Below are 57,671 nucleotides of genomic sequence, written 5' to 3' on the forward strand. Positions count from 1 at the left end.
TTTGTTCCTTGACGACCTGTGGTGTCGTTCTGCGCATGATGGCCTTGATACGCGCCTTGACCTCTAAGATATTGAAAGGCTTGGTGATATAATCATCTGCACCATACTCTAAGCCTAAGATCTTATCCATATCATCCCCTTTTGCCGTCAGCATAACGATCGGCATATTGGAAAATTCACGGATACGCTGGCAGACTTCAAATCCATCCATCTTTGGCAGCATCACATCCAAAAGTATCATATCGTATGGTGTTGCCATGGCTTTATCCAGCGCTTCCTGTCCATCATAGGCACAATCCACTTCCATGCCGTCCTGCTCCAGACTAAAGCGGATCCCCTTTACGATCAATTTTTCATCATCCACCACTAATACTTTTTTTGCCATTTTCAAAACCTCAATTCACTGTAATTGCATCTGCGATCTTTTGATAGGTCGCATCACCGATCCCGGATACTGCTTTTAGATCTTCCACTGCCGCAAAGGCTCCATGCTCCTGCCGATAGGCGACAATGCTTTCTGCCCTGGTCTGTCCGATTCCCTTTAAACTTGTCAGTTCCTCCGTGGAAGCCGTATTGATGTTGACCTTTCCATCCGATGTCGAAGAACTTTCCTCTGTCGGTGCCAGCCCCTCTGCCGCTTCCCCTTTGGTATAGACATGGATCTTCTGCCCATCCGAAAGCCGCTCCGCCTGATTCAAAGAGACATCATACGCCTCCGGCAGCAGACCGCCCGCAGCCTCGATCAGTTCATACACGCGGCTGTCTGCAGGAAAAGTGTAAACACCGGGATCTGCCACTGCCCCACTGATCTGCACATAGATCTCTGTCTTTTTCTCTGTCTCTTCTGTTGTGTCCGCGGAATCCGTCGCATCTTCTGATGTGTCCTCACTAGAAAGATCAGACTGCTTTTCTAAATAAGATGTAGACTTGCAAGCCGTACATCCTAGCAAGATAAGAACTACAATACCAAGTAGTATGATTTGTTTTTTCACTTTACACTCCTTTCAAACAATAAGAAAAGGGAGCAGCAATGTCTGCTACCCCCTCTGGATCGCTGAAAGGAAACATGAATGCTATGCAAATCATTTTATCCAAAAGCGTCAATTATTACAAGAGTTTTACGAAATTATGTCACAAACCCCGGTCAAAATTTCTACCATATGATCGATATCTTCTTTTTCGATGACCAGTGGCGGCAAAAGTCGCAAGACATTCCCACCGGCAGAGAGCACGATCAGCCCTGCCTCCAGTGCCTTTGTCACAATAGAACCAACCGGGATACGCGCATCGATCACAATGCCCTGCATGAGTCCCATGCCACGTCTGCCTGTCATAAAGTCATATTTTGCGACCAGACCATCCAATGCCTTTTCAAAATATGGCGTCAGTTCTTTGACATGGTCAGTAATATGGCGTTTTTCCATCATATCCAGTGTCTTATCAACTGCCGCACATACCAGCGGATTGCCTCCGTAAGTTGTACCATGGTCGCCCGGTACCAAAGAGTGCTCTGCCACGCGATCGGTGAGTGCAAAGGCGCCGACCGGCACGCCTGCTCCAAGTGCTTTTGCGCAGGTCATGATGTCCGGCTTTACACCGTATTTCTGCCATGCAAACATGTAGCCTGTCCTGCCCATGCCGCACTGGATCTCGTCTAAGATCAATAAGATATCATGCGCATCGCACAGATCCCGGACACCCTGTAAAAAGTCCGCTTCTGCCGGATACAGACCACCCTCGCCCTGCACAGTCTCCATGATAATGGCACAAGTCTTGTCCGTGATCTGTGCCTTGACACTATCCAGATCGTTAAAATTGGCAAAACGCACGCCATCCATCAGCGGTAAAAATGGTTCTCTGTAGTGCTCCGTACCGGTCACAGACAAGGATCCCACTGTCCTGCCGTGGAAAGAATGTTCCATGGCAATGATCTCATGTCCGGCAAATCCATCGCGCAGATAAGCATATTTCTTGGCAGTCTTAATGGCTCCTTCGATCGCCTCGGCACCACTGTTGGTAAAGAACACCTTATCCATGCCGGATACCTGACAAAGTTTTTTGGCTGCCGAGATCATTGGCGGATGATAGTAGAGGTTGGAGGTATGGGTAATCTTGTCGATCTGATCCATGAGTGCCTGTTTGTATTCGCCGTCATTGTAGCCAAATGCCATAACGCCGATCCCGGATGCAAAATCCAGATATTCCTTGCCATCCGTATCATAGATATGCACGCCTTTTCCCTTTTCAAATACGACCGGGAAACGATTGTAGACATGGAACAAAGATTCTTCTGCTGTAGCAATATATTCTTCTTTATTCATGATTAAACTTTTTCTCCTTATCATCTAAAATAGCCGTTCCGATTCCCTTATTGGTAAAGATCTCCAAAAGCAGGCAGTGTGCGATACGCCCGTCCAGAATATGTACCCGGGAAACCCCTTTTTCGATCGCTTCCATACAGTTATTCAGTTTTGGCAGCATACCGCCACCGATAAAGCCGTCTGCGATCAGTTCTCTTGCTTCGGATACGGTCAATTCTGAGATCAGCGTTGATTTGTCCGCAGGATCTTTATAGACACCCTCGATATCCGTCAAGAATGCCAGTTTTTCTGCCTGTACTGCCTGCGCAATGGCACAAGCCGCATCATCCGCATTGATATTGTAAGTCTCATAATTGGCATCCATACCGATCGGGCAGACGATCGGGAGAAAATCGCGTTCCAGAAGATCCTCTAAGATCTTTGGATTGACTTCTGTGATCTCACCTACATAGCCGATATCCTGACCGTCGGAATATTTCTTTTCTACACGCAGCAGTCCGCCATCCTTGCCACTGATACCGATGGCATTGACCCCCAGTTCCTCGACCATCTGTACTAAAGACTTGTTGACCTTATTTAAGACCATCTCTGCGATCTCCATGGTCGCAGCATCCGTCTTGCGGAGTCCGTTGATAAATTCTGGCTGCATGCCTGTTTTTTCAACCCAGCGGCTGATCTCCTTACCGCCGCCATGTACGATGATTGGTTTAAATCCGACCAGTTTTAAAAGTGTCACATCCTGAATAACATGTTTTTTTAATTCTTTGTCGATCATGGCACTTCCGCCATACTTTACAACAATGATCTTTCGGTTAAAACGCTGGATGTAAGGCAAAGCCTCGATCAGAACCTGTGCCTTTTCCATGACTTCCTGCATATTTTTTTCTTCCACTTTTGTATCCTCCTTATCGTGGATCTATGACATTCTTCATTAAGAACGATAATCGGCATTGATCTTGACATAATCATAGGTCAGGTCGCATCCCCAGGCAGTTGCCTCGGCATCCCCCTGTTTCATATCGCAGATGGCTGTCACAGCATCTGACGTCAAGATCTTTGTGGCTTCTTCCTCACTGTAACCGGTTGCCACACCGTTTTCTATGATCTTTAATCTGCCATTGCTGCTCTCAAAGTAGAGATCTACCTTTTCCGGATCAAAGTCCACACCGGCATAACCCAGCGCGCAAAGGATCCTGCCCCAGTTGGCATCATGACCGTAGATCGCTGCCTTGGTCAGACTGGATGTAACGACAGATTTGGCGAGGGTCACTGCCTCTGCCTTGCTGGAAGCATTTATGACCTTGACCTCGAATAAGGCGGTCGCGCCTTCACCATCGCCTGCCATCATCTTGGCAAGTGTCTTGTTGACTTCAAAGAGTGCTTCTACAAAAGCCTGGTAATCAGCATTTTTCTCTGTAATCTCAGTATTGCCTGCCATACCATTAGCAAGCACCAGACAGGTATCATTGGTGGAAGTATCGCCATCCACAGAGATCATATTGTAAGTGTCGTCCACAACGCTGCTGAGTGCCTCCTGCAAAAGTTCGTGGGAGATTGCCAGATCCGTTGTGATAAAAGCAAGCATGGTACACATATTGGGATGGATCATACCGCTTCCCTTGCTCATACCGCCGACCGTCACGGTCTTTCCGTCCACCGTAAAGGTCACTGCCGCTTCCTTCTTGTGGGTATCGGTCGTCATGATGGCTTGTGCGGCTGCGGCTGCTGCCTGCCGCGTGTCCTCTAACTTAGGCACCATTGCCCCAATGCCCGCGCGCAGACGATCCATAGGCAGCTGCATGCCGATCACACCGGTCGATGCGACTAAGACTGCCTGACTCGGGATCCCAAGTGCAGATCCTGCCGCGTCAGCCGTCTCCTTACAATAGCCCATGCCTTCCTGTCCGGTACAGGCATTGGCGATCCCGGCATTCATGACTACCGCCCGAACGAAAGGACTCTCCCCTACCACCTGCTGATCCCATTTGACCGGTGCAGCCTTTACCACATTGCGGGTAAAAGTACCTGCTGCAACCGCCGGCACCTTACTATAGATCATAGCCATGTCGTCTCTGCCCTGATATTTGATTCCGGCTGCGGTGTGCGCTGCCAGAAAGCCCTTTGCTGCGGTAACTCCGCCATCTATCTTTTCCATCTTTGCCACTCCTTTATTTGTTAAATCGTGTTATGTTTTCTTCATTTAAAATAAAATCATATACATTCAGATCCTGACGCAATTTCCACCCTTCCTCATGCCAGAAGGCATTGCCTAAAGCATTGTCCTTAAATGCCACCAGAGAGATCTTATTGATGCCTTCCTCCTGCAGACGCCGCATACAGGTCGTTGCCATGGCTTTTCCGATGCCGTGCTTGCGGTAGCCCTCTGCCACGCAGACATGATAGAAGCATCCCTGTCTGCCATCGTGCCCGCAGAGAATGGATCCCACGATCCTGCCGTCCGCCTCAGCCACGATACTGGTGGTCGGATTTCGCTTGATAAAACGTAAAACGCCTTCCTTGGAATCATCTATACTGCGAATGGCAAATCCGTTGATCTGCATCCACAGCGCATGCACCTCAGCAAAATCTCCTTCTTCCATAGTGCGGAGTTGCACTCCTTCCGGCAATCGAAAATCCTTATTCTGTCTCATTTTTTCTGTCAATCTTTTCTTCTCCTGATCTGCTATCACATTTTTACGGAAACATGGGAACCAGTTCCAATCCTTCCTGCTCTTTAAAGCCAAACAAAAGATTCATATTCTGTACGGCTTGTCCTGCTGCCCCCTTGACCAGATTGTCCAGTGCGCCCATAAGGATCACGCGGTGCGTTCTCGGATCCACTTTCAGGCAGACATCCACAAAATTAGAACCTTCTACCCACTTGGTCTCCGGTGTCATGCCAGCCTCTAAAACACGCACAAAATATTCCTTATCATAATACTTGTGATAAACATCCAGCAGCATGTCCTCGGTCGGATAGTCAACATGCCCATCCGGGTAAGCCACCTTTTTTAAGGAAGCGTATGCCGTTACCAAGATGCCACGGTTCATAGGCACAAGATGCGGTGTAAAGGAAATGGTCACGTCCTCCCCACAGGCATAGCCCAACTGTTCCTCGATCTCCGGGGTATGGCGGTGTGTCGCTACACCGTATGCCTTCATATTCTCATTGACTTCACAGAAAAGGTTTTGTACCTTTGCCCCTCTGCCCGCGCCGGATGTACCGGACTTTGCATCTACGATCAGGGTGTGATGATCGATCAGTCCCTCTTTGACAAATGGATAGGTCGTCAGAATAGAACAGGTCGTATAACAGCCCGGATTGGCTACCAGACGCACGTTCTGCATCTTGTCGCGATTGATCTCACACAGACCGTAAACCGCTTCCTCTATAAACTGTGGGCTCTTATGTGTGATACCATACCACTTTTCATAAGTAGCGACATCTTTGATGCGGTAGTCCGCGCTCAGATCTATGATCTTAACCTGACTCAGGATCTCCTCTGTCAATATGGATGCCAGATAGCCCTGCGGTGTTGCCGTAAAGATCACCTCCACCTGACTTGCAAGTTCCTGCAGATTATCGTCCAGACAGGTTGCATCCACAATATCAAACATATTACGATAGACATGTGCATATTTCTCGTCCACATAAGAACGGGAACCATACCACACAATCTCTACTTCTTTATGTCCTAGCAAAAGGCGGACCAGTTCACCGCCTGCATAACCGGTTGCTCCAATAATTCCTGCTTTTATCATCTTTCGCCCTCTTTTCTTAATCGAAAAATCTCTTTTTTCATATTAGTACATTCTCCCCTGTTCGTAAAGAGGAAAATGTAAGTTTTTTACAATTTTAATGAATATTTATGCACCACGCTTTTTTTATTCTTTGTTTAGTTTGTGAGTTTATATATCTTACCATGTTTATTTATTCTTCTAAAATGCATATTTTTACACTTGCACTGCTAAAGTATTTGTTGTATATTATTTCTAGGTCTGATGTAAGAGAAAAGACGATATTTCAGATACAAATTGCACGGTCGCGTGCCTATCAATAAGGAGGAACATTTCATTATGAAAGAAAAAGTAGTATTAGCCTACTCAGGCGGGCTGGACACCACAGCCATTATCCCATGGCTCAAGGAGAATTACGGATACGATGTCGTATGTTGCTGTATCGACTGCGGTCAGGGCGAAGAATTGGACGGATTGGAAGAACGTGCCAGATTATCCGGTGCTTCCAAGTTATATATCGAAGATATCACGGATGAATTTTGTGATGATTATATCATTCCTTGTGTGCAGGCAGGTGCGGTTTATGAGAATAAATATCTGCTCGGTACTTCCATGGCTCGTCCGGGCATCGCAAAGAAATTAGTGGAAGTTGCCCGCAAAGAGGGAGCCGTTGCCATCTGTCACGGTGCTACCGGTAAGGGAAATGACCAGATCCGTTTTGAACTCGGTATCAAGGCTCTTGCCCCTGACATCAAGGTTATCGCTCCTTGGCGTGATGACAAGTGGAAGATGGATTCCCGCGAATCCGAGATCGAATACTGCAAGGCTCACGGCATTGATCTTCCATTCTCTACCGACCAGTCTTACAGCCGTGACCGTAACTTATGGCATATCAGTCACGAAGGTCTGGAACTCGAAGATCCTTCTTTAGAGCCAAATTACGATCATATGTTAGTTCTGGGCGTTACACCACAGAAGGCTCCTGACCAGGGCGAATATGTTACTATGACCTTTGAAAAGGGTATTCCTACTTCTGTCAATGGTAAAAAGATGAAAGTTTCCGACATCATCCGTGAATTGAACCGCCTGGGCGGCAAACATGGTATCGGTATCGTAGATATCGTAGAAAACCGTGTTGTTGGTATGAAGAGCCGTGGCGTATATGAAACACCGGGCGGAACCATCCTCATGGAAGCACATTCTCAGTTAGAGGAACTGGTACTTGACCGTGCTACCATGGAAGTCAAGAAAGACATGGGCAACAAATTAGCACAGGTCGTTTACGAAGGTAAATGGTTTACCCCACTGCGCGAAGCCATCCAGGCTTTCGTTACTTCTACCCAGGAATACGTAACAGGCGAAGTCAAGTTCCAGTTATACAAGGGCAACATCATCAAAGCCGGTACTACTTCTCCATACTCACTCTACAGTGAGTCACTTGCAAGTTTCACGACCGGAGATCTCTACGATCACCATGATGCTGAAGGCTTTATCACACTCTTTGGTCTTCCGCTCAAGGTTCGTGCTATGAAGATGCAGGAATTAGAAAAGAATAAGGCAAAATAACCTAAAAGGTGCCTATGATAAGAATACCCATCACAGTAAAAACAAACTGTGATGGGTATTTTTAATGATTACATTTTATTTTTAACAGGCAGGCATTTACCATGGGTGATGCCATTTTCGTTAAAAGCATCAATGCGCACATAATACTGTGACATCTGCGAAACTAATGCACGTATGGTTTTTTCCTTATCTCCAAAGACCCGATAGCTGTGATACAATTTATCTTTTTCATGTCCCCAGAGAATCTCATACCCAACTGCACTCCCCTTCCATGCCAGATTCATATCTGTGCCGCTTATTCTCTCCGCCGTTACATCCGTAACCGGCGCCGGGGCTTGCCCATCACCAAGTCCAAAAATACGGATCCCTGCCATGCAGGCACTCGGTTCATGTGGCTGACTTACGACCGTAACCCGGATAAATCTATACATAATTCCCTGCTCCCATACCAAAAAATCGTGTGGCAAACTTGTTGTTACCTGTTCTTTATCTGCCAGTGTCTCCCAGTTTTTTCCATCTTCTGAGCCCTCTAACAGATAATTGATCGGATCCAGTTCATCTTCAATATATCGACTTCCCTTGATACGCTCGGTCAACTCCTCCGGATTCTCTTTCTCCATCCTCTCTTGCGGCATGTCCACTTCCTTATGATCATCCATAAAATTAAGTTGGATAGCATGAATATCCATTGCTTTCCCCAGATCAACCATAATCCACGGTTGGCTGTCTTCATCCAAGGCTTTCCACCAAGTCTGACAATTTTCGTCAACCACATTGGCGGCAGATTTTTCTGCTTCTTTCTGACTCGATGCTTTAACCTGTTTTCCATAGGATAAAAGCATCCAATCCGGTTCTCTCCACGGATCTTGCTCCTTATTTTCATCCAGAAGAATCGGCCAATCTCCGTAACGTTGATTGCAGAAAAGTTCTCCATCCCTATCAAATCCTGCCGGCCAGAGGCCAAGACGTCGTTCAAATTCATGATTGCAGGAAATGCGCATCGTTGCTGTATGCCACCAATTATTTTTTAGATCCTGCATTGTTGATCCATGTCCTGCTCCCGGCATAAACCCTCCCGGGCTATATGAATACGGATTGTTTTTTGCCAAGGTAAAAGGTCCCAATGGGTGGTCTGCTTCATAAACTCCATCCGGGTAAATATTGTACTCTGTTCCTGCTGCTGCATATTGCAGATAGTATTTCCCCTGATATTTGGTCATCCACGCCCCTTCCATATTCGGTGTTGGACCTAATAAGCGTTCCATAAAAAGGCGTCTTTCCTCTGGCAAAAGTTCTATCAGTTCATATACGTCTGCTACCTCACTCGGATTTTTCCCCAACTGTGCACTCAACCCCTGAATAAGCATTTGCTCAAATGCAATGTCTCTCCGCTTCTGTTCATTATGATCCTCTCCCACACGTTCATAGCCATAATCATTCTTATGATTATCAAATAAAGCCATCGGCTGGCCAATCTGTTTCATAGTCTTCGGATCAAGTTCCACACCGTAAATCGGTTCCACAGAGGAACATCCCCAGTAAAAATAGACACGTCCGTCATCATCCACAAAGAGATTCGGATCCCAAAAATCAAAAGTCCCCTCTATTTTTTCAAAGACACCTGATTCCGGATCTTTTGTCCGGTAAAAATCACAATTGGCATCTCTGCGGGATGCACTGAAATACAAGTATTCCCCCATCACGCGCACATCCGGGGCATAATCATAAACCGGTAATCCCTGCAATTTTTTCACTTGCCAATTTACCATATCCTCGCTGACAAAATATCCTTTTGTCATGGATGGAAACATATAGTATTTTTCATGAAATACTACCAGTGACGGATCTGCCGCCTCTCTATAAATGACTGCCCGATCGTCTTTTTTTACATACTGATAGCGATAGGGTATATTGATCGGATTGCAATAATACATCCTTTTCTCCTCCTTTTTTTACCTTTTATTCCAGAATCATTATGTATAGTTCCAAGATGATATCCATTGTACTTGTAAAGGAGTCTAAGGAATAGAAGATAACTCTTGAAAAACCGTAAATTTCTATGCTATTATCCAAATTATCATTGAATTATCTTTTTATCAAAAAGGAGTGCGCAAAAAAATGTATCTGGATTCCCTACTAGAGGATATTTTTTCTACCCATAACAATTTTTATGATATAACAAAGGAGAATTTTCCACAGGATTATAAGATGGATGACTTTTATGCAGAACTTCGTTTTATTAACGAGCGCAATGCGTCAGAACAACGTCTGCATCAGGCGATCGTGGAAGGGAATGCCGCAAAAGCCAAGCATGAACTCCGTTTAACAAAGCAGACGCTCCAACATAGTGATGGACATATTTGTTCTATTCCCATTTCCCCACTGCGTCAGTTTAAAGATTCTGCCCTTTCAATGAATACACTTTTCCGCAAGGATATTGAGCAAAATTATGTACCCAATATCTACATCAATCACTACGCCTCACGCTTTACCTATCTAATCGAGATAGCAGGTAGTTTTGATGAAGTCGGACAGATCATTGAAAAAATGATTGATACCTATTGTATGCTATCCAACACATTTTCCCTTGCTGCCTACACCAGACCAATTCAAGATTGTATCCTCTATTTAGAACTGCACATGAATGAAGAAATTTCCGTAGAACATCTTGCAAAAGAATTGTCGTTGACACCAAACTACCTTTCTACGCTCTTTAAAAAAGAAGTAGGAAAGACAATAACCCAATATCTGCTCTGCCGTCGTATCTCTGAAGCCTGTTTGCTCCTGCGTTGCACGACATCCAGTATTGCTGATATTGCAGCCTCTGTTGGCATCAACGACTCTAATTACTTTACAAAATTATTTAAAAAACAAATGCATATGACACCTATGCAATATAGAAAAAGACACAGATAATCAACGTTCATGCCGCTCAGGGATCAGCCCTGTGCGATAGGCTTCCAAAAGCCCTTGCAAATCCGCAACATTTTCTTTTAATTCCCGCCCGATATCCGTATCTGCCACGCGCTTGCGCTTCAAGACCTGCTGGACCAGAATACGGTCGGAATGGATATCACTTCCCTGCTCTACTGCCTTGGCTACCGATGTAAAAGGCTCATGGGCTGCCAAGACCAGGCCATAGGAATTGTAGATCAGTGTATATCCGGCAATACCGGTCTTTGGCTGATAGGCTTTAGACAGACCACCGTCAATGATGAGCAGTTTGCCGTTACATTTGACCGGCGATTCTCCCGCCTTTGCCTCGACCGGGATGTGTCCGTTAATAATGTGGGCATCTGCGCCCGACAAACCAAATTCCTTTAAGACGGCATCTGCCATCTTTTCATCATTGAGCATCTGATAGTATGGGTTCTTCGGCTCTACATGCAAGGCTTTGTCTGCCACGAAATAGCGTTCAAAGGTCGCCATCTTTTCCTTGCCGAATACCGGTGAATCCGGATTCTCCCACAAATACCAGAGGATCGCCTGCCCGCGTATTCTTTCCCTGTCGTCCGTCGCATAATAGCCTTTTCTGGCATAGGAATCCAATACATCATACAGGGCTCTGCCCGTATAAGTCTTTCCGAATAAGCGGACCGGTAAGAACTTGCCATCCTTGGTCAGCGGAATACAGCCATGATACAAAAGGTTGCCATTGTAGACCTTGTAAAGGCTTCCATGAGAGTACAAAAACTGTATGTGCTGCTGCAATTTCTCGCAATGCATAAAGGATTGCTGGATCTGGTCGATCACTTCCTGTTCCTGCTCGGTCAAAAGATATGGATGCTCAGGATCTAATGTCGGAAAATGCTTATCCTTCATCGGATAAGAAATGCCATCGATCGTCACACTGCCCTGGGAAAGATCGATCTTATCCAGCAGCAGACGATCTTCCATGCCAAAATCCGGATGGGATAAGATCATCTGTCCCTCGATCTTAAACTGCATGATGGTAATTGCCTTGTGCATCTTTTCTTCCAGACTGGTATCTAAGGTCAGATGCTTCGCCTGGTCTAAATTCTGATAAGCACTCTGCTCACGGAAACAGAGACATGGATCATCCCCATAATATTCCATCGCCAGTTTGGCAAGCGGCAAAAGATTGATGCCATAGCCCTCCTCCAAGGTCGCCAGATTGCCGTAGCGCGCCGCAATACGGATGACATTGCAAATGCAAGGTCTGCTTCCTGCCGCTGCTCCCATCCACAGGATGTCATGATTGCCCCACTGGATATCCACGGAATGATGGTTCATAAGAGAATCCATGATCAGGTGTGGGCTTGGCCCCCTGTCATAAATATCACCAACCACATGCAGATGATCGACGACCATACGGCGGATCAGATCTGCACATGCCACGATCATCTCTCTTGCCCTGCCTGTCGTGATGACCGAATGGATGATCTCATTGTAATAAGCCTCCTGGTCTGCCTCATCCGGTCTGCCGCTCATCAACTCCTCGATCACATAGGCAAAATCCGTCGGCATTGCTTTTCGTACCTTGGAACGCGTGTACTTGGATGCCGCACTCCGGCAGAGCAGGATCATACGGTGGATGGTCACCTGATACCATTCCTCGATGTCCTTTTCCTTGGCCTCCACCTGCTCTAACTTTTCCCGCGGATAATAGATAAGCGCTGCCAGTTCCTTTTTTTCTTCCATGCGCAGTGTCGGTCCGAATACATCATCGATCTTTCTTCGGATCGCCCCGGATGCATTACGCAGGATGTGACGGAATTGTAAATATTCGCCATGCACATCGGTGATAAAATGCTCTGTCCCCTTTGGCAGATTTAGGATTGCCTGTAAGTTAATGATCTCCGTTGCCGCAGACGCGACATTCGGATACTGCTTTGCTAAACCCTTGTAAAAACGAATTTCCTGTTCCATCTTCTCCTCTTAACTTCCAAACCGGACAGAAAAACTCTGCCCGGTCTGATACTAATTTGCCTTTGCCTTCAAGTCTGCTACGATCTGTTCCTTTAACTCCAGACACTTATCCTTCATGCGCTTGGATGTGCCGGAAGATGTGATCAGACGACTGATCAGTTTGGACGCAATGTCATAATCTTTATAGTGGACTGCCATGTTTGCCAGAATATAATCGACCGTATTGGCATCCATACCATTGTAAGGCGGCATCTCTGTGCTGGTCACTTTCATAAAGCCATCGTATGCCTGACGGTAAAATCCCTCATATTCTTTCTGGCAGTTTTCGATACGTTTCTTATTCATCGGCGTATCATCCGGTATGGTCTTAATCTCGGCACGGCGCAGCCACGCGATGTTTAAGCATATGTATGCCTTCTCACTCAATTTTGCCTTTTTTGCCATAGCGGAAACCAGCGCCAGTTTGTACTTTTCTACCGCATAATCATAGGTGTAGACTTCCATCTTTGGCTCTTCGACCGGCTTAAAGTTGGCTGAGATCTGCTCACGGATCCATTTGCGCTGTGTCGGTGACAAATGCTCAAAATTTCGGCGCAGGGCTGCATATCCGCAGGACGGGCAGGCACATACACCGTACTTTAAGGTATCGACATACTCATGGTTTGGACGAAGATCCGCATCCGGTTCCTTTCTCTTGACCTTGGAACTCTTTACCCCTTTGACAACAAATTCCTTGTCGCAGATCGGGCACTTCATCTTGTGATCCAAAAGGAAATCCTTTTCAGTCAATTCTACCACTTCTGCCTTTGCCTTTTCGGTCTGTTTCTTTTTCGCCTCGCTGCCATCATTTAAGATGTCTAACTCGCCATCGCCTTTCAGACCAAATTTCTCTAATCCAGATAATAAATTCATTATTTCACACTTTCTGCTAAAACCAACTTAGGCTGTCGGCAATTTGTAGGAAGACTTCAAAGATACAATCCGGTTGAATACCAGATGCTCCTTGGAAGAATCCTTTGCATCTACGCAGAAGAAGCCCTGACGTACAAACTGGAAACTGTCATACGCCTCTGCCTCTGCGATGGATGGCTCCACATAACAATTCTCCAAAACCGTCAGAGAATTTGGATTTAAGTTGAGGCTACCATCCTCATTGTAAACGCCGGCTTCCTCATCTACGATATTCTCATAGAGGCGGATGGTTGCCGGAACGGCTGTCTCGCAGGATACCCAGTGGATGGTGCCCTTTACCTTTCGTCCATCCGGCTGTTACCGCCTCTGGATGCCGGATCATAGGTACAGTGGATCTCTGTGATATTGCCATTTTCGTCCTTTTCAAAAGAATTACAGGTCACGAAGTAAGCATTCATCAGGCGCACTTCATTGCCCGGGAACATACGGAAATACTTGCGTGGCGGTTCTTCCATAAAATCATTGCGCTCAATATAGATCTCTCTGGAAAATGGTACCTGACGGGTGCCAAGTTCCGGATTTTCCAGGTTATTCGGTGCTTCCAGATACTCGATCTGTCCTTCCGGATAATTGTCGATCACAACCTTGATTGGATCAAGCACTGCCATCACACGGCTCTTTTTGTTCTTTAAGTCCTCACGGATACAATACTCAAGCATGGCATAATCTACAGAAGAATTGCTCTTTGACACGCCACAGAGTTCTACGAACTTTGCAATGGACTCCGGTGTGAAGCCACGGCGGCGCAGGGCTGCAATGGATACCAGACGCGGATCATCCCAGCCGTCTACGATGCCTTCTTCTACCAGACGCTTGATGTAACGCTTGCCGGTAACGACATTGGTCAGATACATCTTGGCAAATTCGATCTGTCTTGGCGGATGTGCAAAACCGACCTCACGAACGACCCAGTCATAGAGTGGTCTGTGGTCTTCAAATTCCAGTGTGCAGATAGAATGTGTGATGCCCTCGATCGCATCCTCGATCGGATGTGCGAAATCATACATAGGATAAATGCACCACTTATCACCGGTGTTGTGATGATGCATATGTGCCACACGGTAGAGAATCGGATCTCTCATATTGATATTCGGTGATGTCATATCAATCTTGGCACGCAGTACCATGGAGCCGTCCTCGTATTTGCCGTTTTTCATATCTTCAAAGATCTGTAAATTTTCTTCGATGCTACGGCCTGCATTCGGATCTTCCTTGCCAGGCTCTGTCAAAGTACCGCGGTACTCACGGATCTGGTCTGCATTTAAGTCAGAGCAGTATGCCCTGCCCTTTTTGATCAGAGTAATAGCTGCTTCATACATCTGGTCAAAATAGTTGGATGCAAAATACAGATGGTCGCCCCAGTCTGCACCCAGCCACTGAATATCTTTTTTGATGGACTCTACAAATTCCTCACGTTCCTTGATTGGGTTGGTGTCGTCAAAACGCATGTGAAATTCGCCATTGTATTTTTTTGCCAGACCATAGTTTAACAGGATGGACTTGGCATGACCGATATGCAGATAACCATTTGGCTCCGGCGGGAAACGGTACATACGGTGTCGTAAACCCCCTCTGCCAGGTCCTTGTCGATCTCCATCTCGATAAAATTCTTTGATACTACTTCTTTTTCGTTCTCCATTGATCTATTCCTCTCCATCTGTGGACTTATCCACTTATATTCCTCTTTGGTATTGCCTACTGGATGTGTTTGTGTGTAAACAGATGATCCTGACAATATTCATAATTGCCGTTGCATTTTGAGCAGAAACGGAATTCCAGTTCCGGGTTTGTCAGTTCTGTCCTGCCGCATACCGCACACTTGTGTCTTGCGATCGGTGCGCCGCTCCTGTCTCTCCTTTGTCCTGCACCGGCTGCCGCCTTGCGCTTATATTCCTGCTTGCGGTGGATCTCACGCGGATCCACACGTCTGTAATTGCGGGATGACAGATAAAAGATCAGGAAGTTGAGCAGGGAGCAGATGATCGCCACACGACCTGACCAGGAGGATCCCACCAGACTGATCGCGATCATAACGGCATAGACCACTGCCATCCACTTCATCTTGATCGGAATGATAAAGTACAAAAGCACTTCCATATCCGGGAAGCATACGGCAAATGCTAAAAAGATCGACAGGTTGATGTACTGCATACTAAAATAACCGCCAACACCTGCTACCGGACTGCCGGTCACCGCACCGTAAATAAAATACAAAACAAAAGCACCGATCAGAGTCGCAAGCATGCCTCCAATGATATAGGCATTAAAGCGAAATGTCCCCCATGCATTCTCCAGCGCCGTTCCCAACTGATAATACAAAAGGAGCATGATCGCAAAGAACAGGATATTGGGAGTCTCCGGGATCATGATCCAGGTAAAGATACGCCAGATCTGGAACTTATGGATAATATAATAAGGCTCTAAGGTCATATAGGTCAGAAAGTTTACACTGGTAATGCGGCTTCCCAACATCAAAAAATACCCCAGCACATAGCCCCCGATCAAATAACGCATCAGATTCGGAATGGCATATTTACCCAGAGCACGTTCTAACTTATTTAGCATAAAAGTATTCTCCTCACTCTCGCAATATCTTAAGAAATGGTATAGTCACCGACGATATTGCATAATTATTTTAATTATAGGGTGCTTCCCACTTTTTGTCAACGAATCCGCTTCTTGTTTTTTGTCGATTTGTGTCGTATAATAACTCTGTTTGTTTTCTATATAATAAATAGGAAAAGACAGACTTCAATCTATGGGATTAACGGGAGTAAACAGTTATCATATAAGTTTTTAGAAAGGGTTTACATCATTATGAATGAAAAATTGTACAAGTTAGGAATCGACATCGGTTCTACAACCGTCAAAATTGCAATCCTTGATGAGCAGGACAATCTTATCTTTTCTGATTACGAACGCCATTTTGCCAACATTCAGGAAACCTTAAGTAACCTGTTACATAAAGCATTTGACAGCACCGGCGAGATCATGGTATCTCCGATGATCACCGGTTCCGGCGGTCTGACACTTGCCAAGCATCTGGGCATTGATTTTGTCCAGGAGGTTATCGCAGTCTCTACTGCCCTGACCCACTATGCACCACAGACAGACGTTGCCATTGAACTCGGTGGTGAGGATGCCAAGATCATCTACTTTGAAAACGGTAACGTAGAACAGCGTATGAACGGTATCTGTGCCGGTGGTACCGGTTCCTTTATCGACCAAATGGCTTCTCTGATCCAGACAGATGCCTCCGGTCTGAACGAATATGCCAAGAATTACAAGGCGATCTACCCGATCGCAGCCAGATGTGGTGTATTTGCCAAGACAGATATCCAGCCCCTCATCAACGAAGGAGCCACCAAGGAAGACCTGTCTGCCTCCATTTTCCAGGCGGTTGTCAACCAGACCATTTCCGGTCTTGCCTGCGGTAAGCCGATCCGCGGTCATGTTGCCTTTTTAGGAGGTCCTTTGCATTTCCTGGATCAGTTAAAAATGACCTTCATCCGTACCTTAAATCTGGATGATGAGCATGCCATCACACCGGAGAACTCACACCTGTTCGCCGCGATCGGTTCAGCCCTTAATTATAAGGAAGAAAAGCAGTTTGCCATCACCGATATTATGGCAAAATTGTCTTCCAATATTCATATGGAATTTGAAGTAGCCCGCATGGAGCCGCTCTTTGCCTCAGAAGAAGAATACGATGCCTTTATCAAGCGCCACGGCAACAACCATGTCCGTACCGCTGACCTTGCCTCTTACCACGGCAACTGCTATCTGGGTATCGATGCCGGTTCGACCACGACCAAGATTGCACTGGTAGATGAGGACGGCTCACTGCTCTACTCTTTCTACAGCAACAACAACGGCAGCCCGCTTGCTACCGCCATCGGTGCCATCAAAGACATCTACAGCAAGTTGCCGGAGGATGCCCACATCGTTCATTCCTGCTCCACAGGATACGGCGAGGCACTCTTAAAGTCCGCACTCATGCTTGACGAGGGCGAAGTCGAGACCGTGGCACACTACTATGCTGCTGCCTTCTTTAACCCGGAGGTCGATTGTATCTTAGACATCGGCGGACAGGATATGAAATGCATCAAGATCAAGAACCAGACCGTTGACAGCGTGCAGTTGAATGAGGCATGTTCTTCCGGTTGCGGATCCTTTATCGAGACTTTTGCAAAATCTTTGAACTTTACCGTTGCGGATTTTGCTAAGGAAGCCTTGTTTGCCAAGAATCCGATTGATCTTGGTACAAGATGTACGGTATTTATGAACTCCAAGGTAAAGCAGGCGCAAAAGGAAGGTGCGACCGTGGCTGATATTTCTGCCGGTCTTGCTTATTCCGTTATCAAAAATGCCCTCTTTAAGGTTATCAAACTCTCCGATCCGAAAGAACTCGGAGAACACGTTGTCGTACAGGGCGGTACTTTTTACAATGACGCCGTGCTTCGTTCTTTCGAGCGCATTTCCGGCTGCCAGGCAGTAAGACCTGACATCGCCGGTATCATGGGTGCTTTCGGTTGTGCCCTGATTGCCAGAGAACGCCACGAAGAAGACTATCAGACCACTATGCTGACCATTGACCAGATCAATGAACTGACCTATACGACCAAACTTGCCCGTTGTCAGGGATGCACCAACCACTGTCTTTTGACCATCAACCGTTTCTCCGGCAACCGCAGTTACATTACCGGTAACCGTTGTGAAAAGGGTCTGGGCAAGGAAAAGAACAAAGAAAATATTCCAAACCTTTTTGAATATAAGAACAAGCGTATCTTTGATTACGAACCACTGCCAAGAGAAGAAGCAAAACGTGGCACGGTCGGACTTCCGAGAGTTTTGAATATGTACGAAAACTACCCATTCTGGGCAACTTTCTTTAAAAAACTCGGATTTTCCGTTGTCTTATCTCCTTCTTCTTCCAGAAAGATCTATGAGATGGGCATTGAATCCATTCCAAGTGAATCCGAATGTTATCCTGCCAAGTTGGCACACGGACATATCCAGTGGCTCATTGATGAGGGCAATGTAGACTTTATCTTCTATCCGGCACTCTTCTATGAAAGAAACGAGTTCCCGGATGCCGGTAACCACTACAACTGTCCGATCGTTACCTCTTATTCGGAAAACATCAAGAATAATGTGGACGAGATCACTTCCGGCAAGGTGCGTTTTATCAATCCTTTCATGTCCTTTGGCAGCGAGGAGAAGGCAAGCCTGACACTAGTCAAATGCTTCAAGGAAGAATTTGACATACCAGAATCCGAAGTGCGCGAGGCTGTCACCGATGCCTGGAAAGAACAGGAAGTGACCCGTCTGGAAATGATGAAAAAGGGTGAAGAAGTCCTCAAATATATGAAGGAAACCGGTAGACGCGGTATCGTTCTGGCAGGTCGTCCATACCATGTCGATCCTGAGATCAACCATGGTATCCCGGAACTGATCAACTCTTACGGCATCTGTGTTTTGACCGAGGATTCTGTGTCACATCTGGGTAATCTGGAGCGTCCGATCCTGGTTATGGATCAGTGGATGTATCATTCCAGACTTTACTCTGCCGCCAACTTTGTCAAGACCAGAGACGATCTGGATATGATCCAGCTCAACTCTTTCGGCTGCGGTGTCGATGCCGTAACAACCGATATGGTCAGTGATATTTTGACAGGCTCCGGCAAGATCTATACCTGCTTAAAGATCGATGAAGTAAATAACTTGGGTGCTGCAAGGATCCGTATCCGCTCTCTCCTCTCTGCCATCCGTGTCAGAGAAAAGAAAGCAGAAAAGCGCGAGATTAAACCGGCAAACTTTGAGCGTGTCATCTTTACCGAGGAAATGCGCAAGGATTACACCATCATCTGTCCGCAGATGTCGCCGATCCATTTTGAACTTTTGGAACCGGCATTTGTTGCCGCAGGATACCATTTATCCATCCCACAGATCTCTGCCAGAGAATGTGTAGATGTCGGTCTGAAATATGTAAATAACGATGCCTGCTATCCGTCTCTGATCGTTGTCGGTCAGATCATGGCCGCCATTGCTTCCGGCAATTACGACATGAACAAGACAGCAATCCTCATCACCCAGACCGGTGGCGGATGCCGTGCGACCAACTATATCGCCTTTATCCGTCGTGCCCTTGCCAAGGCAGGTTACCCGGATGTTCCGGTCGTATCCTTAAATATGGTCGGATTGGAAAAGAATCCGGGATTTAAGATCACACCGGCTCTGATCCAGCATGGCCTATACGCCTTGGAATTTGGCGACATCTTCCTGCGCTGCTTATACCGCATGCGTCCATATGAAGTGACACCGGGTTCTGCCAATGCCCTGCATGAAAAATGGAAAGAGCGCGTCATTGCCTTTGTAACCCAGGACGGCTTCCTTTCCCATCGCAAGTACAAGCAGATGTGCCGCCAGATCATCCGCGATTTCGACTGTCTGCCGATCACAGATGAGAAGAAACCGCGTGTCGGCGTTGTCGGCGAAATTCTGGTAAAATACCATCCGGCAGCCAACAATGACGTAGTAACGCTTTTGGAATCTGAAGGTGCAGAAGCCGTTGTACCGGATCTGACAGACTTCCTGCTCTACTGCTGCTACAACCAGATCTACAAGGCAGACAATCTGGGCGAGTCCAAAAAGACAGCCCGCCTCAATAAGATGCTCATCCGTTTCTTTGAATGGATGCGAAAAGATGCCAGAGACGAACTGGCAAAGAGCAAGCACTTTGAACCGACCTGCTATATCGAAGACACAGCCAAAAATGCTGAGTCCATCGTATCCATTGGTAACCAGACCGGTGAAGGCTGGTTCTTAACCGGTGAAATGTTAGAACTCATGCATCAGGGCGTGCCGAATATCATTTGTGCCCAGCCGTTTGCATGTCTGCCAAACCACATTGTCGGAAAGGGTGTTATCAAAGAATTGCGCCACGAATATCCAAAGGCAAATATCGTTGCCATTGACTATGATCCGGGCGCATCGGAAGTAAACCAGCTCAACCGTATCAAACTTATGCTTTCTACGGCGCACAAGAACTTAAAAAAAGAAATTGCTTCCAAATAAACTTACATAAAAGCAGGTCAGCCTCACAAGAGACTGACCTGTTTTTTTAATAGCGGTTATGCACTTTTTCCGCAAAACATAAGACATCTTTTATATGAAGATGCGTGCCGTCATCTAAGACCGCCACGCCGCTCATTTTGCCAAAGACCTGGTGCTGATCGGAGACGATCAGCTTGTAGTCCATACAGGCACTGCGGTCAAGAATTGGCATAAACTCCATCTCAAAGCGTCCATCGCTGGAAGAAAAAGTCCAAGGCTTGCAATAATCGTCCTGTGGGATGTGGAAGGTCACATCATCGATCTTGTGTGCCACGCCATCATAAAAGATGACATTTTCAGTCGCCGCCTTGGTATTGCCAAATCCGTAGCCGATATTGAAGCCAAAGGCATGCCCATCTAAGTCACAGTTGCCGGATCCCCAATACCAGGTATTGTCATAAGTCCAGACTCCCCTGCCCCAATCCAGCGTTCCAAAATGCCTTGCCGGATCAAAGACATAGCGTTTGCCGTCATAGTCTGCCCAGCCGCTCGCCCGCATACAGTTGATCTTTTGATTGTAGTAAAAATGTCCGTCCTTATCCCAAGGGGTCGCAATGACCATGGTATCCATGTCCGGTTCTTCCAAGACAATATCACAGGAAAAAGGCTTCTTCTGATAAAAGTCTGCAAAATTGCCCCGGATATGCCGCACCCGCTTGCCCTCTATTTCTTCCAGACAATAAGATAATTGCAGCCTGCCCTTATCATAGACAATATCTCCGGCGGAAGAATTGCCCGGCAAGTGAAACTTTCCCATAGGAAAAGCATCCAAAATGGTCTCTGTGTGCTCCCAAGGATGCTCTCCCAATTCCAGCAAAGATACCGACTGTAAGCCCACATAGCCATCATCCGATAGGGTAAATGCCACGGCACATGCATCCCCTACCACCAGATAATAGTCCCATTCCTTGATACGGAACCTGGCTGCCTTGATCTTTGTCCGGTCATAGACCTGCAACTGTCTTCTCGACCAGCCCGGCTCTGCGATGTTTCCCCTGGCATCTAAGAGCGGCTGTCTTTTTGTCACTTCATGATTTCTTTCTGCCATAATCTGATCCCCCTGTTTTTATGCACATCCATGAAAAACTTCTCTTACTTTCATCATAATACGCATTTCTTTTCTGTCAATATAAAAAAAGACCGGATACAGACCTTTCTCTGTATCCGGTACATTTTTATTTTATATCTTACTTATCCTGTGCCAAAAGCATCATGATCTTGTTGCTACGGGCAACAAATGCTGTCATGGCTTCCGGTGCAAGTGGCTTATTTGCCAGACATGCCAGATCGTACAACTGCTGTGCGAACATCTCTACATTCTCGCCATCTGCATGCTCAAACATGTATTTGACAAGGTCGTTGTCCACATTGAGTACCAGCGTCTCGTCTCCGCCAAACATAGACGGATCCATGCCGTACATATTGTACATCTTCATCATTTCCTGCATACGTCTGCTTTCCTCAGAAACTGTCAGCATAGAAGAAATGTCCTTGTTCTTGAACTTCTCTACCTTTACGGTCAGATTGTCCTTGCCGCATGCCTTCTTAAAGAGTGCAGAAAGGGCATCCTGTGCAGCCTTCAAGTCTTCCTCAGAAGCCTCCTCAACCAAGTTTTCTGTCAGATCTGCATCGATTCGCAAGACTTGTAGTCTTGATTGCGCTGCTCTAACTGTGTGATAAAGGAATTGTCGATCGTGTGGTCCAGAACAACCGCATTCATGCCCTGCTCACGGAACAGGTTGATATACTGGCTCTGCTGCTGCATATCAGTCACATAGAAGATGGTCTTTCTCTTATCTTCCGGCTCACCTTCAGCCGCACCGGCATCTTCCTTTACTTCCTCGACATCCACGGTCTCGCCGTTTTCATCCGTTGCCTTTTCCTCGGTCTTTTCTTCTGCAACAAGGAGTTCCGGTAAGGTCGTGTACTTGCCGTCAATATCCTTAAAGAGGATATAGTCATTCATCTTGTCACAGAACTTATTGTCCTTTAAGCAGCCAAACTTGATAAATGGGCTGATGTCATCCCAATATTTCTCATAATTTTCCTTGTCGGTCTTGCACATACCAATGAGTTTGTCAGCCACCTTCTTGGTAATGTACTCAGAAATCTTGGTAACAAATCCATCATTCTGCAAAGCGGAACGGGATACGTTCAGCGGCAGGTCCGGGCAGTCGATGACACCCTTTAAGAGCATCAGAAATTCCGGAATAACTTCCTTGATGTTGTCCGCGATAAATACCTGATTGTTGTATAACTTGATCGTACCCTCGATCGAATCGTACTCGGTGTTGATCTTCGGGAAGTACAAGATACCTTTCAGGTTGAATGGATAATCCATATTCAGATGGATCCAGAAAAGCGGCTCCTTGTAATCCATAAATACCTTCCGGTAAAAGGCGATATAATCTTCATCTGTACATTCGCTCGGGTTCTTTGTCCAAAGTGGGTTGGTATCGTTCAAAGGAACCGGACGCTTTACGATCTTGAGTTGGTCTTTGGCAGGCTCTACCTCGACCATCTCCTTGCTGCCATCCTCTTTTTCCTTTTCTTCCATCTTGGCATCGGTATGGATTTCCTCGATCACGGTATCGGTGTCGCGCTTGTCTGCTACATCGATGGTCTCATATTCTTCCGGTGCATCTTTCTTTGAAAGATAGATCTCCGTCGGCATGAATGAGCAATACTTTTCAATGACTTCTCTTGCACGGTATTCATTGGCAAATTCCAGGCAGTCCTCATTTAAGAACAAAGTGATCTTGGTTCCGACTTCTGTCTTGTCTCCGTCACCCATCTCGAACTCAGTACCGCCGTCACATTCCCAATGTACAGCCTTGGCACCTTCCTTATAAGATAAGGTATCGATATGTACCTCATCCGCAACCATGAAGGCAGAATAAAATCCCAATCCGAAATGACCGATGATCTGCTCCTCACTTGCCTTGTCCTTGTACTTCTCCAAGAAGTCGGTAGCACCGGAAAAAGCGATCTGATTGATGTATTCCTCTACTTCTTCTGCCGTCATACCAAGACCGTTATCGATAAAGGTAAGGGTCTTGTCCTCCGGGCTGACGATAACCTGGATCTTTGCCTTATAGTCTTCCGGGAGCTCGTATTCTCCCATCATATCCAGTTTCTTTAACTTAGTAATGGCATCACAGCCATTGGAGATCAATTCTCTATAAAAAATATCATGATCTGAATATAACCATTTCTTGATTACCGGAAAAATGTTTTCGCTTGTAATTGATAAACTTCCACGTTTGTTTTCCATTTCTATCATTCCTTCTTTCTATAAAATAGAACGGATGTCGCCATCTCTCACGTTCTAGAAAATATAATAAGACAGCCAAATGCAAAAGTCAACAAAAAATTAGCACTCATTTAAAATGAGTGCTAATAATTCTATTTTGACCTTATAATACAAAGGTTTTTTCGCATTAGATAAACGATCAGGCAACGATCGTACTGATGACATCTGCGACCACATATGCCCAGACAACGCCATCCAGACCCGACAGACGGTTGCAGATATAGAGTGCCGGGATCAGGAGGAGCCCCTGACGAAGGATGGATACGACCAGAGATTCCATAGGCCGGTCGATTGCCTGAAAATAGCCTGACACCAGATAGACTACGCCTATGATAGGACTGGTCAAAAGCAGGATGGTCACCATATGAACGCCTAGGTCTAAGACATCCGTCGTTAAGAACTGTGCCATAATGACTTTTCGGAAGAGAAAGCAAAAGGCACCTGCCACAATACTGATAGCAAAGACCAGAATAGATAATTTGCGCACCACTTCCTTGAGACGCGGAATATTCTGTGCCCCATAATTATAGGAGATCAGTGCCTGACAGCCCATTCCTACTGCCATGACAAGGGTAGTAGCGATCATGGTACATTTGCCAGCCGCAGCCATGGCGGCAAGGGCATCCGTGCCGTAACCGCTCAAGATCTGGTTGCTAAAGGTGGATGCAAAACCGGATAAGATACTGGCAATGGCATTTGGAAGTCCCAGGATCAGGATATGGCCGATCGCACCTACGTCCTTTCTGGCATATTTTAAGGAAAATGACATTGCCTGCGATTTTTTGCTAATGACATAACTATAGTAAAAAGTTGCCAAAGCATTTCCTGCTACAGACGCCAGCGCTGCTCCTGCAACACCCCAGTGAAATACAAGAATAAAAATGGGATCTAGAATCAGATTTACCACTGTACCAATGAGGTTTCCGCAAAAACCTTCCATGACAGCACCTTCCGCACGAAGCAAAAGCGCAACAGATGTAGAGATCATCATAAAGGGGGATCCTAAGACGATCGGGATCATATACTTTTTGGCATAAAGGGCAACGTCACCTTTCGCCCCCAAAAAGGCAAGCAGGGGATCGACGAAGGTCAGTGCCAATACGATAAATACGACAGCAAGCACAATGGCGGTCCACATACAAAGGCTGGAATACGTCTTGGCCTTATCCTTTTCTCCCGCCCCAAAGGCTTTGGCAATCATGGTACAGCCTCCGTTTCCAAGCATCATGGCAATGGCTGACATAATGGAAAATACCGGAGATACCACAGAAACTGCCGCCACCTGTGCGTTGTCCCCCAATCTTGCGATAAAAAACATATCTGCGATATTGTAAAAGATCATGAGTATCATGATCACCGCGGACGGGATTGCCATAGACGCAATGGCTTTCCAGACAGACCCGCTTTTCATCATTTCTTCATTCTTCATCTTGATCCACTCCTTTTCTATCCTGATAAAATATTTTCAACTATAGGTTGTTTTTCCAACTCATAGTTGCATTTCCAACTTACAGTTGTTATTATAAGGACAAAACAAGGGTAAAACAATCAGCAGATAGACACCATATCGTTGGTTAAGCAACGCTTTCTGTCCGATCCGTTGTTTTTCTGCAATGCAAAGGAGGATTTCTATGGATATCCGCGTACAAAAAACAAAAAAAGCCATCGCCGACGCCTTTCTTCGCATGACTGGCAAAAAGCCGATCGAAAAGATCACGGTAACTGATATCGTAACAGAGGCACAGATCAACAAATCTACCTTTTACGCCCATTATCGCGACATCTATGATCTCATGGATGCCCTTTCCAACGATGCCATATCCAGTGTGGTATCCGCCATGCACTATCTTGCCAATATGTTTGAGGATCCCCATGCCTTTTTCTTAGACATGTACGATGCACTTTCCATTTGTAAAAATGATAACATCCAGCCCTTTAGCAGTGGCAATATGAAGTTCAGCCAGCAACTGTCCGCCGCCCTAAATGAAAAAGCCATCGAACAGGGATTACAGCCGGACAACTACCACTATGTCGGTGCCCTGCTCACCTTTACCATCAACGGCATCATTGCCCTGCACAAGGTCAAAGAGCCCGCCATCAATGATGAAGACTTAGAAAAACTTGCCAACTTTTTTGAAAACGGCGTGCGGTCTTTATAAGATCAAAAAAGAACCTATAGACAAGTTTACACCTGTCTATAGGTTCTTCTATATCACTATAAGATGTCCGTATGTATGATAAAATTATAAGTCGATTCTGCCTGCGTATTCGCTTTCTCCTGAAGTCACTACATAATAAGCCGCTCTTTCTTCCGGCTTGATATATACCTTGATATCAGAGATAGCCTTTCTCTTGTTCTCTGCCTTGAATGCAGCCTGTGCATTGGCGATGATCTCATCTACCTTAAAATCTTCTCCGCCAAACTGTAATACTGCTGACTTGGTCATTTCCGGCTTTTTCTTGCTAGTCTTTCTGGTCGTAGCCTTTTTGGCTGTCTTCTTTACAGTCTCGCTTGCTTTCTTGGTCTCGGTAACCACAGCCTCAGCCTGCTTTTCTGCCTCTTTCTTGACTTCAGTAGCCACGTTTTCTGCCTGCTTCTTGGTCTCGGTTGCGGCTGCCTCTGTCGCCTTCTTTGCTTTCTCAGCACCAGCCTTTACAGAAGATGCTGCCTTTGTTGCTGCAACTTTTACGCTCTCTGTGGCTTTCTTTGCTTCCTCAGCCATTTTCTTCATATCAACTTTTTTTGTATCTGCCATAACAAACACTCCTTTTCCTCTGATAACTTTTATCTGTTACTAACTTTTATTATACACATTCTTTCCATAATATCCAATTTAAAAGGTTATTTTATCATCTAAAGTAGTAAAAAAAGAATCGGTCGTGATCTTGTCGTTCTTGTCGATTGTGATCTTATCCCACAGTTTCTGGTTAAAATCCGAATAATAATCCGTCTCGATCGCAGAGATCACATCTTCCATCGCCTGTTCCTGTCGCTGGCTGACAATGGCAACCTTGTTCTGTTCTGAGAGTTCTTCGTTATATTTGCTGACACATTCAAAAAAGTAGTAGCCATCCTTCCCCTGGATCATATCGGAAATATCACCATCATCCAACTGGAAGACCACATCCTCTACGGCAGTCTCATAAGTATTTCTGCCAAAAGTCACATGGATGCTGTCTGCCTGACTGTAAGAACTTGCCAGCCGGTCAAAAGAAGCCCCGTTCTTTAACTGGGTCGCAATATCCTTTGCCAGAGTCTCATCCGTCACATAGATAACATTTGCCTCCATGATACGCGCCTCATCCTCGCTGACATTCTCATCGACACCACTCATCAACTGCTTGTAGACCTTTTCCGCCAGCGCATAATGCTCATACATCTTTGTAATGTCCTTTTTGGACGCCCCGGTGTATTTGCGCTCTGTCCGATTCAAAGACTTGTAATAGGTCTCCGCCGCCTGCGTCACCTTGTCCTTTTCCTCCTCGGAAAGTTCGATCTCTTTAGTCTGGGCATACATATCCAGCGAATAGACCTTGGTCAGATGACTGATGACCGCATCCTTGATGCTTTCCTCCATGGTCTTGGTATCATAATCCTCCGACCACAGATCTGTGTCATAGATCTTTCCATACAGATTTTTATAATTTGCCAGATAGACCTTTGCCTCTTCACGCGAACACGCCATCCGACCAATCTTAAATACCGTGTGTCCCCCGCTCTTGGAGGCAAAATACACCTGTCGGTCTCCGATGGAACAGCCTGTAAAAAGCAGACCAATCCCTAAGATCAGGACCAGCAAAAGTGCCGGTATTCTCTTCTTATACTGTCTCATACAACTATCCTTCTACTACCAGATATCGTCCGTCTCCGATGGCAAAGACTTCCTCCGCCTCCAAGATCTCCTCTTCTTCCATGCCTACGATATCCATCTCATCTTCCAAGTATTCGATGACCTCGTCCTTGTTGTCACAGACCATAGCCATACAATCTTCTAAGAAGGCTTCTGCCTCCTCCGGTGTCTCGGCTACCTCCTCCGGGAATAATTTCAACTGCTGCTCAAGAAATGCCTGAATACATGCCTCATCGTATTCGTAACTGCTCATTTCAAAAGTCCTCCTACTTATTATTTCTTCCTATGTCACAGATCTGGGGGTCTGTGTCACGATCTCATTTCCTACGAAACAATGTATAGTATAAATACTTGCTCCTCACAATGCAATCATTTTTTCCAGATAAAAGGAATAGATCAAAATTTCTTTGACCGGCAGATCCATGGTACGCCCCAATGCCAGTGCATAAAGCTGCAACTGTGCCTGATAACGCTTGACGAGTTCCTCTGCCTGCTGCACACGGTCTGTCTTGTAATCCAACAGTACAATGCCGTCCTCTTCCACAAAAAATACGTCAATGATCCCCTGCACCAAGACCGTATCACTCCGGCTGTCGGATTCCTCTTCGTCAAAGAGTTCCTGCGGAAAAACGCTCATGACAAAAGGCTTTTCCACGTATAGTTCATGCCTACCAGCCGCCTGCATCATGCGCTTTGCCACCCCGGTCTCCATAAAGGTATAAAGGCGGTCCATCTGCAAAAGTTCCTTTTGCTCCGGGTCCATGCGTCCCTCATGAAGCATCCGCTCTGCCTGCTCCTCCAGACTGGCTCTGCCTGTATAATTGCAAAAATCAAAGCACTCCATAAACCTGTGCATGGCAGTTCCCCGCAGGGCTCCGCGTGAGACCTCCTGGGTCTTTTTCTCTGCGATAAATGCTGGAACGATCTCTTTTGTCTCCTCCTTCAAAAAGTCCGGACGCACACTCTGGTCGTCTGCAAATGCCTTTTCCATCCGGTCATGCTTGATCTCCGATACGGAATATTTATTTTTGTACTTTCCGACGGATGCATAGGGATAAACATAAGCCATCTCGTCTTCTAACGCCTTTACCCAGGACGGTTTAGCCTGTCCGCTCAAAGCCTCCAGAGCCTCTTTTTTTGCCGCTTTATCCATCTGTCCGGCAACTTCTGCCACAACGACTTCTTCCGGCGAAATGACCTGTATCGGATATTTTTCCCGCACGGATGCTGTCGCACGCACGATCCACTCTAGATAAGACCTGGCTCCCTCCCTTTCAAAAAAGGTCAATTTTCCGCGGTTTTCCTGCCATTTTTCCAGGGTCTCCTCTGCTTTTTTGAGTGTGCCCGTCAAGATAAGTTTCTCTTTGGCTCTGGTGAGTGCGACATAAAGGATACGCATTTCCTCGCCACAGGCATCTTCATGCAGCCTGCGTGCAACCACCTGTTTGTAAAGCGGTGTCATCTTGGTCTGTTCTTCATAATTGACCAGATCCAGTCCCACGCCCAGATCACCGTGCAGGATCATAGAACCCTTTTGGTCCGTTTCATTGAACTGCTTGCCCATACCGGATACAAAAACGACCGGAAATTCCAATCCCTTACTTTTATGGATACTCAGGATCGCCACGGCATCATCATTGTCGTTTATGAGTTCCGCCTCGCCCATATCCACCTGATACTTTTGTAACTGCCCGATATAGTTTATGAAATGAAAGAGACCTTTATAACTGGTCTTCTCATAAACCACTGCCTGTGCCATGAGTTTTTCCAGGTTGGCTCGCCGGCTCTCGCCACGCGGCATAGCACTTACATAGGTCAGATAGCCTGTCTTTTGCAAAAGCATCTCGATAAAAGAATGAATAGGCGTATCTGCCACTTTAGAGCGCATATCCTCCAAAAAACTCAGAAAATCTCCCACCTTTTTCTCCTGTGGGTGCTCTTTTTCATAAGCCTGCATGGCTTCATAAAGGGTCAGTTTGGGCTCTGTCATACGGATCAGAGCGATCTGGTCACTGGAAAAAGCAAACATGGCGGAATGTAGGACTGCCGCAAAAGGGATATCCTGCCTTGGATTGTCAATGATGCGGAGCAGATTTAGGACAGTCTGTACTTCCATGGTATCAAAATAACCGGTCTTATTTTCCGCAAAAGCCGGTATGCCGTTTTCTTCCAAAACAGCGATCATGCTCTCTGCCATGCTTCCGGGACTGCGCAACAAGATAACGACATCGCGGTAGCGCATAGGACGGAGTTTCCCCGACGCTTTATCCGTGACAAACTGCGTCTTTTTCATTGCCCGGATCTTGTCTGCAATGATCTTTGCCTCAAAGGCGATGCGGTCTTCGATCCCCGCATCCTCCATAAGGTCACTGTCCTGGTCTGCGATCAGGATCTCCCCCTGAAAGTCAGTATCATAATCTTCCGACGCAAAGAAATCCTCCGATTTTAAAATTCCGGGATAGATCGCACCGGGATAAAGTGCCGCCAGATCGTCATATTCCACATTGCCGATATCCGCATGCATGAGTTGGTAAAAGACATCATTGGTCAGGGTCAGCACTTCATTTCTGCTGCGGAAATTCTGGTGCAGATCAATGGCAATACTGCCTTCTTCCCTGCCGTGGAACCTCTCGTATTTATCCATAAAGATCTCCGGGCATGCCTGACGGAAACTATAGATGCTCTGCTTAACATCCCCCACCATAAACATATTATGCCCGCCGATCTCTTCCTTTGATACACTGCTTAGGATCTCTTCCTGAATATAGTTGCTGTCCTGATATTCGTCGATCATGATCTCCTGATAGTATGCCTGAAATTCTCTGGCAGTCGGCGTGGTCTGCTTGGTCCTTTGATCTTTTAAGATCTGCAGGGCAAAGTGTTCTATGTCATTAAAATCCATGACATTTTTGTTCCGCTTGTAGGCGGCAAAATCATCCATGAAATGTATGGTCAGACGCACCAATTCCCGAACAAAGGGCTGTATCTGCTGCATCTGTCGGACGATCTCTTCCAAAGAGAATGCGCCATAATCACTCTTTGCTTTTTCCATGCTTTTTTTGATGGCATCCCGTCCATCCTTTACTCGATTGAGGAGGACTTCATCGCCGTCATAGCCGCGCGGCTTGCGCCCGATCGCACCATATTTTAAATCCCGGAAGGCATCGTAAAAACGCATCTTTTCGTCAAATGCCAGGATGTCCTCATATAATAAGAGATCCTGCTGCAAGCCCTTTTCGTAAAAAATAGGTCCCTCCGGTTGCCTGCACAGATCGATCAGACGCTCGGTCTTAGCCTTTGCCTCCTCCACCTGTATGCGTAGTCTGTCCAGTAAAAAGGCAAACCATGCACTTTCCTGCAAATCCTGTGTCGAAGTGACCTCATAGGCATCCACCAGGGATTGCAGCCATTCCTTCGGCCACGGATAGGACTGTGCCTTATCAAAGAGGCGCAGGATCATATCTGTTACCGCCTGATCCGAATTGCCCCGGACATAGGCATTCATAAAAGAATAGAAAAAGGTATCCTGTCCTGCTTCTTCTGCCGCCTCATACTCTTTTTGCATCATGGCATCCATAACGCTTCTTCGCATGAGCAGCATTTCTCCCTCATCCCCGATACGATAGTCCGGCTCCAGATCGATCTCATGGAAATGATTGCGCACGATATAATTACAAAAACTGTCGATCGTGGTAATCTGGGCATTATGGACCAAAGTCGCCTGCCGCATCAGATGCACATTTCCGGGATCTTCTTCCAATTTGCCGTTGATTGCCAAGAGGATCCTCTCACGCATCTCCGCTGCCGCCGCCTTGGTAAAGGTCACGACTACAATACGGTCTACGTCGATCGGTTTTTCTTCATCCAGGATACGCTGGATGATACGCTCCACCAAAACTGCCGTCTTACCGGAGCCTGCTGCCGCAGAAACCAACATATTCTTTTCTCTGCTATCAATGACCTGCTGCTGGTCGTCTGTCCACTGTGGCACCTTACTTCTCTCCTTCTTTTCTTTCTTCTCTGTAACGATCCTTTTGCAGATCCTCCTCCATGCGCGCCAAAATCTCCTCCCGATCTGCTTTGTCGGAAAGCCTGCGATAGGCAAAACCATCCATTCGGGCATCAAAACCACAAATGCCATGGTATTCGCAATAGGTACATCCGTTTTCCTGTCCCATGTGGTAAGGCACACAATCGATCCTGCCGTCCACGATCTGTTTGCCGGTCTTTTGTATCAGCATACGGACATAGGATGACACCAGGGCAAATTCATCTTCGGAAAGCGCACTTGAGGTCTTAGATAAAGATCCATCCTTATTGATCCCCGCCGGAATGACATCCGACCGCCCTTCCAGTCCGTGATGCAATGCCTCGATCACATGCAGATCTGCATTGACGACACCTTTCATCTGCAATTCTTTTAAAAGCGCCTGCTCTTTTTCCTGCTCTGTACGATCTCCTGCCAGTAGCAACGGACGGTCGATATGGTAGTAAAACATGGCGCCGGGGCTGATCTTCTTTTGCGGATAGCGTTCTTTTAATCCCTCCGCCGTCGCATCCATATAAAGGACCAACTGCACTTGTAGTCCCTGGTATAATTGTGCAAAGTCTATATCTTTGGCACCGGATTTGTAGTCTACGATCTTGACATAAACAGAAGGTCCGTCCTGATATAGATCCACACGGTCCACTTTTCCCCGCAGGCGCATGGTGTGCATCTCATCCAGTTGAAAACGCAAAGCATCCAGATCGGAAACCTGACGGAAATCCACCTCAAAAGCACTCGGCACAAAAGAACCCTTTCGCACCTGTTCGGTCAGGGCATGCACGGTCTGTTGCAGGGTCTTTTCCATACGCCGTAGGATATAACGATCCCGTCCTTCTTCCAAAACCTCTGTCTTTGCCATGGTCTGATAGGTGTAGGCAATGGCTTCTGCCAAAAGAGCATCACTTTGCTCCCTGCTGATCGTGTACCAGTTGACATCCTCTCTTTTTAAAAGCCGCTTGGAATACTCCTCCAAGGCTTCATGGTAGAGATTTCCCATGTCTGCCACTTCAAAGGCATGTTCCGGACGTGGAAGCAGCCCCAGACCATAACGCAGAAAATACGCATAAGCGCATCTGGCATACTGTTCCAACCGGCTGACGCTCTCTGTGATGGATGTGCTATACAAAGCATCCAGCGCGGCTTTTGACAGTCTTTCTTCCTTGTGCTCATAAAAGGCTGCATCCCGCAGACGGCGGAAAGTCACTTGGTCCTTTGCTTCTTCCCATGCAAGGCATGCCAGAAAGGCATCCTCTGTCCTGCCCTCCTCCACATACTGACGCAAGAGATCTACATAATAGTCCCGGGCGGTCTCCGCAGTCAGGATGCGGTTTCTTGCCGGAAGTTCTTCTAATTCTTCCACCCGGATATCCGGGAAAAGTTGTAAAAGGGTCTGGATCAGATAAGACCTGCGCACCGCCTTACTGTCGCCATCCACACGCGTATAGGTCACGACCAGTTCTCTTGACGGCTTTGTCATGACAAAATACAGATAAAAGCGCTGCATAAAGGCTTTTTGCCGGTCTGACGGTGCCACCTCTACATCCAGTGCCATCAGTTGTTCCCGATCCAGTTGGGACAAAATACCGCCATTGCCAAGTGCTTTTGGAATGGCACCATCATTTGCCCCGATCAGATACATGGTATGGATATCCGAAAGACGGGTACGCTCCATATCCCCAATAACGACACAATCCTGATCCGGCGGGATCATGCCCACGGCGATCGACTCAAAACCGGAAGACAGGATCTCCCGATACTCGCTTACCGTCATCGCTTCCTGTCCTAAAATGGCGACCAGTTTATCTAAAAGATCCATGCACTCGCCATAGATCTGTCGATATTCTTGACTCTTTACCACATGCCCTGCGGCTTCATAGTCCTCTGCCTTATTTTCCAGTTTTTCCTGCACATGATAAAAAACCAGATACTCATAAAGCCCATAGGAAAGGGCTCGTACCGATAGGCTTTTTGCCGGTGTCAGCCATGCCCCAGCCTTTTTTTCCTGGGTCCTTTCATCCTGTGCAAAGACCGTCTGCACAAAGTGCTCGATCGGGGCAAACAGGCGCAAACGAATCTCATTTAAGGCAACCATGTCTTCCGGGCTATAGCCTCTTGGCGCGATCGTAAAAGGTTCACTGTACTTCTTTCGCCCCCGTATACCGGATGCCAGCAGATAATTTTCCAGTCGGTCGATCTCATCCACGCTCAGATCGCTCAGTCCGGTACGGAGCAGGCGCATGATGCTTTCATAGGAAAAATTTTCTTCCAGCACCATAAGAAGCCCATAGATAAACTCGATCATAGGATGAAAGACGATCTCCGCCTTGACATCCAAAAAATACGGTAAATGGTAGTCTTCCATGACTGCCGGAGCACTGTAACGATAGGTATCCAGATCTGCACACACGATGGCAAAATCGCGATATCTGCGCCCCTCTTGCCGCACGGCGCGCGTGATCTCACCGGCAGCATATGCCAGTTCCTGCCTTGGATTTTTCAGACTGACGATGCGGATGGCATCTTCCGATGCTTCTTTCTGTTTCCAAGCCTGCGCCGACGGGCGGAAAAGATTGGCCTCAAGATGCGCCAGTCTTCCTCCTGCCACAAAACGTCTTTCCTGCGCATTGTCAAGTAAGACCGGATTCTCCAAGAGACAGCCTGTCTGCCTGCAAAGATCTACAAGTTTTGCCATGGTCTTTTTACTCATGGCAAAAAGTTCCTCATCATGAATCCTGCCAAAGAATTCTTCTTTTGTATCACAGGTGATCGTTACCATGATCTTGTCCGCAATGCGCAGAAGCATTTCCAACACCTGATTTTGGATGGGTGTAAAGCCTGTAAAGCCATCAAAAACGATGGTCGATCCACGCAGGATCTTAGAGTCTTTCGCCACATCCAAAAATTTTTGCAGGATCTGTTCCGTCGTGATGTAGGAGCCTGCAATCTTTTCCTCAAATGCCCGGTACATGGTGACCAGATCTGCTCCCTTGTATCGGAAACTCTGGCTGAGTTCCGGTCGCTGCATGATCTCATCCAGAGCGTCCGGTGTGATATTGTACTGGGAAAATTCCGATATTAAAGACTTGACCTGGGCAATATACCCAGGCCGTTTCATATTCTTTCCAAGTGCATGTAATTCTGTTTCCTGCTCCTGTGCCACTTTGCGCAAGAGCAGATTCTTGCCGGTCTCCTCTAAGACCTCTAAGGTATCCGTCCCCAGTTCATCAAAAATACGATATGCCACACGATCAAAACTCAGAACGTCAATGTTCATGATCGCATGCTTTGGATGCATAGCCACAAGTTCTTCCTGGGTATGCATGGTAAACTGTTCCGGCACGATAACCAGATAATTTTTTTGCGGATGTTTGATCGCTTCCGCGATCACATGCCGGTAAAGATAGGTAGACTTACCGCTTCCCGCATTTCCTATCACAAACTGTAGTGACATCTTGTATTCCCGCCTTTTTAGTACTGGTCAAATTCCTGATCTGCTGTCGTCTCCTGCTGCATTCTGCGGTTCTGATCACCGATCTTGATCGCATCATAAAGCATAGCGGCTGACTGGTTGTAGTAACCATTGACCCAGAATACATCAACAATACCAAAGGTGATAGCACCTAAGATATTCCATCCGATAAAGGTAAGGTCAAACCAGAATGCAGCTGCTTTATTCCCATACATCATACGCTTACTAATGGCAAAGGCCTCATCTGTACTCATTTCCGGATTTTCTGCCAAAAGATATGGTATCATACGATATTCATAGCTTTTTACAATTCCCGGAATGATAAATAACAGTGTCCATAAACCCGTATATAAATCGCGCAGGAACATGGTTTTCACACTTCCCATATAATTACGGTCAAAACCAAATCCCACTTCTTTTAATTCAGCCTTCTCATTTATATTACGATAGAAGAAGCGACGGGCTCCGATTTCCAGTGGATTAAACACAAAAATAACAAGGCAGATGCCAATGACAACGGCAACTACAACCACCCCAAGCATCATTCCGCCAAAAAGACCCCAGAAGCCAAGTGAATCCACCATCATGTCCGGATCAATATCTCCTCCGGAAAAGAATGCATCCTCATCGTAATCATCATACTGTGTCGTCTCTTTATCCCCTGTGACATAATTTCTGGCACTGGAGGATGCTCCTGTGCCTCCTGATACCAAGGCAATGATAAGTCCAACCAAGAGCATCTTCCAGTAGTTGACCTTCATACGCTCCTTTGCTTTTTGTTTCAAGACTTTGTTATCCCACATAAGCCTGCTCCTTTCCTGTGTAAAAAATAAGTTATATTCATTATACACAATTTTTCATTTGCGTGGTAGTATATCCTGCAAATTAAGGAAGTTTAAGAAAGCGGTCCTGCCTGCATGGCAAAGACCGCTTTTTATTACATTTGTCTGGGTTGCCTCTGTCTTACCAGTTTTTGTCTCCACTATAAAATAGATGCCAACATCAACATTTGCAAGTGCCTCCTTGCGACAAACTACCGCCCAGTCAGGACTATAATTTCCATATGGTTTCTTATAAAATGAAAAAGTGCAAAAATTAGAGCCAGCCTTTCGACCGACTCTGATCTACCCCAAAACATATTATAATTTGCTCTGATAATTCTCTAACTGGTGGAATATACCAACTACATTCACAACATCCACTCTCACATCAAATATGACAATATAATTCATCTGTGGCACTACTGCCTCACGATATCCTTTCTTGGCAAGATATGTGTCCCTACACTCCGGATACTGATATGGATCAATTTCCAACCTGTCATATACAATATCTATGCTATCCAACAGATGTCTTGCTGCCTGTTTATTCTTTAAACATTTACCAGATGATATACAAGATTATCAAGCAGTTCATCGGCATGCTCAGTAACGTTCAATTTATAAGCCATACTTTGCCCTCGTTTCTTTCAGTGCTGTTCTGGCATCTTTTACCTGACCTGCCTCTATCTGCTTTTCAGATATCTCAATATCTCTATACATAGTGATTTGTTTCATCGTTGACTCATAAATCTCCATGCTCATGATAACCATATCGCCATAACCATTTTTTGTTACATAAATCGGCTCTTCTGTCTTGTGGCACATATCAGAAATCTCTGACGTATTTTTCAAATCTTTAATTGGGATTATTTGTGGCATAATAAACACCTCCTCATCTATATGGTATAATTATACCATAATTATATCCTTTTTCAATTTCTTTTATATAGTAAAACATGTAAAAAAACTTAGCCTATATAAGAAAAACGGTCTTTTGACTGTGTCAAAGACCGTTTTTCTTACGATTTTATTTAGTTTAAAAGAACCGATATTATTCAGAAAATCCAGCAAAATCAATGTTTTACGCTTCCTCGTTCATTTTTGCTAATTTCTTTGCCTGGTCGGCTGCGATACAGGCATCAATGATTTCCTGAATATCACCATTCATAATCTTATCCAGCTTGTACAATGTCAGATTAATTCTATGGTCGGTCACACGTCCCTGTGGGAAGTTATAGGTACGGATCTTCTCAGAACGATCTCCCGTACCGATCTGGCTACGTCTTTCCTCCGCTTCTGCATCCTGCTTTTTCTGCATTTCCAGATCGTATAACTTGGCACGTAAGAGGGCAAATGCCTTTGCCTTATTCTGCAGCTGGGATTTCTCTGTCTGGGAATAAATGACAATACCGGTCGGATAATGAGTCAAACGCACCGCAGAGTCCGTCGTGTTGACACACTGTCCACCGTTTCCGGACGCTCTCATAACATCAATACGGATATCCTTTTCATCGATCTGTACGTCTACTTCCTCTGCCTCCGGCATAACAGCCACGGAACAGGTCGAAGTCTGGATACGTCCCTGGGACTCAGTCTCCGGTACACGCTGTACACGATGTACCCCGGATTCATACTTGAGCACGGAATAAGCGCCCTCGCCCTTTACCATAAAGTTGACTGACTTCATACCACCGATGCCTGTCTCGTCTGCTTCCAGAAGTTCCACTTTCCAGCCACGGCTTTCCACATAATGTACATAAAGACGATACATCTCTGCCGCAAAAAGGGCTGCTTCCTCTCCACCTGCGCCTGCACGGATTTCTACGATAACGTTCTTATCATCATTCGGATCCTTTGGCAAAAGCAGGATTTTTAACTGTGTCTCTAATTCCTCAATGCGCTTTCTTGCTGTGGAAAGTTCCTCTTTTAACATATCACGCATTTCTTCATCGGATTCTTCTTCCAGCATGGCAAGAGAATCGTCAACCGTCTCTTTGCATGCCTTGTATTCTTTATAGGCATCTACGATCGGTGCCAGATTTGCCTGTTCCTTCATCAGATTGCGGAAACGGTTGGTGTCATTGGCAACATCCGGTTCGCTTAATAGGTTCATGACTTCTTCGTAGCGAAGAATCAGGTCGTCTAATTTATCAAACATATTGGTTCACTCCTTATATAATCTTTCTAGGCAGATGTTCAACTTCATATCAGTATCCGCTACAAGTCGTGCAGGCGGGCGCGGACAACGCGGTCATTACCGGCATAATCTTTTATGACGGCGATGTCACAAAAGCCTGCCTGCGCCAGCAGATCCGGGACGCTCTCGCCCTGATCGTAGCCGATCTCGAACAAAAGCCGGCCGCCCGGTTTGAGATAAAGCGGTGCCTGTTCAATGATCTTGCGATAAAAATACAAGCCATCCTCGTGACCGTCCAATGCCCGCTTTGGCTCATGGCAGATAACCTCCGGCATGAGTTCTTCCAGATCACGCGTCGCAATATAAGGCGGATTGGAAACAATGACATCAAACTCGCCCTTCACTTCTGTAAAAAGATCACTGACCAGCCACTCTGCCTCCACCTGATTGTGCACGGCATTTTCCCTGGCGAGTGCAATAGAAGTCGCTGCCACATCAACGCCTATACCCTGACAAGTCTTTTTTTCATGTAAAAGACTGATCAAAATACAGCCGCTTCCGGTGCACATATCAAGAATAAGATCGCCGTCTTTAAGGACAGACAGTGTCTCTTCCACCAAGGACTCAGTGTCTTGTCTTGGAATCAAAACCTCCGGCGAAACTGCAAAGGACAGTCCCATAAATTCCTGTTCCCCGGTGATATACTGCAAAGGTTCATGCGCCGCACGCATTTTTATAAACTCGCGATAGCGCTCTATCACATCTTCCGGCGCCTGCTCCATCATACACATAAGATAAGACGCCCGGTTCATTCCGGAAACATATTCCAAGAGGTACTCTGCATCGATCTGTGCATCTGTGATCCCTGCTTTTTTCAGTTCTTCCATGCCCTCTTTTAAGAGTTCTCTATACTTCATCGAAGCACTCCTTATTTTCTTCTTGGAACTTTTTCCAGTCAAAGACCGCTTCTACCGATGCCATCCCTACTTCGATCATGGCATCGTCCGGCTCACTGGTCGTCAGATTTTGCAGCCACAAGCCCGGCTTACTGAGAATCTGCACCAGAGGATTTTCACTGCGTCCCGCCAGACGGATAAACTCATAAGAAACGCCGGCGATCAAAGGAATCAAGAGCAGACGGCATACCAGTTGCAAGACCGGTGAGTCAAAGCGGATAAACATAAATACGACCACACTGATGATGAGCACAAAGAGTAAGAAACTGGTTCCGCAGCGTTTGTGCTGGCGCGAACTCTTACGCACATTTTCCACCGTCAGTGGCAGACCATGCTCAATACAGTTGATGCACTTGTGTTCCGCCCCATGATACATAAAGACCCGCTTGATGTCTTCCATGCAGGAGATCGCCTTCACATAGACCACAAAGATCAGTATGCGGAATATGCCCTCGATCAAAGCCATCAGCGTTGTCGAATCTACAAATCTTCCCACAAAACGGGAAAAATAATATGGGATCAAAAGGAAAATGACCAGCGCCAGAACAATGGAAAACAAAAGTGTTCCTGTCATTTCTGCCTTGTCCTGTTTTTCTTTCTTTTTCTTTTCTTCCTCCGTCAAGACCTTTGGTTCTTCCTCCTCAAAATAGGATGCCGAATCCATCAGTGTTGACATACCGATCACAAGGGAGGAAACGAAACTGCAAATGCCCCGGATGATCGGGATCTTATACCAGATGCCCTCCTGCCCTTTTGTCTTTTTCTTATCTACATGGATCGAGCCGTCACTTAAGCGGACCGCAATCGCATAATCATTGCCATTGCGCATCATCACACCTTCCATGACCGCCTGACCGCCAATACCGGAAAATTTCATGTGCAAATCCCCTATATTATTTGCCATTTCTCATGACATAAAAGAATAGGGTCAGACCCGAAAGATCTGACCCCTGTAAGCGACTGTGTCCTACTGCTCAATACCGTACTTCTTGTTGAACTTGTCAATACGTCCACGAGCCTTTGTAGCCTTCTGCTGTCCTGTGTAGAAAGGATGACACTTAGAACAGATTTCTACGTGGATATCTTCCTTTGTAGATCCTGTTACAAATGTGTTACCACAGTTACATGTTACAGTAGCCTGATAATAATCTGGATGAATACCTTGTCTCATTACTTACACCTCTCTAAAAACATAATCTATTGTATTGCATGTTTTATGTCCGAAGACATACACGATACTATTTACATCCCGATAAACAGCTCCATTATTGTAGCATAGGGTCTGTCAGATTGCAAGATGTATGCGCATTTTTTATTAGAAATTTTAGAACATACGGCTGCGGAGTACCTTGGCGATATATTCTTTATTGTTTCTGGTGTGGGCAAACATATTTAAGATGCTCTCCACTGCTTCATCCTTGCGCATGCCGTTTAAGCCCCGGCGCATGATCTCCATTGCATTCTGCTCTTCCTTATCCAGAAGCAAATCGTCACGGCGTGTACCGGATTTTGCAATATCAATAGCAGGGAATACGCGCTTCTCAGAAAGTTTACGATCCAGGATCACTTCCATGTTACCGGTTCCCTTGAATTCCTCGAATACAACATCATCCATCTTGCTTCCTGTATCTACCAGTGCCGTTGCAAGAATGGTAAGGCTTCCGCCCTCACGCATATTTCTGGCTGCACCAAAGAACTTCTTTGGCATATGCAAAGCAGCCGGATCCAGACCACCGGATAAAGTACGTCCACTTGGTGGAACCGTCAGGTTGTAGGCACGTGCCAGACGTGTGATGCTATCCATCAGGATCATGACATCCTGTTTGTGCTCAACCAGTCTCTTGGCTCTTTCCATGACCATCTCAGACACACGCTTGTGGTGTTCCGGCAATTCATCAAAGGTAGAATAGATTACTTCTACATTTTTGCCCTGAATGGCTTCCCGGATATCCGTTACTTCCTCCGGGCGTTCATCGATCAGTAAGATGATCAGATGCATATCCGGGTAAGAAGTTGTGACAGACTTTGCGATCTCCTTTAAAAGGGTTGTCTTTCCGGCTTTTGGCTGGGAAACGATCATACCACGCTGTCCTTTACCGATCGGAGAAACCAGGTCTACGATACGCATAGCAACGGAAGATCCCGGCTGTTCCAGACGGATACGCTCGTTCGGGAAGATCGGTGTCAGATCTTCAAAATTCTTACGCTTTGCAGCTTCTTCCGGTGCAAATCCATTGATGGTCTCCAAATGTACCAGTGCTCCAAACTTGTCTGTCGGATTGTTACGTCTAGTCTTGCCTACCAGAATGTCGCCCGTCTTTAAGTTGAGTTTGCGAATCTGCAATGGTGCCACATAAACATCGTTATCACCCGGCAGGTAATTGTCACTGCGGATAAATCCAAAGCCGTCCTGCATGATCTCTAAGATACCGGCGCAGTCTCTCGGTTCTTCCAGTACAGGTGCTTCTGCGTTTTCCTCACCATGTTCTGCGCGCACATTTTCATGATGCTCGCTTCTATGCTCTCTTCTGCCCTCTGCACTGCCACGGCTATGATGCACGCTGGTCGTACGCTCTGTTTTCTCTGTTTTTTCTGACTCTGCCTTAGCAGCGGTCTTTGGCTTTGCGGCTTCTTCCGCTTTCTTGCTTTCTGCCTCGCTCTCATCGAGTGCAAGCATGGCTTCTACAAGTTGTGCCTTCTTCATGGTCGAAGTCCCCTTAATGCCTCTTGACTTTGCAAGTTCACGCAATACACTGGCAGATAAACTTTCGTATTTTTCTCTCATGCCCTACTCCTTGTCCTACTTCATTTATGATAAACTCTTTGTCTTTATCTCTAATCCAATGGGTAACCTGTCTGAAATGACCTAGATCATCACGATTGCATATAGTATATCTTATTTGCGGCAAAATGGGAATACCCTATTTTAGATTGCCCCCCTTTATGCTATAATAAGGAAACAAATAAATTCATATTTTTACAGGAAGGATAGGATAAAACATCATGAGTATTGACGAAAAAGCCGTTTTTTTACACAAACAATGGAATGGAAAGATCAAGACCTGTGCAAAGGCTCCGGTCAAGAGCCGTGAGGATCTTGCCATTGCTTATACCCCGGGCGTAGCAGCCCCTTGCCGCATCATTGCAGAGGATAAAGAAGCCGTATATACTTACACCCTCAAGGCAAATACCGTTGCCGTTGTCTCTGACGGCAGTGCTGTGCTTGGTCTGGGCAATATCGGACCTGAGGCTGCCATGCCTGTTATGGAGGGCAAATGTGTCCTCTTCAAAGAGTTTGGCGATATCAATGCTTTTCCTATCTGCCTGTCAACGCAGGATCCCGACGAGATTGTTGCCGCAGTCAAGGCGATCGCACCGACCTTTGGTGGCATTAACTTAGAGGACATTTCCGCTCCCAGATGTTTTGAAATCGAGGAACGTCTGAAAAAAGAATTAAACATTCCGGTCTTCCATGATGACCAGCACGGCACGGCGATCGTCGTTCTTGCCGGCATCATCAATGGTCTTAAGGTTGTCGGCAAAGACAAAGAAGACTGTCAGGTAGTTGTAAACGGTGCCGGTTCTGCCGGAATCGCCATTACCAAGTTACTGCTCCGCTACGGTTTCAATCATGTGACCATGTGTGACCGCGAGGGCATCATCGGCAAAGATTATCCAAATCTGAACTGGATGCAAAAGGAAATGACCGAGGTCACCAATTTGGAAAATAAAAAAGGATCTCTTGCTGATGCCTTAGTCGGTGCTGATATCTTTGTCGGCGTTTCTGCTCCAAACATTGTTTCCGCCGAGATGGTCGCTTCCATGAACCGCGATGCCATCATCTTTGCTATGGCAAACCCTACACCGGAGATCATGCCGGATGTGGCAAAGGCTGCCGGAGCCAAGGTCGTTGGTACCGGACGCAGTGATTTTCCAAATCAGGTCAACAATGTAGTTGCTTTCCCGGGTATCTTTAAGGGTGCGCTGGAAGGCCGTGCGACACAGATCACAGAAGACATGAAACTGGCTGCCGCAAATGCGCTGGCAAACCTTGTGGATCCTGATCAATTAAACGAAGACTTCATTTTACCGGAGGCTTTTGATCCAAGAGTGGCTCAGGTGGTATCCCAAGCCGTCAAAGATCACATTGTAAGATAAATGCCGCATGCCACAGGGACGTTCCTGTGGCTCTGCAAAAAGAAAGGAGAAATTTATGGCCGAGCCTAATATGATCTACAAAATTTCAGTGCTGCTTCTTCTCTCTAAAGTAGATATTCCTCTGAGCAACGCTCAGATCGTTCAGTTTTTTTTAGATAAAGAATACACAGACTATTTTACCATCCAACAGGTCATCAGTGACTTGGAGGAAGCCCATCTTGTGAGTCTTTCCCAGTCTCACAACAATACCCTGTACTCCCTGACAGATGAGGGAAGTCAGACCCTGTCTCTCATGCGTGACAAGGTCAGTTCTGCCATTGAGGCGGATATGGTCGAGTATCTGTCCAACCACAAATTTGAAATAAAAAAAGACAATGCCCTAACCGCCAACTATGACCTTGCAACCGGCGGTGGTTACATTGTCCATTGTAAATTCACACAGGACGGACACACTATGCTGGATCTGTCACTACACGCTTCTACCAGCGAGCAGGCAGAGACCATCTGCAATAACTGGAAAGTCCGCCATGAGGATGTCTATATGAGTCTCATGGATACTTTGATCCAATAATTTTTGTACCAAAAATCAAAAAGCCGCAGGATGCCCTATGATATGATATGCACCCTGCGGTCTTTTTACTTTTTCTTCTTTACCGAATAGCCAAATGTCCCTAACTTTTCTCCCAGACTATAGTATGTGCCATGGGAATAGGCGATCGGTTCCGCCTGATCCAGACAAAATCTGCCTGTCTCGTCCATATATTTTTCATCTGCATGAACTGCCACCACATCTGCAAGAAACATATGATGAGAGCCAAGTTCCTTGATCTCGCGCACCTTGCACTCGATATTGACCGGGCTTTCTGCGATCAGCGGTGCCGAAACCTCGTCTGCGACTTCCTTTGTCAGATGACACTTGGCAAATTTATCGACATCCCGTCCCGATGTCACGCCACAATAATCGGTCGCCCATGCCAGATCCCTAGTCGTCAGATTGATCACGAACTCGCCCGATTCTTTTATCATATGATAAGAATAGCGCTCCGGCCGCACAGAAATATATGCCATGGGCGGATTGGTACAGATGGTTCCTGTCCACGCCACGGTGATGATATTATCCTGCCCTGCCTGATCCCGCACCGACACCATAACTGCCGGCAGTGGATAGACCATATTTCCAGGTTTCCATGACTGTTTTGCCATTTTTCTCCTTCTCTTTCCCCTATGACTGCATTGCCTGCATCATAGGCGGAATCAACTGTTTTTTTCGCGATACAACATTTGCAAGCATAAAGCCGCCATTTTCCTCTGACACGCCAAAAGCCTGTTCGATCACACCTTTTGCCATGCCTCCGGCATAGATGAGTTCGGTCTCCTCCTGAAAAATATCGGTCAGCATGACAAAGACCATCTTGAGCCCCTTCTCTGCCAATACCTTTTCCAGATATGCCTGCAATTCCGGCTTGATCGAATTCAACTGTCTGCGGCTGACCGCGCTGACCTGTGCCACGCCAAAGGTAATATCATCTGAATCAAAGATCTTGAAATCCTGATAAAAGATCTCTTCGGTCGTCTTGGCGCTGAAATCGGATCCTGCTTCAAACATGGCGGTCGCCAATTCTTCCACATTGACCTCTGCGATCTGCGCCAACTGCTCTGCTACCATCTTGTCTATAGCGGTGCAGGTCGGTGATCGGAACATCAGGGTATCTGAAAGGATAGCAGAGCACAAAAGTCCTGCGATCTGCGAATTGATCTCCACGCCCTTTTCCTGATACATCTGATAAATGATGGTCGCCGTACAGCCCAGCGGCTGGTTTCTGAAAAAGATCGGCGAAATGGTCTCCAGACTGCCTAATCTATGGTGGTCAATGATCTCCAGGATGTCCGCCTGTTCGATCCCGTCGACCGCCTGCGTCCTTTCATTATGATCCACAAGGATCAGTTGTTTCTTTTTCATATTGAGCAAGTTTCTGCGCGACATCATACCAACCAGATGACGCTGCTCATCCAAGATCGGGAAGTCGCGATGGCGGATCTTTGACATAGTCTCCTTGACGTCATCCACATAGTCATCCGGCTCAAAAGTGATGAGATTTTCTTTGGTCATAAAATAGCGAATCGGCATACTCTGATGGATCAGACGCGCCGTTGTAAAGGAATCATACGGTGTTGTGATCAGCACACATTCCTTCTTCTGCGCCCGCTCAATCACGCCCGGGTTGACCTTGGTCTCCCCACAGATGATTACACAACTTGCATTTTGCTCGATGGCGATAAGTTGGCGCGCCGTGATATTTCCCACGATGACCAGATCATCATCCTCGATCTCATCACGCATGGTCTCCCGGTTGCCGGATGCCACGACGACCTTGCCCTTGGTAAAATAGGCATGATCGTTGCCTGTCACCATGCAGCCGTTGATGGTCTCGATGATATTGCGATACTGGGTCTTGGCACGTCCCAAAATACGGTTATCCAAGACATCCATATAGGAATATGCGATATCTCCATTGACGATCAGACCAGTCAGACGTTTGCTCTCATCCACGACCGGCAGGGTAACAACATCCAGAGAACGCATGAGTTCCCATGCCTTTTTCAACGAGAAATGACCACTGACACCCTCGGTCTGACGATAGTCAATATCCTTGATCTGGGCACCGGCATCCGTGATCAGCCCCGGTTCTTTTGCCCCAAAACGCTCCAGCACATAACGCGTCTCATTGTTGATGCTCCCCGCTCTCTTTGCGATAAAATGCCCGTCTTCGGTCTGATTTTTCAAATATGCATATGAAATAGCCGCACATATGGAATCGGTATCCGGGTTCTTATGCCCTACGACCCAAACACATCTTTCCTGTTTTGCCATAATACCCTCCTTAGAAAAAGGGCTCCTAAAAAGAAGCCCCATCCTGTCAAAATACTGATACTATGTATGATATTAGATAATGCCAAAAGTTGCTAAGATCAGTGTCACAACTGCAACGACATTGACGATAGAAACAACTGTCACTAAAGTAATGCGCTTCTTGACAACAGAGAACTCCTCCTCGCTCTTCTTGGCTGTTTCCTCGCGATTATCCAATTCCTTTAAAAGATCCTGAATATTGCGATATTGCAGTACATTCTCAGAGTGTACCTTCTCAGACAGTTCTCCCTTGATCGCATCCAAGCCGGATGTCATATCCTCCAAGGTGTCCTTGACTGCCTGTGTCTGAACGGCTGCATTTTCCTGATTGTCCGCCACTTGCTGCTGAATGCGCTGCTCTAAATCATCTACGCTTCCGCGCAGGGTCTGCATCATGCGATCCACCTGTGTCTCGACATCTGCGGCAATCCCGTCAGCCTCTGCCTGCTTCTTGGCAAGTTCTTCCTGCAACTGGTTGTTGCGTTCTTCCTTGGCGCGAACCATCGCCTCTAATTCCTTGACCTTGCGCTCCTTGGCACTGATCAGGGTCTGTAATTGCTTTGCCTTATCTCGAAATGCATCAATCTGAGCAAGGAGCATATCTTCACCACTCGGCTCCTCCAACATCTCGTCTACCTGATTTTCTACCTTAATCTCTTCCATGATACATGTCCCTTCTTTAATCTAAAGTTTATTTTATCATTGCATGTCCCCTTTGTAAACACACTAAATATGGTAGTCGCTGGATCAAGCAGGCACAGGGCAGATAGACCGAGACAGGCAGCAGGGGCTGGAGCAAGACAACTTTGGAGCAGGTTAGGTGAGTCTCTTCGAGAAACCTTTTTCTTTTAATAAAGTGTCTCTTGCACAGCTTCGACTGCCGTCAGGATGTGTCCGCCTCTGACAGATATTCAGGGCACCACTTATAAGAGATGCTAAGGACTTGAACGGCTACTTGCAACCATTGGTGGCAACCGGCGCAAACGAACATCCGTGTGCGGTTGCGCCTCTCGGGTACATCCCTGTACCCGAGTTGCCTACTTGTGCACAAGTCCAAAGCATCTCTAATGCGTTTTGCATTCATATCTGACAGAGGCGAACATCATCCTAGACGGTTGTCTAACTTTGCAAAGACAGTTGTTGTCAAGAAAAGAAAAAGTTTCTCGTTCAGAGACTCCCTGTTCTGCGACAGTTTCTTGCCCCAGCCCCTGCTGCCTGTCTCGGTCTATCTGCCCTGTGCCTGTCTGTCCCCTCTCCATGCCAAAGGGGACACTCCTTGTGGCAAAAGGAACGTCCCTGGACAAAAAAATCCCGCCGGAGCAAATGCCCCGACGGGATTTATCAGAAGCGCATCAGCACCTCTTTATTTTAGCTGTAAAGATCAACTAACTTCTGTAAGTGATCGTAACGTTCCTTAGCAGCTTCTTCAGACTTAGCAAAGAGTCTTTCAGCACGCTCTGGGAATGGCTTGATCAGACGAGTATAACGAGCCTCGTTGTTCAAGAAGTCTTGGTAAGAACCGTCTCCAGCCTTTGATGTCAAAGTGAATGGATTCTTTCCTTCTGCCTTCTTAGCAGGATCGAATGAAAACAGGTTCCAGTAACCAGCGGCTACTGCCTTCTTCATTTCATCCTGGCAGTGGTTCATACCACCCTTAGCGATACCGTGCAACTCACATGGAGCATAGCCAATGATGAGTGAAGGTCCGTTGTATGCCTCAGCCTCTGCGATAGCCTTAACAGCCTGTGCAGGGTTAGCACCAAGTGCGATCTGTGCAACATATACATAACCGTAACTCATAGCGATCTCTGCAAGAGACTTCTTGCCGATTTCCTTACCAGCTGCAGCGAACTGACATACTTCACCGATATTAGAAGCCTTAGAAGCCTGTCCACCTGTGTTAGAGTACATCTCTGTATCGAATACCATAACGTTGACGTTCTCACCGGAAGCAAGTACGTGATCCAATCCGCCGAATCCGATATCGTATGCCCAACCGTCACCACCGAAGATCCATACAGACTTCTTAGCGAGGTAATCTTTCTTAGCAAGTGCTTCCTTAGCATCCGGGCATCCAGCAGCTGCCGCTTTTTCAAGTTCAACTACAAGTGCTTCTGTTGCAGGAGTATTTGCCTTTGTATCATCTACTGTATCCATGAATGCATCAAATGCAGCCTTAAGTTCTGCAGAAGCCTTATCGCTTTCAGCGCAAGCCTTTGCTGACTCGATAGCCATATCACGGATGTATTTCTGTCCAACGTACATACCAAGACCATGCTCAGCGTTGTCTTCGAACAATGAGTTAGACCATGCTGGTCCCTTCTTAGAGTCCTTATTTACTGTGTATGGTGATGTTGCTGCCGGGTTACCCCAGATAGAAGAACATCCTGTTGCGTTAGAGATGAACATCTGCTCACCGTAGAGCTGTGTGATCAATCTAGCGTAAGATGTCTCAGCACATCCTGCACAAGAACCAGAGAACTCAAGGAGTGGCTGGTTGAACTGTGATCCCTTAGGAGTGATGTCTGATAATCCAACATCCTTCTTACCAACGTTTGCAACTAAGTAGTCAAATACCGGCTGCTCATCTGCCTGTGATTCCTGTGGAACCATAGCGATTGCTGCTGTAGGACATACAGTAACACATTCGCCGCATCCCATACAGTCAAGAGGAGATACGCTCATTGTGTACTTGTAATCTCCACCCTTAGGCTTCATATCAGCAAGTTTGATATTTGAAGGTGCAGCCTTAACTTCGTCGTCACTCAGTAAGAATGGACGGATGGTTGCATGTGAACATACAAATGCACAGTTGTTACACTGAATACACTTCTCTGCATCCCACTCTGGAACCATAACGGCTGTACCACGCTTCTCGTATGCAGAAGCACCTGTTACGAACTGACCATCTACGCAATCTGTAAATGCAGATACCGGAAGGCTGTCACCATCCATCTTTGCGATCGGATCAAGTAAATCATTGACAAGTTTAACAACTTCCGGACGACCTGTACGCTCTGCCTTAGGAGCATCTGCTTCTGGGTTAGCCCAAGATGCAGGAACTTCTACCTTATGTACAGCGTCTACACCGGCGTCGATTGCCTTGTAGTTCATTTCTACGACTGCGTCACCCTTCTTGCTGTAGGACTTCTTAGCAGCCTGCTTCATAAATTCAACAGCCTCGTCGATCGGCATAACATCAGCTAACTTGAAGAATGCTGACTGTAAGATCGTGTTGGTTCTCTTACCCATTCCGATTTCGATAGCCTTATCGATAGCGTTGATCGTGTATAACTGAATGTTGTTATCAGCGATATACTTCTTTGCTTCAGCGTTCAGATGATGTCCTAATTCTTCATCAGACCACTGGCAGTTGATCATGAATACTCCGCCCGGCTTAACATCCTGAACCATCTTCATACCCTGTGTAACGTATGCTGGGTTGTGACATGCAACGAAGTCAGCCTGGTTGATGTAGTATGGGCTTCTGATTGGGTTGTCACCAAATCTCAAGTGAGAAATTGTAACACCACCGGTCTTCTTAGAGTCATACTGGAAGTATGCCTGGATGTACTTGTCTGTGTGGTCACCGATGATCTTTGTAGAGTTCTTGTTAGCACCTACAGTACCATCTCCACCAAGACCCCAGAACTTGCATTCCTTTGTACCAGGAGCAGAAGTGATCGGAGCCGGCTTAACCTCTGGAAGTGAAAGATGTGTAACATCATCTTCGATACCGATTGTGAAACGATGCTTAGGAGCATCCTTCTCTAATTCCTTATATACTGCAAATACAGATGATGGAGGTGTATCCTTTGATCCAAGACCATAACGTCCGCCAACTAATACAACGTCATTCATACCTGCTTCACGAAGTGTGGTAGCAACATCAAGGTATAATGGCTCGCCAAGAGATCCTGGCTCTTTTGTTCTGTCAAGTACAGCGATCTTCTTTGCTGTCTTAGGGATAACCTTAAGTAATGCTTCTGATGACCATGGACGATACAGACGAACCTTAACAAGACCAACCTTCTCGCCTGCTGCTGTCAAGTAATCGATAACTTCTTCAGCGACATCATTGATAGATCCCATTGCTACGATAACACGCTCTGCATCCGGAGCACCATAGTAGTTGAATAAGCCGTAGTTTGTACCAAGTTTTTCGTTTACCTTGTTCATGTACTTCTCTACAACTGCAGGTAACTCATCGTATGCTGTGTTACATGCTTCTCTATGCTGGAAGAATACATCTCCGTTTTCATGAGAACCACGAGCTGCTGGGTGGTTAGGATTCAAAGCGTGCGCTCTGAACTCTTCTACTGCATCCATTGGACACATTTCTTTCAGATCTTCATAATCCCATTTCTCGATCTTCTGGATCTCATGAGATGTACGGAAACCATCAAAGAAGTTAAGGAATGGAACCTTGCCTTCCAATGCTGCCAAATGAGCAACCGGGCTTAAGTCCATAACTTCCTGTGGGTTTGTCTCACATAACATTGCAAAACCTGTCTGACGACAAGCGTAAACATCACTGTGGTCACCGAAGATGTTCAGTGCGTGTGATGATACTGTACGAGCAGATACATCAAATACACATGGCAACTGCTCACCAGCGATCTTGTACATGTTAGGGATCATAAGTAAAAGTCCCTGAGAAGCGGTAAATGTAGTGGTGAGTGCACCAGCTGCAAGTGAACCATGTACAGTACCTGCTGCACCGGCTTCTGATTCCATCTCTACTACTTTAACAGTGCTTCCAAAAATGTTCTTCTGTCCTGCTGCAGACCACTGGTCTACCATATCAGCCATTGGACTAGAAGGGGTGATCGGATAGATACCTGCTACTTCTGTGTAGGCGTATGCTACATGAGCTGCGGCGGTATTACCATCCATAGATTGTTTTGATCTTCCCATGTCGTTTCCTCCTAAAAGACTCTTTTCTTAATATGTACATAAGCATCTACCGGACACAAAAAGGGCACAGTAAATGCGTAATGTCTCTAATTCAATAATATAAGATTTTGACAAAAAAAAATCAATACTTCCCACTGTTTAAAATCAAGTACATTCCTGCACATTTTATCCCGAAAATCCTTGCAAAATAAGGAAAGTACGATACAATAGTAGACGGTGTTTAAATTTAGCAAATTTATGAGGTGTAAAAAATGATACAGGCAAGTAATATCACCCTGCGTCTAGGGAAAAAGGCACTCTTTGAAGATGTAAATATCAAATTTACGGAAGGTAACTGTTATGGACTGATCGGTGCCAACGGAGCCGGCAAGTCAACATTCTTAAAGATCTTATCCGGACAGTTGGAGCCGACCAGCGGCGATGTCATCATCACGCCGGGACAGCGTCTTTCTTTTCTGGAACAGGATCACTTTAAATATGATGAGTTTACGGTCTTAGATACTGTCATCATGGGAAACCAGCGTCTTTATGACATCATGAAGGAAAAAGATGCTATTTATATGAAGGAAGATTTCACGGATGAAGACGGTATCCGTGCAAGCGAACTCGAGGCTGAGTTTGCAGACATGGACGGATGGAATGCAGAAAGCGACGCTGCTACTCTCTTAAACGGTCTTGGCATTGAGCCGGATATCCACTACTCTCTGATGGCAGATCTGACCGGTGCCCAGAAGGTCAAGGTTCTTCTTGCAAAGGCACTTTTCGGAAATCCTGACATCCTGCTTTTGGATGAGCCTACAAACCACTTAGATCTGGATGCAATCGCATGGTTGGAAGAGTTTTTGATCAACTTTGACAATACCGTTATCGTGGTATCCCACGACCGTTATTTCTTAAATAAGGTATGTACCAATACCGCGGATATCGATTATGGCAAGATTCAGTTGTATGCCGGGAACTATGACTTCTGGTATGAATCCAGTCAGCTTCTGATGAAGCAGATGAAAGAAGCAAACAAGAAAAAAGAAGAAAAGATCAAGGAATTACAGGACTTTATCTCCCGCTTCTCTGCCAATGCATCTAAGTCAAAGCAGGCTACTTCCAGAAAACGTGCTTTGGAAAAAATCGAACTGGATGAGATCAAGCCTTCCAGCCGCAAATATCCTTACATTGATTTCCGCCCACAGCGTGAGATCGGTAACGAAGTCTTAAGCGTTGAAAATCTGACAAAGACGATTGACGGCGAAGTTGTTTTAGATCATATTTCCTTTAACCTGCGCCGTGAAGACAAGGTTGCTCTTGTTGGTGCAAATGAGCATGCAAAGACCGTCCTCTTCAAGATTCTTGCCGGTGAGATGGAACCGGATGAAGGTTCTTATAAGTGGGGCGTGACCACTTCACAGTCCTACTTCCCGAAGGATAATACAGAGATCTTTGATACCGATGATGTCATCGTAGACTGGCTGACACAGTTCTCCGAGATCAAGGATGCGACTTATGTCCGCGGTTTCCTTGGCAGAATGCTTTTTGCCGGTGAAGATGGTGTCAAGAAGATGCGCGTCCTCTCCGGTGGTGAAAAGGTGCGTGTTCTTCTCTCCCGCATGATGATCGAAGCATCCAACGTTCTGATGCTCGACGAGCCGACAGACCACCTGGATATGGAGTCCATTACAGCTTTAAATAACGGTCTCATCAAGTTCCCGGGTGTTGTAATCTTTTCTTCCCGCGATCATCAGTTTGTAGAGACTACCGCAAACCGTATCATCGAGATCATGCCAAATGGTCAGATCATCGATAAGATCACAACCTACGACGAATATCTCGAAAGCGACGAAATGGCACGTAAACGTCAGGTCTACGCCATGAGCGATGATGACGCTGCCGACAACTAATTGATTTTAACATGCTTTCTAGCCCTTGTATGCCAAAAGCCATCCAGTGCCACGATTACAAAATCGACACTGGATGGCTTTTTCCAATAACTTTTTTCAATTGTGACACACTTTATGCGCTATTTTTCTTCCTGTAAGATCAGCCGCGCTTTTTTGAGTGCTACGGAGATCACACCTGTTAAAATGGTTGCAGAGATCATCTCGCAGATGGCATTGACACCTACAAAAGCACAGATAAATACGATGATGTTACGTCCACCGATCAGATTCTTCACATAGTCTGTATTTCCGAACAGAACAACCAATGCCACCATGAAAAATACCGTGTTTAAAAAGGCGGATAAAAATCCGGTGATATAGCCGGCCAGTGTCGTATTCTTGGTTGCTTTACGAAGCCAACGGAACAGATAGCCCAAAAGCCAGCCATCTAAAAATCTTGGTACAAAACGCTGGATAAAAGCAAGTACCGGGCTAATACTAAAAAGTGTTGCCCCCATGGCACTGACACCACCGATACCGATACACTGTCCAAAACTGGTCAGTCCAAATACGGCTCCAAGCACGGCTCCGCCCAATGGGCCACAGGCAATGGCTGCGATTGCCACCGGAATCATATTAAATGTGATCGCAAGTGGTCCGATATTAAGATATCCTAGCGGCGTGTATGACATAAGTACCAAAACTGCGATCATGAGTCCTAATACCGTCAACTGTTTTGTTGATAATTTTTTTGTTTTCATTTCTCTATCCCTTATGCTGAATGTTAATATTTACCATAGAGATAGTACCACAGCACAAGGCACACCGCAAGGAAGAACTTTATTTGGTCATCAGACGATAAGATACCGAATCCGCCAACTGCTCTAAAGTTCTTGTAGCACAGGTCTTGACATCCTCCATATCCAGATACTGTCCTCTGTTGTAACCGCGATAAGTAACCGTCTTACTTCCGTCTGCATTTTCTGTCACCGTAGCGATTCCTTCTTCTATTTTTTTCTGCACTTTGTCGGAAAGTTCCACACCAGGAGCAACCGTCGTTGCGACCCAGTCTGGGCCTTGTGCATCCGGTTCAAAGGCATTCCAGAACTCAACTACATTTTTAAAGAATCCACCATAGACCTTAAATTCCTGTTCACGCACATAGCCGTTGTCTGCAAACTCTGCCGGCGTTCCGTGTACGGCTACCTTTAAAAACTGGCTGCGGTATCCTCCCATGATCAGATCATTTCCTGCTGCAAGGTCAAGATGTTTTTGACTCTTTGAACCCCAGTCTGTCATAACCAGTCCTCGGAATCCCCACTCACCGCGCAGCACATTTGTGATCAGTTCATAACTTGATGATGTGTGCGTGCCATTTAAGCAGTTGTAACTGGTTATCACTGTCTTTGGATCTGCTTCGCGCACGCAGATTTCAAAACCACGGAGATAAATCTCACGCAGCGCCCGCTCTGTCACCGTGTTGTTTTCCTGCGTTCGATCCTCCTCCTGATTGTTTGTTGCAAAGTGTTTGATGGAAACACCTGCACCCGGTGTCTTCTGCACACCGATCGTCATGGCAGCAGCCATTTTACCGGAAAGAAGCGGATCTTCAGAAAAATACTCAAAAGCACGACCGCCTAAATGTTCTTGCTTCTGCCGTTTCCTTTTGTACACGTTCTATACATGCCTGTGGTGTCGTAAGGACATCCATCTCATGATCTGCCTGCAATTGATTGCTTACCTGACGCAGTCTTGCTGTCGCATCTAGGCAAAGTAATGCCGCCACTGCCGTATTCTTAGAATCACTTCCCAAACGGATCAGATAATCTCCGGCTTCCATGATAAATGCTGCGGTTTCCATATCATAACTTGCCATAGATTCCGTCGGAATCCTAAGGGTAAGTTCCTCTGCTTCTCCTGCTGCAAGTGCTTTCGTCTTGCCATAGGCTTTTAATTCCTGATATGGTTTGCAAAGTTTACCATTTGGTGTGCTCACATAAACCTGTGCCACAAAACGTGATCTTATAGGACCAACATTTTTTACCTTAACCTTTAATGTGACCTCTTTCCAATCTGCTGCGATCTCCACCAGTTCATACTCCGGTTTGCCATAAGAAAGTCCATAACCAAACGGATAGAGTGGTTCTACGCCAAAACTGTCAAAATAGCGGTAACCGACAAAAATATCCTCCACGTAATCTTCCTGCAGATTGTTGCCGTCATTGGAACCAAAAGTAGCACTTGCCGGATTATCCTGGTAATTTTTTGCCCAGGTATCGGTCAGATGACCGGATGGACTGCTTTTTCCTGTCAGAATATCTGCCAGCGCATTTCCGGCCTCCATACCTGCCTGTCCTAAAAGAAGTGCCGCATCAATTCCTTCGATCTCCCCGATAAAATTAGCGTCAATCACACAAGTATTCAGTACGATAATGGTATGTTCAAAGGATGCTGCAATCTTTTTTATGTTATCCATTTCCCGATCAGACAGATAATAATCCCCTTTTTTTGCACGTCGATCATGATTCTCTCCGGCATTTCTTCGGACAACATAAAGCGCCGTCTTTGCACTACTACTTTCTTTGATATCTGCATCTGTCACTTCAATATCATCAATCAGAATGCTAAGGCCAGACCATGACCGATCCAGTTTGGACAAAGTCTTATCTTCCTTATTTGCTTTTTTACTGGCCTCCTGATAACGCTTTAACCAGTTTTTTGATGTAATTTGAATGCCTGCATTTTCCAATCCCTGCATGACATTTATCGTATAAGGTGCCATAACATAACCAGAGCCGGATCCGCACACAATGGTATCCACTGCGCCCGCCCCAAAAAGTGCCAGTTCTTTTTCAGCCAGCGGCAATAGATCCCCCTCATTCTTCAACAGCACAATACCGTCTGCTGCGATCTTTCTTGCATCCTGCATATGCTCCGGATATGGATGTTTTGCTGCTTTTCCGGTGATAAAGCCAATCGCCTGCCGAATATCCATAATAAAAACCTCCTGCCTGTTTTTTTATTATTTTAACATCTTAAAGATACAAAAAGAATATTCATTTTATATGATTGATTTACTTAATAAACATAATGTATACTTAAAGACTCTATCCGGGATTATCTGCATCGGAAAATATCATCATAAGCACTCATGCACGCCCCTATGTTTATGATTCACTATTGACCCGGTAGTATTCCCATGCACATTGTGCTATCATAGATTACTGAACCAAAACACATTTTAACAGAAAGAAAAACACATGAAGATAAAAAATACACTCAGCATACTTCTTTGCATCATCACCATCGCTCTTACTCTTATTTTCCATGAGCGTTTGGAAGAAAAAATACCGCATCTGCATGCACAAAATGTAAACGCTGCCGAGGATTTCTTGCCAGATTCACTGTATGCCGGCATTGTTTCCCAGACCTATCAATACAACCACAAAATCATAACCGGAGAGATTTCTCTCGATGATATTGCTCCTTTTTCCGAAGACCAGGTCTACACCTTTTTACAGGGACACCGTGCCTGGAGCGCCGGTGCCACATGGTCTGGCCAATGGTGTCAGAAATACGCCAAGGGACAGTATTTCAGTGGTTTTGGCTGTGGTTTCTGCTGTGTTGCCAACGTCTATAGCACCCTTTCGCCTTACACTTGCTCTCCCCTTGACGTCTACGATTATGCCTATAAGGAAACCGGCTATGCTCCTACCAAGGCATCCGCAGCTTTGGATTGGGGCAATATGAAAGTCATTCTTCGAGATATGGGAATGGACTGCGATGTGTATTATAAGGCGAACGACTATGCAGATTTTCAAAAGCAGGTAAAGACCAGCAAGATGACCATCGCCCTCGTCAGCAGTGCCAATGATGACAAACTCTGGCAAAGAGTTCCGGGTCACTATGTGACGCTCTGCCTCTATAACCCCACGGATGACACGATTCTCCTAGGTGACCCGGGATCTCCGACCAACAACCGGTCGCGCGTTCCCCTATCCTACGTTTATGACGCACTAAAAACGACCAGCAAGTTTCAATACCTACTGGTCGATGATTACGCAGAGGCAGACAATACTTGGCTGCATGACGGGATCGATGACAACTGGATCGCACCGGAGAATTTATAAATCTACCGATATTCCATGTCGGCGTAGACAGAGGCTACTGTAGTTCTGGCGGATTGCTGCTGAAGGACGAATATTCATATTGGCACCTCCTTGAAATAGCTGCGATAGTAATATTCTACTCATCTCATACAACAAATACAGAAAAATTGATCAGATTGGTTCTTAATGAAAAAACCTATCCCTCCAGATCTAGGCGCATATAGATCAGTTCCTGATATCCACTCATTCTGGAACAAAAGCCCTTGGGATTGCGTCCATATTCCACAAAACCCAGTTTCTGGTATAAGTGGATGGCAGATACATTATCCGCTACCACATCTAATTCCACTTGCGCATAGCCTGCATCTTTTGCACACTGCACACAGGCTTTGGTCAATGCCGTACCAAGTCCCAGTCCCCAGTATTCCTTTACAAGGCAAATACCAAATTCTGCCCGATGGCTGACTTTGTGACATGCGCCCACAGCATCGATCCCTGCCATTCCTA

General features: G+C 46.1%; 43 protein-coding genes and 2 pseudogenes (2 of these 45 cut by a window edge). 8 read left to right on the forward strand and 37 right to left on the reverse strand.

The window, feature by feature from the left end; translation table 11 throughout:
• From DW996_RS09835 to argC, 7 genes are all read right to left on the reverse strand, one after another.
• Nucleotides 1-385: the 5' portion of a response regulator transcription factor gene (locus DW996_RS09835; RefSeq protein ID WP_118282030.1), read on the reverse strand. It extends 308 nt beyond the left edge of the window; the window shows 385 of its 693 coding nt (coding positions 1-385); it begins with the start codon at nucleotides 383-385; its stop codon lies off the left edge, out of view.
• 10 nt (nucleotides 386-395) lie between these two features.
• Entirely contained in the window at nucleotides 396-992 is a 597-nt protein-coding gene (locus DW996_RS09840; RefSeq protein ID WP_118535586.1) for a helix-hairpin-helix domain-containing protein, read from the reverse strand.
• Between the two features lie 126 nt (nucleotides 993-1,118).
• Complete coding sequence (locus DW996_RS09845) at nucleotides 1,119-2,321, reverse strand: aspartate aminotransferase family protein (RefSeq protein ID WP_118535587.1); 1,203 nt, start codon at nucleotides 2,319-2,321, stop codon at nucleotides 1,119-1,121.
• Nucleotides 2,314-3,213 (reverse strand): acetylglutamate kinase, encoded by a 900-nt coding sequence (argB, locus tag DW996_RS09850; RefSeq protein ID WP_118535588.1) that lies wholly within the window; start codon nucleotides 3,211-3,213, stop codon nucleotides 2,314-2,316. Before argB ends, DW996_RS09845 begins: the two co-directional genes overlap by 8 nt.
• 39 nt (nucleotides 3,214-3,252) lie before the next feature.
• Entirely contained in the window at nucleotides 3,253-4,476 is a 1,224-nt protein-coding gene (gene argJ / locus DW996_RS09855) for a bifunctional glutamate N-acetyltransferase/amino-acid acetyltransferase ArgJ (protein WP_118535589.1), read from the reverse strand.
• Nucleotides 4,477-4,489: 13 nt separating this feature from the next.
• Complete coding sequence (locus DW996_RS09860; protein ID WP_243098757.1) at nucleotides 4,490-4,921, reverse strand: GNAT family N-acetyltransferase; 432 nt, start codon at nucleotides 4,919-4,921, stop codon at nucleotides 4,490-4,492.
• Nucleotides 4,922-5,015: 94 nt separating this feature from the next.
• Entirely contained in the window at nucleotides 5,016-6,083 is a 1,068-nt protein-coding gene (gene argC / locus DW996_RS09865) for an N-acetyl-gamma-glutamyl-phosphate reductase (RefSeq protein WP_118535590.1), read from the reverse strand.
• 315 nt (nucleotides 6,084-6,398) lie between these two features.
• Here argC and DW996_RS09870 point away from each other — a divergent pair, with 315 nt between their 5' ends.
• Nucleotides 6,399-7,625 (forward strand): argininosuccinate synthase, encoded by a 1,227-nt coding sequence (locus DW996_RS09870; protein WP_118282036.1) that lies wholly within the window; start codon nucleotides 6,399-6,401, stop codon nucleotides 7,623-7,625.
• A gap of 68 nt (nucleotides 7,626-7,693) precedes the next feature.
• Here the strand turns inward: DW996_RS09870 and DW996_RS09875 are convergent, their stop codons facing one another.
• Nucleotides 7,694-9,559, reverse strand: coding sequence for a family 43 glycosylhydrolase (locus tag DW996_RS09875; RefSeq protein WP_118535591.1), 1,866 nt, complete (start codon nucleotides 9,557-9,559; stop codon nucleotides 7,694-7,696).
• Nucleotides 9,560-9,833: 274 nt separating this feature from the next.
• Between DW996_RS09875 and DW996_RS09880 the strand changes: the two genes are divergently transcribed.
• Nucleotides 9,834-10,541: a helix-turn-helix domain-containing protein gene (locus DW996_RS09880; protein ID WP_158575308.1), complete on the forward strand. Its 708-nt coding sequence runs from the start codon at nucleotides 9,834-9,836 to the stop codon at nucleotides 10,539-10,541.
• Here DW996_RS09880 and DW996_RS09885 read toward each other — a convergent pair whose 3' ends face one another.
• The 4 genes and pseudogenes from DW996_RS09885 to DW996_RS09900 form a co-directional block, all read right to left on the reverse strand.
• Nucleotides 10,542-12,515: a fructose-1,6-bisphosphatase gene (locus DW996_RS09885; protein WP_118535593.1), complete on the reverse strand. Its 1,974-nt coding sequence runs from the start codon at nucleotides 12,513-12,515 to the stop codon at nucleotides 10,542-10,544. It abuts the gene before it with no gap.
• Nucleotides 12,516-12,566: 51 nt separating this feature from the next.
• Nucleotides 12,567-13,427, reverse strand: a complete 861-nt coding sequence (locus DW996_RS09890; protein ID WP_118282040.1) for a DUF2225 domain-containing protein — start codon at nucleotides 13,425-13,427, stop codon at nucleotides 12,567-12,569.
• Nucleotides 13,428-13,454: 27 nt separating this feature from the next.
• Nucleotides 13,455-15,126: pseudogene (locus DW996_RS09895) on the reverse strand (glutamine--tRNA ligase/YqeY domain fusion protein).
• 56 nt (nucleotides 15,127-15,182) lie between these two features.
• Nucleotides 15,183-16,052, reverse strand: coding sequence for a hypothetical protein (locus tag DW996_RS09900; protein ID WP_118535594.1), 870 nt, complete (start codon nucleotides 16,050-16,052; stop codon nucleotides 15,183-15,185).
• Nucleotides 16,053-16,304: 252 nt separating this feature from the next.
• On the opposite strand from DW996_RS09900, the gene DW996_RS09905 reads away from it, so the two are divergent.
• Nucleotides 16,305-20,564 carry a 2-hydroxyacyl-CoA dehydratase gene (locus DW996_RS09905; protein WP_118282043.1) on the forward strand — a complete coding sequence of 1,420 codons (4,260 nt, stop codon included), beginning with the start codon at nucleotides 16,305-16,307 and terminating at the stop codon, nucleotides 20,562-20,564.
• Nucleotides 20,565-20,610: 46 nt separating this feature from the next.
• On the opposite strand, the gene DW996_RS09910 is transcribed toward DW996_RS09905, so the two are convergent.
• From DW996_RS09910 to DW996_RS09920, 3 genes and pseudogenes are all read right to left on the reverse strand, one after another.
• Nucleotides 20,611-21,651, reverse strand: coding sequence for a DUF2804 domain-containing protein (locus DW996_RS09910; RefSeq protein ID WP_118282044.1), 1,041 nt, complete (start codon nucleotides 21,649-21,651; stop codon nucleotides 20,611-20,613).
• Between the two features lie 139 nt (nucleotides 21,652-21,790).
• Nucleotides 21,791-23,877: pseudogene (gene htpG, locus DW996_RS09915) on the reverse strand (molecular chaperone HtpG).
• 178 nt (nucleotides 23,878-24,055) lie between these two features.
• Nucleotides 24,056-25,345 (reverse strand): MATE family efflux transporter, encoded by a 1,290-nt coding sequence (locus tag DW996_RS09920; protein ID WP_118535595.1) that lies wholly within the window; start codon nucleotides 25,343-25,345, stop codon nucleotides 24,056-24,058.
• Between the two features lie 202 nt (nucleotides 25,346-25,547).
• Between DW996_RS09920 and DW996_RS09925 the strand changes: the two genes are divergently transcribed.
• Nucleotides 25,548-26,075, forward strand: a complete 528-nt coding sequence (locus DW996_RS09925) for a TetR/AcrR family transcriptional regulator (protein WP_158575310.1) — start codon at nucleotides 25,548-25,550, stop codon at nucleotides 26,073-26,075.
• Between the two features lie 84 nt (nucleotides 26,076-26,159).
• On the opposite strand, the gene DW996_RS09930 is transcribed toward DW996_RS09925, so the two are convergent.
• The 14 genes from DW996_RS09930 to rho all read right to left on the reverse strand — a co-directional run bounded on the left by DW996_RS09930 (nucleotide 26,160) and on the right by rho (nucleotide 41,983).
• Entirely contained in the window at nucleotides 26,160-26,672 is a 513-nt protein-coding gene (locus tag DW996_RS09930; protein WP_118282048.1) for a DUF6465 family protein, read from the reverse strand.
• 78 nt (nucleotides 26,673-26,750) lie between these two features.
• Nucleotides 26,751-27,749, reverse strand: coding sequence for a peptidylprolyl isomerase (locus DW996_RS09935; protein ID WP_118535597.1), 999 nt, complete (start codon nucleotides 27,747-27,749; stop codon nucleotides 26,751-26,753).
• Nucleotides 27,750-27,753: 4 nt separating this feature from the next.
• Nucleotides 27,754-28,020: a glyoxalase gene (locus DW996_RS09940; protein ID WP_118282050.1), complete on the reverse strand. Its 267-nt coding sequence runs from the start codon at nucleotides 28,018-28,020 to the stop codon at nucleotides 27,754-27,756.
• A 105-nt stretch (nucleotides 28,021-28,125) separates the two neighbouring features.
• On the reverse strand, nucleotides 28,126-31,758 hold the full coding sequence (gene addA, locus DW996_RS09945) for a helicase-exonuclease AddAB subunit AddA (RefSeq protein WP_158575312.1): 3,633 nt from the start codon (nucleotides 31,756-31,758) through the stop codon (nucleotides 28,126-28,128).
• Nucleotide 31,759: 1 nt separating this feature from the next.
• A complete protein-coding gene (locus DW996_RS09950; RefSeq protein WP_118535599.1) occupies nucleotides 31,760-35,266 on the reverse strand; it encodes a PD-(D/E)XK nuclease family protein in 3,507 nt (1,168 codons plus the stop codon).
• A 17-nt stretch (nucleotides 35,267-35,283) separates the two neighbouring features.
• Nucleotides 35,284-36,087 carry a DUF975 family protein gene (locus DW996_RS09955; protein WP_118535600.1) on the reverse strand — a complete coding sequence of 268 codons (804 nt, stop codon included), beginning with the start codon at nucleotides 36,085-36,087 and terminating at the stop codon, nucleotides 35,284-35,286.
• Nucleotides 36,088-36,141: 54 nt separating this feature from the next.
• Nucleotides 36,142-36,408: a restriction endonuclease gene (locus DW996_RS15050; RefSeq protein WP_243069571.1), complete on the reverse strand. Its 267-nt coding sequence runs from the start codon at nucleotides 36,406-36,408 to the stop codon at nucleotides 36,142-36,144.
• Between the two features lie 15 nt (nucleotides 36,409-36,423).
• On the reverse strand, nucleotides 36,424-36,630 hold the full coding sequence (locus tag DW996_RS09965; protein ID WP_243098745.1) for a hypothetical protein: 207 nt from the start codon (nucleotides 36,628-36,630) through the stop codon (nucleotides 36,424-36,426).
• 93 nt (nucleotides 36,631-36,723) lie between these two features.
• The gene (locus tag DW996_RS09970) at nucleotides 36,724-36,984 is read right to left on the reverse strand and encodes a type II toxin-antitoxin system Phd/YefM family antitoxin (protein WP_118282054.1); all 261 of its coding nucleotides are present in this window, start codon (nucleotides 36,982-36,984) and stop codon (nucleotides 36,724-36,726) included.
• Nucleotides 36,985-37,186: 202 nt separating this feature from the next.
• Nucleotides 37,187-38,263 (reverse strand): peptide chain release factor 1, encoded by a 1,077-nt coding sequence (prfA, locus tag DW996_RS09975; protein WP_118282055.1) that lies wholly within the window; start codon nucleotides 38,261-38,263, stop codon nucleotides 37,187-37,189.
• A 59-nt stretch (nucleotides 38,264-38,322) separates the two neighbouring features.
• Entirely contained in the window at nucleotides 38,323-39,159 is an 837-nt protein-coding gene (gene prmC / locus DW996_RS09980) for a peptide chain release factor N(5)-glutamine methyltransferase (protein ID WP_118535601.1), read from the reverse strand.
• On the reverse strand, nucleotides 39,149-40,075 hold the full coding sequence (locus DW996_RS09985; RefSeq protein ID WP_118535602.1) for a DUF1385 domain-containing protein: 927 nt from the start codon (nucleotides 40,073-40,075) through the stop codon (nucleotides 39,149-39,151). The genes prmC and DW996_RS09985 overlap by 11 nt, the downstream gene beginning before the upstream one ends.
• A gap of 90 nt (nucleotides 40,076-40,165) precedes the next feature.
• Nucleotides 40,166-40,369, reverse strand: a complete 204-nt coding sequence (gene rpmE, locus DW996_RS09990; protein WP_118282061.1) for a 50S ribosomal protein L31 — start codon at nucleotides 40,367-40,369, stop codon at nucleotides 40,166-40,168.
• A 153-nt stretch (nucleotides 40,370-40,522) separates the two neighbouring features.
• Nucleotides 40,523-41,983: a transcription termination factor Rho gene (gene rho, locus DW996_RS09995; protein ID WP_118535603.1), complete on the reverse strand. Its 1,461-nt coding sequence runs from the start codon at nucleotides 41,981-41,983 to the stop codon at nucleotides 40,523-40,525.
• 218 nt (nucleotides 41,984-42,201) lie between these two features.
• On the opposite strand from rho, the gene DW996_RS10000 reads away from it, so the two are divergent.
• Both DW996_RS10000 and DW996_RS10005 read left to right on the forward strand, forming a co-directional pair.
• Nucleotides 42,202-43,356: an NAD(P)-dependent malic enzyme gene (locus tag DW996_RS10000; RefSeq protein ID WP_118535604.1), complete on the forward strand. Its 1,155-nt coding sequence runs from the start codon at nucleotides 42,202-42,204 to the stop codon at nucleotides 43,354-43,356.
• A 55-nt stretch (nucleotides 43,357-43,411) separates the two neighbouring features.
• Nucleotides 43,412-43,927: a DUF4364 family protein gene (locus tag DW996_RS10005; protein WP_158573076.1), complete on the forward strand. Its 516-nt coding sequence runs from the start codon at nucleotides 43,412-43,414 to the stop codon at nucleotides 43,925-43,927.
• Between the two features lie 65 nt (nucleotides 43,928-43,992).
• Here DW996_RS10005 and DW996_RS10010 read toward each other — a convergent pair whose 3' ends face one another.
• From DW996_RS10010 to nifJ, 4 genes are all read right to left on the reverse strand, one after another.
• On the reverse strand, nucleotides 43,993-44,559 hold the full coding sequence (locus DW996_RS10010; protein WP_118535606.1) for a flavin reductase family protein: 567 nt from the start codon (nucleotides 44,557-44,559) through the stop codon (nucleotides 43,993-43,995).
• Between the two features lie 19 nt (nucleotides 44,560-44,578).
• Nucleotides 44,579-46,228, reverse strand: a complete 1,650-nt coding sequence (locus DW996_RS10015; RefSeq protein WP_118535607.1) for a putative manganese-dependent inorganic diphosphatase — start codon at nucleotides 46,226-46,228, stop codon at nucleotides 44,579-44,581.
• Between the two features lie 72 nt (nucleotides 46,229-46,300).
• Nucleotides 46,301-46,930 (reverse strand): hypothetical protein, encoded by a 630-nt coding sequence (locus DW996_RS10020; protein WP_118282077.1) that lies wholly within the window; start codon nucleotides 46,928-46,930, stop codon nucleotides 46,301-46,303.
• 705 nt (nucleotides 46,931-47,635) lie between these two features.
• Nucleotides 47,636-51,184: a pyruvate:ferredoxin (flavodoxin) oxidoreductase gene (gene nifJ / locus DW996_RS10030; protein WP_118535610.1), complete on the reverse strand. Its 3,549-nt coding sequence runs from the start codon at nucleotides 51,182-51,184 to the stop codon at nucleotides 47,636-47,638.
• Between the two features lie 251 nt (nucleotides 51,185-51,435).
• Here nifJ and DW996_RS10035 point away from each other — a divergent pair, with 251 nt between their 5' ends.
• Nucleotides 51,436-53,076 (forward strand): ABC-F family ATP-binding cassette domain-containing protein, encoded by a 1,641-nt coding sequence (locus tag DW996_RS10035; RefSeq protein WP_118535612.1) that lies wholly within the window; start codon nucleotides 51,436-51,438, stop codon nucleotides 53,074-53,076.
• 119 nt (nucleotides 53,077-53,195) lie between these two features.
• Here DW996_RS10035 and DW996_RS10040 read toward each other — a convergent pair whose 3' ends face one another.
• From DW996_RS10040 to DW996_RS10050, 3 genes are all read right to left on the reverse strand, one after another.
• Entirely contained in the window at nucleotides 53,196-53,816 is a 621-nt protein-coding gene (locus DW996_RS10040) for an ECF transporter S component (protein WP_118282085.1), read from the reverse strand.
• A 79-nt stretch (nucleotides 53,817-53,895) separates the two neighbouring features.
• Nucleotides 53,896-54,729, reverse strand: coding sequence for a glycoside hydrolase family 3 N-terminal domain-containing protein (locus DW996_RS10045; protein ID WP_118535614.1), 834 nt, complete (start codon nucleotides 54,727-54,729; stop codon nucleotides 53,896-53,898).
• Complete coding sequence (locus tag DW996_RS10050) at nucleotides 54,677-56,050, reverse strand: glycoside hydrolase family 3 C-terminal domain-containing protein (RefSeq protein ID WP_118535616.1); 1,374 nt, start codon at nucleotides 56,048-56,050, stop codon at nucleotides 54,677-54,679. The genes DW996_RS10045 and DW996_RS10050 overlap by 53 nt, the downstream gene beginning before the upstream one ends.
• A 265-nt stretch (nucleotides 56,051-56,315) precedes the next feature.
• Between DW996_RS10050 and DW996_RS13440 the strand changes: the two genes are divergently transcribed.
• On the forward strand, nucleotides 56,316-57,185 hold the full coding sequence (locus tag DW996_RS13440; RefSeq protein WP_243098746.1) for a chaperonin: 870 nt from the start codon (nucleotides 56,316-56,318) through the stop codon (nucleotides 57,183-57,185).
• A 175-nt stretch (nucleotides 57,186-57,360) separates the two neighbouring features.
• Here the strand turns inward: DW996_RS13440 and DW996_RS10065 are convergent, their stop codons facing one another.
• Nucleotides 57,361-57,671, reverse strand: partial view of a GNAT family N-acetyltransferase gene (locus tag DW996_RS10065; RefSeq protein ID WP_118535618.1) — the 3' portion only. The gene runs 241 nt beyond the window's last position; the window shows 311 of its 552 coding nt (coding positions 242-552); the start codon falls outside the window, past its right edge; the stop codon is at nucleotides 57,361-57,363.

This window comes from Roseburia sp. AM51-8, assembly GCF_003478275.1.
In the GTDB taxonomy this organism is placed as follows: domain Bacteria; phylum Bacillota; class Clostridia; order Lachnospirales; family Lachnospiraceae; genus Pararoseburia; species Pararoseburia lenta.

Excerpts from the sequence above, each read along its gene's own strand:
- DW996_RS09845 (WP_118535587.1), bottom strand. The coding sequence starts at position 2,321 with ATGAATAAAGAAGAATATATTGCTACAGCAGAAGAATCTTTGTTCCAT.
- argJ (WP_118535589.1), bottom strand. The coding sequence starts at position 4,476 with ATGGAAAAGATAGATGGCGGAGTTACCGCAGCAAAGGGCTTTCTGGCA.
- DW996_RS09860 (WP_243098757.1), bottom strand. The coding sequence starts at position 4,921 with ATGGAAGAAGGAGATTTTGCTGAGGTGCATGCGCTGTGGATGCAGATC.
- argC (WP_118535590.1), bottom strand. The coding sequence starts at position 6,083 with ATGATAAAAGCAGGAATTATTGGAGCAACCGGTTATGCAGGCGGTGAA.
- DW996_RS09870 (WP_118282036.1), top strand. The coding sequence starts at position 6,399 with ATGAAAGAAAAAGTAGTATTAGCCTACTCAGGCGGGCTGGACACCACA.
- DW996_RS09875 (WP_118535591.1), bottom strand. The coding sequence starts at position 9,559 with ATGTATTATTGCAATCCGATCAATATACCCTATCGCTATCAGTATGTA.
- DW996_RS09880 (WP_158575308.1), top strand. The coding sequence starts at position 9,834 with ATGGATGACTTTTATGCAGAACTTCGTTTTATTAACGAGCGCAATGCG.
- DW996_RS09885 (WP_118535593.1), bottom strand. The coding sequence starts at position 12,515 with ATGGAACAGGAAATTCGTTTTTACAAGGGTTTAGCAAAGCAGTATCCG.
- DW996_RS09890 (WP_118282040.1), bottom strand. The coding sequence starts at position 13,427 with ATGAATTTATTATCTGGATTAGAGAAATTTGGTCTGAAAGGCGATGGC.
- DW996_RS09900 (WP_118535594.1), bottom strand. The coding sequence starts at position 16,052 with ATGCTAAATAAGTTAGAACGTGCTCTGGGTAAATATGCCATTCCGAAT.
- DW996_RS09905 (WP_118282043.1), top strand. The coding sequence starts at position 16,305 with ATGAATGAAAAATTGTACAAGTTAGGAATCGACATCGGTTCTACAACC.
- DW996_RS09910 (WP_118282044.1), bottom strand. The coding sequence starts at position 21,651 with ATGGCAGAAAGAAATCATGAAGTGACAAAAAGACAGCCGCTCTTAGAT.
- DW996_RS09920 (WP_118535595.1), bottom strand. The coding sequence starts at position 25,345 with ATGAAGAATGAAGAAATGATGAAAAGCGGGTCTGTCTGGAAAGCCATT.
- DW996_RS09925 (WP_158575310.1), top strand. The coding sequence starts at position 25,548 with ATGGATATCCGCGTACAAAAAACAAAAAAAGCCATCGCCGACGCCTTT.
- DW996_RS09930 (WP_118282048.1), bottom strand. The coding sequence starts at position 26,672 with ATGGCAGATACAAAAAAAGTTGATATGAAGAAAATGGCTGAGGAAGCA.
- DW996_RS09935 (WP_118535597.1), bottom strand. The coding sequence starts at position 27,749 with ATGAGACAGTATAAGAAGAGAATACCGGCACTTTTGCTGGTCCTGATC.
- DW996_RS09940 (WP_118282050.1), bottom strand. The coding sequence starts at position 28,020 with ATGAGCAGTTACGAATACGATGAGGCATGTATTCAGGCATTTCTTGAG.
- DW996_RS09950 (WP_118535599.1), bottom strand. The coding sequence starts at position 35,266 with ATGTCACTACAGTTTGTGATAGGAAATGCGGGAAGCGGTAAGTCTACC.
- DW996_RS09955 (WP_118535600.1), bottom strand. The coding sequence starts at position 36,087 with ATGTGGGATAACAAAGTCTTGAAACAAAAAGCAAAGGAGCGTATGAAG.
- DW996_RS09970 (WP_118282054.1), bottom strand. The coding sequence starts at position 36,984 with ATGCCACAAATAATCCCAATTAAAGATTTGAAAAATACGTCAGAGATT.
- prfA (WP_118282055.1), bottom strand. The coding sequence starts at position 38,263 with ATGTTTGATAAATTAGACGACCTGATTCTTCGCTACGAAGAAGTCATG.
- prmC (WP_118535601.1), bottom strand. The coding sequence starts at position 39,159 with ATGAAGTATAGAGAACTCTTAAAAGAGGGCATGGAAGAACTGAAAAAA.
- DW996_RS09985 (WP_118535602.1), bottom strand. The coding sequence starts at position 40,075 with ATGAAATTTTCCGGTATTGGCGGTCAGGCGGTCATGGAAGGTGTGATG.
- rpmE (WP_118282061.1), bottom strand. The coding sequence starts at position 40,369 with ATGAGACAAGGTATTCATCCAGATTATTATCAGGCTACTGTAACATGT.
- rho (WP_118535603.1), bottom strand. The coding sequence starts at position 41,983 with ATGAGAGAAAAATACGAAAGTTTATCTGCCAGTGTATTGCGTGAACTT.
- DW996_RS10000 (WP_118535604.1), top strand. The coding sequence starts at position 42,202 with ATGAGTATTGACGAAAAAGCCGTTTTTTTACACAAACAATGGAATGGA.
- DW996_RS10005 (WP_158573076.1), top strand. The coding sequence starts at position 43,412 with ATGGCCGAGCCTAATATGATCTACAAAATTTCAGTGCTGCTTCTTCTC.
- DW996_RS10010 (WP_118535606.1), bottom strand. The coding sequence starts at position 44,559 with ATGGCAAAACAGTCATGGAAACCTGGAAATATGGTCTATCCACTGCCG.
- DW996_RS10015 (WP_118535607.1), bottom strand. The coding sequence starts at position 46,228 with ATGGCAAAACAGGAAAGATGTGTTTGGGTCGTAGGGCATAAGAACCCG.
- DW996_RS10020 (WP_118282077.1), bottom strand. The coding sequence starts at position 46,930 with ATGGAAGAGATTAAGGTAGAAAATCAGGTAGACGAGATGTTGGAGGAG.
- nifJ (WP_118535610.1), bottom strand. The coding sequence starts at position 51,184 with ATGGGAAGATCAAAACAATCTATGGATGGTAATACCGCCGCAGCTCAT.
- DW996_RS10035 (WP_118535612.1), top strand. The coding sequence starts at position 51,436 with ATGATACAGGCAAGTAATATCACCCTGCGTCTAGGGAAAAAGGCACTC.
- DW996_RS10040 (WP_118282085.1), bottom strand. The coding sequence starts at position 53,816 with ATGAAAACAAAAAAATTATCAACAAAACAGTTGACGGTATTAGGACTC.
- DW996_RS10050 (WP_118535616.1), bottom strand. The coding sequence starts at position 56,050 with ATGGATATTCGGCAGGCGATTGGCTTTATCACCGGAAAAGCAGCAAAA.
- DW996_RS13440 (WP_243098746.1), top strand. The coding sequence starts at position 56,316 with ATGAAGATAAAAAATACACTCAGCATACTTCTTTGCATCATCACCATC.